Here is a 54319-nt window from a genome sequence, read left to right as displayed (position 1 = left end):
AACTACTCAATCTCAACAGTCGCCTCGGCCGCGCCCGGGTCGAGGTGATTCTGGTGTCGCGCAACAGCGCCGACACCGGCCTGCGCGTTTTCAACTCCATTGGTCACTACGGCCTGGCGATCTCCCGTGCGGCGTTCGTTGGCGGGCGCAGTCCTTATCCGTACCTGAAGGCTTTCGGTTGCGACCTGTTTCTCTCCACCCATGCCGAAGACGTACGCGCCGCGCTGGATGCCGGTTTCGCGGCGGCGACCATTCTGTCCGGCGGCGCCAGTCGTGCGGCCAGCGACGAATTGCGCATCGCCTTCGACGGTGATGCGGTGCTGTTTTCCGACGAGTCGGAGCGCGTCTATCAATCCGGTGGCCTCGAAGCCTTCCAGGCCAAGGAGCGTGAATCCGCTCGCGAACCGTTGCGCGGCGGGCCGTTCAAGGGCTTTCTCGCGGCGCTCAATCTGTTGCAGCGCGAGTTCTCCGATGAGGAGTGCCCGATCCGCACCGCACTGGTCACCGCGCGCTCGGCTCCGGCCCACGAGCGGGTGATCCGTACCTTGCGCGAGTGGGACATTCGTCTGGACGAGTCGCTGTTCCTCGGCGGCCTGACCAAATCGGCGTTCCTCGAAGCCTTCGCCGCCGACGTGTTTTTCGACGATCAGGCCGGCCACTGCGAGCTGGCCCGGGAAGTCGTGGCGACCGGTCACGTGCCTCATGGCATCAGCAACGAACCGGCGGTCTAAAGCCCTCGTGGTTCAAGACGTTGCGTCGCACGTCGTACTCGCCAAGGCACTGCTAAGCTGAATCAAATCTCCGCCATGTTGGCACGCGAGGAGGTCATATGATTCGTTCGATGCTGTATGCCACTGACCTCGGTCTGTACGCACCGTTAGTGATGCAGCATGCCCTGGCGATGGCGCGAACGTTCAATGCCGATCTGTACGTGGTGCACGCGGTGGAGCCCATGGGGCTGTTTGCCGAATCGGTGTTGCAGAGCTATCTCGACGAACAGGCATTGAACGAATTTCACAGTCAGGGTCTGAAAACGGTCATTGCCAATATCGAGCAGCGGGTGCTCGACAGTTTTCGCGAAGAACTGGGGGACGAGGGCGAGCAGGACCTGCAGCGGATACGCGCAGTACGGGTGCTGCAGGGCGATCCGTCACAGGTGATTCTCGATCAGGTGCAGAAACTCTCTGTCGATTTGCTGATCGTAGGAAGTCACAGCCACGGGGTCGGGGCGGAAACACCTTTGGGGCGAACGGCGGCCCGGCTGCTGCAATTGTCCAAGGTGCCGGTTTATCTGGTGCCGCTGGTGGAGCGTCGGCGTCGAGAGGATCGCTGAAGCAGGAATAATGGCACTTTGATAAAAAAGTTCTAGATTTATTCTTCAAACCATTAATATAGTTATATACCGTCGCTGATGCCCGTGGCGTCTACCTGCTTTGAGGGATTCATATGAAGCTTCAACAACTGCGCTACATCTGGGAAGTGGCGCACCACGACCTCAACGTTTCCGCTACAGCCCAAAGCCTCTACACCTCGCAACCGGGCATCAGTAAACAAATCCGTCTGCTGGAAGACGAACTGGGCGTCGAAGTGTTCGCCCGCAGCGGCAAGCACCTGACCCGTGTCACGCCGGCCGGCGAGCGCATCATCACCACTGCCGGTGAAATTCTGCGCAAGGTCGAAAGCATCAAGCAGATCGCCCAGGAATTCTCCAACGAGAAGAAGGGCACCCTGTCGATCGCCACCACTCACACCCAGGCACGCTATGCGCTGCCGCCGGTGATCAGCAATTTCATCAAGCAATACCCGGACGTGGCGCTGCACATGCACCAGGGCTCGCCGATGCAGATCGCAGAGATGGCCGCTGACGGCACCGTCGATTTCGCCATTGCCACCGAAGCGCTGGAGCTGTTCGGCGATCTGGTGATGATGCCGTGCTATCGCTGGAACCGTTGCGTGGTCGTGCCTCAGGGCCACCCGCTGACCAAACTGCCGAAGCTGACCCTCGAAGCGCTGGCCGAATACCCGATCGTGACTTACGTGTTCGGTTTCACCGGCCGTTCGAAACTTGACGAAGCCTTCAGCCATCGCGGCCTGACGCCGAAAGTGGTTTTCACTGCTGCCGACGCCGACGTGATCAAAACCTACGTACGTCTGGGCCTGGGTGTTGGCATCGTGGCGAAAATGGCGGTCGACACCAAACTGGATAACGATCTGGTGGTGCTCGATGCCAGCGAACTGTTCGAGTCCAGCGTGACCAAGATCGGTTTCCGTCGCGGCACCTTCCTGCGCGGCTTCATGTGCGACTTCATCGAGAAGTTCGCGCCGCACCTGACCCGCGAAGTCATGGCCAAGGCCATTCAGTGCCACAACAAGCAGGAACTGGAAGAGCTTTTCGATGGTGTCGAACTGCCCGTCCACTAAGTCCCCGTCTACAGCACCTCGGTGACAGCAAACTGTTGCCGGGTGCCTGCTACCAGAATCTCCACCTCGTCACCCTCGAACTTGCCCAGCAGGCTTTTGCCCAGCGGCGAGCGCGGGGTGATGACGGTAATCGGCTGACCCACCACATCGACTTTCAGACCCGCCGCATCCGGCGCCAGAAACAGCCATTGCTCGCGACCCTTTTCGTCTTCCAGACCGAGCAGGGCGCCGATCTCAATCCCGCGTTGATCGTCATACGCGCGCAGCGTCAGGTTCTGGCACAGCGCCAGTGACTGACGAATTTCCTCGACCCGTTTCGCCTGGCCCGCCGCCAGATACGACGCCTCGAGGCCCAGAGTGTCGTACTTGTTTTCGGCGATGTTCTCTTCGTGGGTCGCGGTTTCGTAGGCGGTTTGCGCCGCGCGCTCGGCGATGTCGAGATCGACGCGCAGCTTGTCGAGAATCAGTTGGTGAACCGTCTGTTTATTCATGATCAATCGCAGAATTGCAGGACGTTGGCGCGGCTCTTTTCGCTGGGGGCCGTCTGATCCTGTTGCAGCCAGAACTGGCATTTGGGGTTCGACAGATTACGTGTGCTGCCACGGGCCTGGTCCAGGCGTGCCTGCTGTTCGTTCTTGCGCAGGTTTTCTTCGTACTGTTCGAACAGGCGGTTTTGTGGCTCAGGTTCTGGCTGCGGCTGGGCGGCTACCGGAGGCTTGCTCAGTTGTTGCACCGCTTCCGCCACCGGCTGCAATTGACGGCTGAACAACAGCGAGGCGAGCCAGCAAGTCAGTGCAATGGCCAGGAAACCCAGCCACAGACCCAGGGCAATGCTGCCAGTCAATTGCAGCGCGCTAAGCTGAACAGGTAACGGGCGACGCGGGTTGGGACGATAGGGCATGGCTGCCTCCTGGCGGATGTATGCGGGCGAGCAGCGATTGTCGCACGAAGATTAATTGCCGTCGGCTCTTCTGCGCGAAGACATTTATGCGGACAATCGGCGCTTTTGCCAACGGGAGCCTTGAATGCCGCCACTGAACACCCGCTGGGACATTTTTTGTACGGTCGTCGATAACTACGGCGACATCGGCGTGACCTGGCGTCTGGCCCGGCAACTGGTCAGCGAGCAGGCAATGACGGTGCGATTGTGGGTCGATGACCTGCGCGCTTTCGAACGCATTTGCCCGGAAATCGACATCGGCCTCGATCAGCAATGGCAGCAGGGCGTCGAAGTCCGGCACTGGCCGGCTGAGTGGCAGGAATCAGCAGCGGCCGACGTGGTGATCGCGGCTTTTGCCTGCCAGTTGCCGAGCATTTACATGGACGCCATGGCCGCACGGGAACAGTCGCCGTTGTGGATGAACCTCGACTATCTCAGCGCTGAAGACTGGGTGACTGGCTGCCACGGTCTGCCGTCGGTGAAGTACAAGTCGGTGCAGAAGTACTTTTTCTTTCCGGGATTTCAGCCGGGGACCGGCGGCTTGCTGCGTGAGAGCGGTTTACTGGAGCGGCGTCAGCAGTTTCAACAGAATCCCGAGGCGCAGCGACAATTCCTGCACGCTCTGGGAATAGCTCCTGCGCCCGGTGCGCAGCTGATTTCGCTGTTTGCCTACGAGAATGCCGGACTCGCCAGTTGGCTGGATGTGCTCGCGGCGGACGCTACGCCTACCCATCTGCTGGTGCCGGAAGGCCGGATTCTCGGCGATGTCGCCCGTTGGCTCGGAGTCGAGTCGCTGGCGGTCGGTGCAATGCACGTTCGTCAGTCGCTGACAGTGCAGGTGCTGCCGTTCGTCCGTCAGGATCAATACGATCAATTGCTCTGGTGTTGCGATTTCAATGCGGTGCGTGGCGAGGACTCGTTTGTTCGGGCGCAGTGGGCGGGGCGGCCGATGCTGTGGCACATCTATCAGCAGGACGAAGACATCCACCTCGACAAGCTCGATGCCTTCCTTACGCTTTACACAAAACGCCTTTCGCCCGCTGCCGCCGAGGCGATGAACGGTCTCTGGCGCGCTTGGAGTGCCGGCCAGCCTATCGGCGACCACTGGCTTGAGGCCCGTAAACACTGGCCCGAACTGCAGGAAAATTCCCGCGCGTGGTGTCTGGAACAAGCCTTGCAGGCCGATCTTGCGACGGCGCTGGTACAGTTTTACCGAAATTGGATATGATACGCGGCCTAGATTTTTGTAAATCCCATCCAAATTCGGATATTCGCAATGAAAACTGGTAAAGAACTCAAACCCGGTACCGTGATCCGTATCGACAACGATCCTTGGCTGGTTCAGAAAGCTGAATTCACCAAGTCGGGCCGTAACAGCGCGATCATGAAGACCAAGCTGAAGAACCTGCTGACCGGTTACAAGACCGAAACCGTTTACGGTGCGGACGACAAGCTGGACGACGTGATCCTGGACCGCAAAGAAGCGACCCTGTCCTTCATCAGCGGTGACTCCTACACGTTCATGGACACCACCGACTACACCATGTACGAGCTGAACGCCGAAGACATCGAAAGCGTTCTGCCATTCGTGGAAGAAGGCATGACCGACGTTTGCGAAGCCGTATTCTTCGAAGGCCGTCTGGTTTCCGTAGAGCTGCCGACCACCATCGTGCGTCAGGTTGACTACACCGAAGGTTCCGCTCGCGGCGACACTTCCGGCAAGGTGATGAAGCCTGCCAAACTGAAGAACGGTACCGAGCTGTCGGTTGCTGACTTCATCGAAATCGGCGACATGATCGAGATCGATACCCGCGAAGGCGGTTCCTACAAAGGCCGTGCCAAATAAGCACTGCTTTTTGCGGAAAGAAAAAGCCCGACCATTGAGTCGGGCTTTTTTATGCCTGATGAAAATTACTTCTTCAGGTGCTGCTTCAGTTCTTCCGAGGCCTGCAGCATCGCCGAGCGCACCGCCGGCACCTGGCTGACCACGTTGAGCAAACCGTAGTCGTGGATCATGCCGTTGTAGCGCACCGAGGTCACCGGCACGCCGGCTTCGTCGAGTTTGCGGGCGTAGGCTTCACCCTCGTCACGCAGCACATCGGCCCCCGCAGTCTGGACCAGCGCAGGCGGCAGACCTTTCAACTGCGCAGTGGTGGCCCGCAACGGTGAGGCGTAGATCTCGTTTCGCTGGTTGGCGTCAGTGGTGTAGTTGTCCCAGAACCACTTCATCATGTTGCGAGTGAGGAAGTGCCCCTCGGCGTACTGGTTATACGAACCGGTATCGAAATTGGCATCGGTCACCGGCCACAGCAGCACCTGGAATTTGATCGCTGGCGTGCCTTTGTCTTTGGCCATCAGGGCCACGACTGCCGCCATGTTGCCGCCGACGCTGTTGCCCGCCACCGCCAGACGCTTGCCGTCGACGTTGATTTCTTTGCCGTGTTCGGCCACCCATTTGGTAGCGGCATAAGCCTGGTTGATCGCCACCGGGTAATGCGCTTCCGGCGAAGGGGTGTAGTTGACGAACACCGCCGCCGCCCCCGAGCCGACCACCAGATCCCGCACCAGACGTTCGTGGGTCGGGAAATCTCCCAGCACCCAGCCGCCGCCGTGGAAGAACATGAACACCGGCAGCTCGCCCTTGACCCCGGCCGGCCGGACGATGGTCAGGCTCAACGGTTGGCCATCGACCTGGATGGTTTTCTCGCTGACGTCCGCTTTGGGCAGCGTCAGTTTGACCCCGGACTGCGCGCCCGTCAGCACGGCGCGGGCATCCTTGGGCGTCATTTGCTCCATCGGTTTGCCGGTGCCGGCATTCAGCACATCAAGGAACGCCTGGGTGTTGTGTTCAACCTCCCCGGCGAATGCGCTGTGGATGGACAGGGCGAGAAGAGTACCGGTCAAGACTTTGCTGAAAGTGTTCATGTTCATTTCCTGTACGGGCCTGAGTGTCAGTGATTACACGGTGACGTGCAGACGCACATCGACGTTGCCGCGAGTGGCGTTGGAGTACGGGCAGACCTGGTGAGCCGCGTCGACCAGGCTTTGTGCGTCAGCCTGTTCCAGGCCCGGCAGACTGATGTGCAGGTCGATGTCCAGACCGAAACCGCCAGGGATCTGGCCGATGCCGACGTGAGCGGTGATCGAGGCGTCGTCCGGGATTTTGCGTTTGGTCTGACTGGCGACGAATTTCAGGGCGCCGATGAAGCAGGCCGAGTAGCCGGCGGCGAACAGTTGCTCAGGGTTGGTGGCTGCGCCGCCGGCACCGCCGAGTTCTTTCGGGGTGGCCAGTTTGACGTCGAGGACGTTGTCACTGGAGATTGCACGACCGTCACGGCCGCCAGTGGAAGTTGCGATTGCGGTGTAGAGAGTTTGCATGATGTGAGCCTCATAAAGTGTGGTTTGTTGCGCTAATTGTTTGCGCGCTAACTAGGTGCGAAGTAAATGTACTGCGCGAATATTTAGTGCGCAAGATAAATTTTTGAAGAAAGCAGGAATTCGCGCTTGGATTGGGAGTGGCGTGATCTCAAGCTTTTGATATTGAAGGATTTTTTGAATGTAAAACGAGATGAAAAATTTTTCGGTGATAAGCGGGGAAGGGGCGATGCGCCTGCAGGCGCAAGGCTGCGCCCACAGGAAAAGGGGGAGTTTTAAGTGAGGCTATCCTGCAAATGACCACGCAAGGCCTGCAACTCGGCTTGCAGGTTTTGCAGGCGCTCCAGCGTGAAGCCACTGGCCCCCAGGATGCATTGTGGAACGGTCCGGGCCCTGTCTTTCAAGGCGCGTCCCTGGGCAGTCAGTTCAACGATCACCACACGCTCATCCTCACGACTGCGGGTCCGGCTGAGCAAACCTTCACCTTCCAGCCGCTTGAGCAACGGGGTCAGCGAGCCCGGATCGGTCAGCAGGCGCGTGCTGATTTCTCCGACGGTCAAACCATCCTTCTCCCACAGCACCATCATCGCCAGGTATTGCGGATACGTCAGGCCAAGCGCTTGCAACAGCGGCTTGTAGACCTTGGTCATCATCAGCGAAGTGGAATGCAGGGCGAAGCAGGCCTGATTGTCGAGCAGCAGGTCTTCGCAGTGATCGGAGGTGTTGCGGTCGGTGGTCATGTCAGTGCCTTGAACGGTGATGCAGATGAATCTAGCGCTCGAATCTTTAATGCGCCAGACAATTGTGCCCGGTGGCGAATCGGTCAGTGCCGGCCCAGCTCACGTTGCAGGGCCAGATCCCACGGCGGCACGGGGCTGAACCGGGTTTTGAGGTATTCCAGCAGCAGGCGGCTGCGGGAGCTGGCCTGTTGCTCCAGTCGCAGCGCATAGATGCCGGTGCTTTCCGGTTTTGGCAGGCCGTTTTCACAGAACAGCGGCAGCAACTCGCCGCGCAACAGGTATTCGCTGGCCAGCCAGGTCGGTAGATGCGCGATCCCGAGTCCCGCCAGCGCGCCGCACACCAGCGCCTCGGCGTTGTTGGCGCTCATGCGCACCCGCGCCGGGCGGTGCAGTTGCATCTGCCCGTTCTGTTCGAAGCGCCAGGCGAAGGGCGGGGCGAGGCCGTCCCAGTCGAGGCCGTCGTGTTCGCTCAATTGCGCGGGTTCGCTCGGCACACCGCGGCGCTTGAGATAGTCGGGGCTCGCGCAGGCGATGCGGACCATGCTCGCCAACGGTGTGGCCACCAACCGGGTGTCAGCCATTTGCCCGGCGCGCAGCACCAGATCGACCTTGCCCAGGTTTGAACCGTCCATGTCGACGAAGCTGTCGATCAGATGCAGTTGCACATCCAGCCCCGAGTACAGCACCAGAAAATCGGCAATCACCGGCGCCAGATGCCGACGCCCGAACGCTGCTGGCGCATCCACCCGAATCAGTCCCTCCGGCGCGCTGCTCAGGGACACCGCTTCAGCCCGGGCAAGTTGCAACTCCGCCACAATCCGCCGCGCCCGTTCGGCAAACGCCAGACCTGCCGGCGTGGCGCGCACCGCGTGAGTGCTGCGGATGAACAACTGGCTGCCGACCGCGCTTTCCAGACTGTCGATACGCCGGGCAACGGCGGAGGGCGTCAGCGGATGCCGGCGCGAAGCCGCAGAAAAGCTGCCGCTCTCGAGTACATCGAGAAACAGCCCCAGTTGTTCGGTCAATTGATTGGGATTCATGAATCAGCTCAGTGCCTATGCGGATTTAGCACAGCCATTGTGCGTTGCTGTGCGTTTCCGTGCCAGCGCCGACTGCGTAGGATGAGTCGACTGACGTTTGAGGAATTCTGCTGTGATCGAGTTTTTGCTGTACCTGTTGTTTGGCGCCGCCCTTGGCACTCTGGGTGGGATTTTCGGCATCGGCGGCGGCTTGATCGCCATTCCGCTGCTGGGCGTGTGGTTTGGGCTCGATCAGCAGATCGCCCAAGGCACGGCGCTGGTGATGGTGGTGCCGAACGTGATGCTGGCGCTGTGGCGTTATCACCAGCGTAACCGCATCGAACTCCGGCATGCGTTGCCGCTGGCGGTGATGGGATTCTGTTTCGCGTGGATCGGCTCGATCTGGGCCGTGGGCATCGACGCGCAGACCATGCGCATCGGGTTTGTCGCGTTCCTTGTGGTGCTGTCGGCTTACAACCTGGTGCGCATGTTTGGTGCGCGTCCGGCGGCCACCTCCGAGATGCGTTATTCATGGCCGTGGCTGGGCGTGCTCGGCGCGGCGTCAGGCGCCATGGGTGGTTTGTTTGGTGTCGGCGGGGCGGTGGTGGCGACGCCGGTGCTGACCAGTCTGTTCGGCACTACTCAAGTGGTCGCTCAGGGGCTTTCGCTGGCGCTGGCACTGCCGAGCACCGGCGTCACGCTGGTGACGTACGCGGTGCACCACGAAGTGGACTGGATGATCGGCCTGCCGCTGGCCATCGGCGGTCTGGCCAGCATCAGCTGGGGCGTGAAAGTGGCCCACGCGATGCCGGAAAAACTCCTGCGCGGGCTGTTTTGCGGGTTTCTGGTGCTGTGTGCGGTGATGCTCGCCTTTAAAGTTTGAAGCCTTCAACGATGTGCTCGGCCAGGCATTCGGTGATCGGCGAGGGGTTGTTGAGGTTGCGGATCAGCATGATGCTGGCCTCGGGCAGCAGCGGCAGATTTTCGGCATCTCCAAGAATCCGCATGTCGGGGGTAATCAGGCTTTCCAGTTGCGCGGTGATCGCCAGACCTGCGCTCACCACCGCCATCAATGCCGACAGGCTGGTGCTGTTGTAAGCAATCCGGTATTCGCGGCCCATCGCATCCAGTGCATTGCACGCCCACAGGCGGCAGAAGCAATCACTGTTGAACATCGCCAGTGGTAGCGGCGTCTGCTCGTGGGCGCTGAAATTCTGCGCCTCGGCCCACACGAAGCGCTCCTTGCGCAGCAACTGGCCAATCTCGTTGCCCGGCTCGCGGGTGACGATCGACAGATCCAAGTCGGTGCGCTGCAGCAATTGTTTGGTCGACTCGCAATGCACTTCGATCTGGATCAGCGGATAGAACTGCGCAAAACGCGACAGAATCCCCGGCAGAAAGCGCATCACGTAATCGTCCGGCGTGCCGATCCGCACTGTGCCGACCATGTGTGGCTCGCGCAGGGTGTTGAACACTTCGCTGTGCAGTTTCAGGATGCGCCGCGCATAGCCAAGCAACACCTGGCCTTCAGCGGTCAGGCGCACCTGACGCCCGTCGCGCTCGAACAACTGCCGCTGCAATACGTCCTCTTCCAGACGCTTCATCTGCATGCTCACGGCCGATTGGGTGCGGTTGACCATTTCGCCGGCGCGGGTAAAACCGCCCTGATCGGCAATTGCGACAAAGGTGCGCAGGACATCGGTATCGATACTGGGATATGCCGACAATTGATGAATCTCCGTGATGCATGCCATCAGAAACATTCGTTGGATTGATCGTAGCTGTGGCGGGAGACTTGAGCCATCCCAAAAAGGAGGCAACACGATGAAAGGTCAAAGAGAGTACGCAGGCGAAGAAAAATTTTCCGGCCATATCGTTTCCGATCTGTTGCACAAGTTTAGCCGGTGGTACGAATTGCACCGTGAGCGCGAGCTGCTCGCCAGCCTGAGCGACGAAGCGCTCAAGGACATCGGGGTCAGCCGTGCCGATGTCGAACATGAGTCGGTGCGGCCGTTCTGGGACGATCCGATGCATAAATGATGAGGCCATTGCTACACAAACCACTTTCAGGTGAGGTAGGTTGCGAGCAGACATGGAGGTACACATGCCCGCGACATTGTCCTTTTCCCTTAAACAGGCTCGACGTCTGGCACTGGCTGCCCAAGGGTTTCACGGGCGCCAGCCGCCGGCTGTCAAGGCCATGCACCTCAACCGGCTGATCGAACGCCTCGGTCTGTTGCAGATCGACTCCGTCAACGCCGTGGTGCGCTCGCACTACCTGCCGCTGTTTTCCCGTCTTGGTTCCTACTCTGCTGACTTGCTCGACCAGGCTGCCTGGAGTTCGGGGCGACGTCGTTCGCTGTTCGAATACTGGGGCCATGAGGCGTCGTTGCTGCCGCTGTCGATGTACCCGCTGATGGGCTGGCGCATGCAGCGGGCCAGGCGCGGTGAAGACATCTATCAACAACTGGCGCGGTTCGGCCGCGAGCAGCAGGACACCATTCGCCGGGTACTGGCGTCGGTCGAGGAGCAGGGTGCACTGGGCGCCGGCAGTCTGTCGACCCGCGAGGAAAAGGCCGGGCCGTGGTGGGACTGGAGCGCGGAAAAGCACGCACTGGAATGGCTGTTTGCCGCTGGCGAAGTCACCGTCGCCGGACGCCGTGGTTTCGAGCGATTGTATGACTTGCCGGAACGGGTGATTCCGGCTTCCGTGCTGCAACAGCCATTGCCCGATGAGGCTGAGTCGCAGCGCGGTTTGCTGCTGCATGCAGCGCAGGCGCTCGGTGTCGGCACGGAAAAAGACCTGCGTGATTACTTCCGACTGAATCCTTCCGATGCCCGCCCGCGTCTGGCTGAACTGGTCGAGGACGGGCAGCTGCTGACTTGCGAAGTCGCCGGATGGCGGCAGATCGCTTATTGCCTGCCCGAGCCGAAAATCCCTCGAAAAGTCGAAGCCAGCGCGCTGCTGTCACCTTTCGATTCACTGATCTGGGAGCGCAGCCGGACCGAGCGGCTGTTCGATTTTCGCTATCGGCTGGAGATCTACACGCCGCAGGACAAACGTGTCTACGGCTATTACGTGCTGCCGTTCCTGCACAACGAACGGATCGCTGCGCGAGTTGACCTGCGCGCCGAACGGGCGGCGGGGCGGTTGGCTGTGCACGCGGTGCACGAGGAAGAAACGGGGCTGGACGAGGCAGGGATGCTGGCCCTGGCGCTGAACCTGCGGCGCATGGCGGACTGGTTGGGGCTCGCGCGGGTGCAGCTCAATTGTCAGCGGGAAAGTGCCGGGCGGCTCCGGATGGCGCTGGCTCAAATTGACTGAGCCAGCGCCCTCGCGATTTAGCGTTTGACCTGTTTCAGCGTTTCTGCGATCAAGAACGCCAGTTCCAGCGACTGATCGGCATTCATCCGCGGATCGCAGTGGGTGTGATAGCGATCCGACAAACCATCTTCAGTGATCGGCCGCGCGCCACCGATGCACTCGGTGACGTTCTGCCCGGTCATCTCGATGTGGATGCCGCCGGCGTAGCTGCCTTCCGCTTCATGAACCTGGAAGAACTGCTTCACCTCACCAAGAATCTGCGCGAAGTCGCGAGTCTTGTAACCGCTGCTGGCCTTGATGGTGTTGCCGTGCATCGGGTCGGAGCTCCACAGCACCTGCTTGCCTTCACGCTGCACCGCACGGATCAGCGCCGGCAGGTGATCGCCGACCTTGTTCGCGCCCATCCGCGCAATCAGGTTCAGACGGCCAGGATCGTTGTCCGGGTTGAGCACGTCGATCAGGCGGATCAGGTCGTCGGGATTCATGCTCGGGCCGACTTTCACTCCGATCGGGTTGTTCACCCCGCGCAGGAATTCGACGTGGGCGCCGTCGAGCTGACGGGTGCGGTCGCCGATCCACAGCATATGCGCCGAGCAATCGTAGTAATCGTTGGTCAGGCTGTCGCGGCGTACGAAGGCTTCTTCGTAGTTCAGCAGCAGCGCTTCGTGGGCGGTGAAGAAACTGGTCTCGCGCAGTTGCGGCGAGCTGTCCATGCCGCAGGCGCGCATGAAGGCCAGGGTTTCATCGATGCGGTCGGCGAGGTGGCTGTACTTCTCCGCCAGCGCCGAGTTGGCGATGAAATCGAGGTTCCACTTGTGCACCTGATGCAGGTCGGCAAAACCGCCCTGGGCGAAGGCGCGCAGCAGGTTGAGGGTGGCGGTGGACTGGTGATAGGACTGCAGCAGACGCTCCGGGTCCGGTACGCGGCTGGCGGCGTCGAAACCGATGCCGTTGACGATGTCGCCCCGGTAGGCCGGCAGGGTCACGCCGTCGATGGTCTCGTCGTTGGCCGAGCGCGGCTTGGCGAACTGGCCGGCCATGCGCCCGACCTTGACCACCGGGCAACCGGCGGCGAAGGTCATGACGATTGCCATTTGCAGCAGCACTTTGAAGGTGTCGCGAATCTTCGCGGCGGAGAACTCGGCGAAGCTTTCGGCGCAGTCGCCGCCCTGCAGCAGGAACGCCCGGCCCTGGGTGACTTCGGCAAACTGACGGCGCAGCTCGCGCGCTTCGCCGGCAAACACCAGCGGCGGATAGCTGGCCAGCGTCTGCTCGACCTGGCGCAGATGCGCGGCGTCGGGGTATTGGGGTTGTTGCTGGATCGGCAGGGCGCGCCAGCTGTCAGGGCTCCAGGGTTGGCTCATCACGGTCTCTAAGGTTCTACGCACGGACGGCCATGTTAGCAGCAATTAGTGCGTGACCTGCTCCCGCCGCTTCGCCGACAATCGCCGCTTTGCCACGGCACCGCAGCGGTGCCATCGCGTCACCGCGCCCGGTGACCACCAGGAGACGAAATGACTGAGGAGCGCGTCGAGCTGTTGCTCGCCGAGGTACAGGATGAGTTCGGCGTGATTCGCGTGCTGGAAGTGGCCGACTACCGCTTTCTGGAGTTCGGCGATGCGATCGAGCAAAGCTGTGTGTTTACCGCCGACCCGAGCTGGCTGGAGTACGACTACACCCGGGCGATGCTGATCGGCGCGTTGTGCCATGAGCAGCCGGAGAGCGCGCTGTTCCTCGGCCTGGGCGCGGGCACGCTGACCCAGGCCTGCCTCAAGTTCCTGCCGCTGGAAGACGTCGAAGCCATCGAGCTGCGCCCGGACGTGCCGCGTCTGGCCATCGAATACCTCGGGCTGGATGACGATCCACGGCTGTACATCCGCGTCGGCGATGCCCTCGAACTGCTGCCGACCGCTGAACCGGCGGATCTGATCTTCGTCGACCTGTACACCGATGTCGGCCCCGGCGCCGGGCACCTTGCGTGGAATTTCCTCGGGGACTGTCAGAAACGTCTGAATCCCGGTGGCTGGCTGGTGATCAACCAATGGGCCACCGACGACGGCAAACCGTTGGGCGCGGCGCTGTTGCGCGGGCTCTATCACCGGCATTACTGGGAGCTGCCGGTGAAGGAGGGCAATGTGATTCTGATCGTGCCGGCAGATCTCGATCAGGCGCTGGACATGCAGGCGCTGACGGCACGAGCTGAAGCGCTGGCGCCGAAGCTGGGCTACTCGTTGCAGTCGTTGATCAACTGCATCCGTCCGGCAACCTGATCTTCAAAGGCCTTTGAAAATCCCCGGTCTGCGCTCCACCAGCGAGCGCACACCTTCCTTGGCATCTTCGGTGGCCAGCAACTTCTTTACCAGCGGCGGCAAGCTCTTAGCCGCCGCAGTTTCGCCTTCATAGCGTGCCTGACGCGCCGACATCAGCGTCGCCTGCACGCCCAGCGGCGCCTGCCGGGCAATCCGTTCGGCCAGTTCGATGGCGCGCGGCAGCAGATCCTCGCTGGCCATGACCTCTTGCACCAGACCCAGGCGCAACGCATCGTGGGCATCGAATTCGTCGCCGGTCAGCAGCCAGCGCATCGCGTTGCCCCAACCGGCGATCTGATGAAAGCGTAACGTCGCGCCGCCGAACGGAAAGATCCCGCGCTGCACTTCCATCTGCGCGAAGCGGGTGTTGCTCGCGCACAGGTTGATGTCGGCGGCGAGCATCAGCTCGATGCCGATGGTCAGGCAATAACCCTGCGCGGCAACAATCACCGGTTTGCTGACCCGTGGCCCGACGAACACGCCCCATGGATCGCAGCCGCCGGGCGGCACTTGCCAGCCTTGAGCGAGAGCGGAACTGGCATTCACCAGATCAAGCCCGGCGGTGAAATGCTCGCCATGCCCGAACACCACCGCCACCCGTGCGTCGCTGTCGGCCTCGAATTCGCCGTAGGCCAGGGCCAGGTCGTTGAGCAGGTCGAGGTCGAAGGCATTGCGCTTGGCGACGCGGTCCAGACCGATCAAATGCACGTGGCCGTGACGCGCACGGCTCACGCGGCCGGGGCAGGGCTGATTCATGGGTGTTTCCTCGCAGGGGAAGAAAGGGTGCAGCGACCAGATGCCGCACATCGGTGAATCGTTTAAGCGCCATCGCCCGCAGGGCCGGGGTGTTTGAAAAATAGACCTTTGCCCGATTATCCGCAAAACCCCATTACACAGCGGTGACAACTGTATTTCTCCGATAAAAAAAGCTCCCTTTTTGGGCAAATTCCGGTATAGTGCGCGCCGGCCTTTAACCGGGCCGCGTTTAGGTAGCGCAATTCCCCGAAGTCAGCTTCGGCTGCACGTCCGCACTGCGGGCTCTTCCTTGACGATTCTTTTTCATTCATTCGTTTTCGCAAATCCCCGCCGACAAAGCTGCCAGGGCGACTCTTGAGTCTCAACACGGCATGTGCAGCTTTGGAGCATGGGTCTTTGCGGATGCACTTAGAGGCAGACCCATGACCCAGGAAATCGGCGGCTTCGCCGCTCTTGAACTTCATCCCAATATTGTCGCTGCAGTAGTCGCTACCGGCTATGAAGAGCCTTCGGCCATTCAGCAGCAGTCGATCCCGATCATCCTCGCCGGTCACGATATGATTGGTCAGGCGCAAACCGGTACCGGTAAAACCGCTGCCTTTGCCCTGCCTATCCTGCACCGCATCGATCCGTCCAAGCGCGAGCCGCAAGCTCTGATCCTGGCCCCAACTCGTGAGTTGGCGCTACAAGTTGCAACCGCTTTCGAAACCTACGCCAAGCAAATGCCGGGCGTAACTGTTGTGGCTGTCTACGGCGGCGCGCCGATGGGCCCACAATTGAAAGCAATCCGTAATGGCGCACAGATCGTTGTCGCCACTCCGGGCCGTCTGTGCGACCACCTGCGTCGCGACGAAAAAGTGCTGCAGACCGTGAACCACCTGGTTCTCGACGAAGCAGACGAAATGCTCAAACTGGGCTTCATGGACGACCTCGAAGTCATCTTCAAGGCCATGCCGGAAACCCGTCAGACCGTATTGTTCTCGGCGACCCTGCCGCAATCGATCCGTGCCATCGCCGAGCGTCACCTGCGCGATCCAAAGCACGTGAAGATCCAGAGCAAGACCCAGACCGTTACCGCGATCGAACAGGCTCACTTGTTGGTTCACGCTGACCAGAAGACCTCTGCCGTTCTCAGCTTGCTGGAAGTGGAAGATTTCGACGCTCTGATCATGTTCGTGCGCACCAAGCAAGCGACCCTGGATCTGGCCAGCGCCCTCGACGCCAAAGGCTACAAAGCCGCCGCGTTGAACGGCGACATCGCCCAGAACCAGCGTGAGCGCGTGATCGACTCGCTGAAAGATGGCCGTCTGGACATCGTTGTAGCGACCGACGTTGCCGCCCGTGGTCTGGACGTTCCGCGCATCACCCACGTGTTCAACGTGGACATGCCGTACGATCCGGAATCCTACGTGCACCGTATCGGCCGTACCGGCCGCGCCGGTCGCGAAGGCCGCGCGCTGCTGCTGGTGACGCCACGTGAGCGCCGCATGCTGCAGGTAATCGAGCGTGTAACCGGTCAGAAAGTTGCCGAAGTGCGTCTGCCGGACGCCCAGGCCGTTCTTGATGCCCGCATCAAGAAGCTGACCAACAGCCTGTCGCCGCTGGTGGCTGACGCCGAATCGACTCACGGTGATCTGCTGGATCGCCTGACCGCCGACATCGGTTGCACCCCACGCGCCCTGGCTGCCGCTCTGCTGCGCAAGGCCACCAATGGTCAGGCGCTGAACCTGGCAGCGATCGAGAAGGAACGTCCACTGGTGCCGAACAGCGCACCGCGTGGCGACCGTCCTGAGCGTTCCGGTGATCGTCCGGACCGTGGTGATCGTGAGCGTCGTGCTCCGATGCCTTTGGGCGAAGGCCGTGCCCGTTGCCGTACCGCGCTGGGCGCGCGTGACGGTATCGCGGCGAAAAACCTGCTGGGCGCCATCCTCAACGAAGGTGGTCTGGCACGTGAAGCCATCGGTCGCATTCAGGTGCGTGACAGCTTCAGCCTCGTCGAGCTGCCGGAAGATGGTCTGGACAAACTCCTGACCAAGCTGAAGGACACTCGCGTTGCCGGTAAGCAGTTGAAGCTGCGTCGCTACCGCGAAGATTGATCCGCCTCTGGGCTGATTGATCGAACATAAAAAATCCCCGACTGGTTCGGGGATTTTTTATGCCTGCGATTTGGGCATCAGCCGAAGCGGTAGATGTCCATGCCCAGTGCGCCCATGGTGAAGCCTTGATGGGCAATGCTGAAATCACCGCCGGCACCTCGGGCGAAGTACAGCGGCAACAGGTGCTCGTCGCTTGGATGGTTGCGTACTGCGTTCGGTGCCTGCTGACGGTAATCGTGCAGGGCGGCTTCGTCGTTGGCGGCCAGCTTGTCGACTATCCAGTCACGGAAGTCCCGCGCCCACGGTTCGACGCTCTCCGGGCCGGCGTGCCAGTCCAGTTCTCGCAGGTTGTGGGTGATGCTGCCGGAGCCGATCAACAGAATGCCCTGTTCGCGCAGCCTGGCCAGCGCCTGGCCGACGCGGTTCTGTAGCGCCGGACCGCCACGACTCGGTAGGGAAACCTGCACCACCGGGATGTCAGCCTGCGGGTACATCAGCGACAGCGGCACCCACACACCGTGATCGAACGGTCGTTGTGGATCGAGGCGTGCCGGCAGGTCGTTGGCGGTCAGCAGATCGGCAACCCTACGGGCGAGTTGCGGATCGCCCGGGGCCGGATACTGCACTTCAAACAGCGCGCGGGGGAAACCGCCGAAGTCGTGCCAGGTTTCCGGTTGCGGATGGCCGCTGACCAGCAGCTCATGGCTTTCCCAGTGGGCGGATACGATGACGATGGCTTTCGGGCGTGGCAGTTCGGCCGCCAACCGCGCCAGGGCCGGGCCGCTGGCGCCGGGCTCAAGTGCCAGCATGGGCGAGCCATGGGAGATAAACAGGCTGGGAAACATGGAAAGGTTCCTGAGCGTTAAGATGGTTCATCTTCAGTCAGTTCATTGATCTAATTCCAATATAAGTTTTAACGCCTTTTGATCGAATTCTTTGGAGGATGCATGCAGTCGGAGTTTTGGCACAAAAAGTGGGAATCGAACCAGATCGGCTTTCACCAGCCGGAGGTGAACCCGTATTTGCAGCGGCACTGGCCCGATCTGGCCATCCCGGCGCAGGCGCGTGTGCTGGTGCCGTTGTGTGGGAAAAGCCTGGATCTGCTGTGGCTTGCCGGGCGTGGGCATCGGGTGCTCGGCGTCGAGCTGTCGGAGAAGGCCGTGGAAGACTTCTTCCGTGAGCAGCAATTGCAGCCGCAGATCAGTGAAGAGGGCAGCTTCAAGGTTTATCGGGCCGGCGCGATCGAGTTGTGGTGCGGGGATTTCTTCGCCTTGTCTGCGAACGATGTGGCCGATTGTACGGCGTTGTATGACCGTGCGGCGCTGATCGCCTTGCCGGCGCCAATGCGTGAGCGCTATGCGGCGCATTTGTTGAGCATCCTGCCGACGGGGCTGCGTGGTTTGCTGATCACGCTGGATTACGATCAGGCTCGGATGTCCGGGCCGCCGTTTGCGGTGACAGATGCCGAGGTGCAGCAGCTGCTCGGTGGCGACTGGGCGGTGCAGGCGCTGGAAGAACAGGACGTACTGAGCGAAAGCGGGAAGTTCCTGCAGGCGGGTGTGACACGGCTGGAAGAGCGGGTGTACCGCCTGACTCCTCAGTAACAGAACAACAAAAAAGGCCCGCATCGCTGCGGGCCTTTCTGTTGGAGCGGGGCTGATCAGCCGCGACGACGCAGGGCGTCGATACGATCTTCCAGCGGCGGGTGGCTCATGAACATGCGAGCAAACCCCTGTTTGATACCGCCGTTGATGCCGAAGGCATTCAGGGTGTCAGGCATGTGCACCGGCAGGCCCTGTTCGGCGCGCAAGCGTTGCAAGGCGTTGATCATCGCCCCCGTACCGGCCAGGCGGGCGCCGGCATCATCGGCACGGAACTCGCGTTTGCGCGAGAACCACATCACGATTGCGCTGGCCAGAATGCCCAATACCAGTTCGGCGAAAATGGTCGCGATGTAATAGGCCATGCCCTGGCCTTCTTCGTTCTTGAAAATCACCTTGTCGACGAAGTTGCCGATGATCCGCGCGAAGAACATCACGAAGGTGTTCACCACGCCCTGTATCAGCGCCAGGGTGACCATGTCGCCGTTGGCCACGTGGCCGATCTCGTGGGCCAGCACGGCCCGCACTTCATCTTCCTTGAAACGCTCGAGCAAGCCCTGGCTGACCGCGACCAGTGCGTCGTTCTTGTTCCAGCCGGTGGCGAAGGCGTTCGCTTCATAGGCCGGGAAAATACCGACTTCGGGCATCTTGATCCCGGCTTCCCGGGACAGTTGCTCGACGGTTTGCAGCAGCCACTGCTCGTGACGAGTACGTGGCTGGGTGATGATCTGGGTGCTGGTGCTCATTTTCGCCATCCACTTGGAGATGAACAGCGAGAACAGGGAACCGGCAAAACCAAAGACTGCACAGAAAACCAGCAGCTGACTGAGGTTGAGATCAACCCCGTTGGCCGCCATGAACCCGTTGAAGCCGAAAAGGCTCAGGGTGATGCTGGCTATCAGCACGACCGCCAGGTTAGTGGCCAAAAACAGCAGGATGCGCATCATGGTTGTAGAAGTCTCCTCAAGCTAAAGATGTAGCGTACTGCGGGGTATATAAGGTGCGGCACCTGGCGATTCAACCGAGTGACTATTTCAAACTGTGTCCTACACCGGATTCGTCGGACATGGGATATTTCCCACTGCCGAATCCGCTATGGATGACAGGCACGCGGCACCCGGTCTCATTGCGTCAGGCACGCATGATTCGTATGACTCGCAAGTGTAGAAGGTGCTGGAGGAGGGGAGCAGCAGAAGTGTTGCTGAATCAGACAGTGCGCAACGTTCGGGCCGTTGCGCACTGAGCGCCGGTTACTGGCGGTACGACTTGAGGAAGTTGCCAATGCGACCGATGGCCATGTCCAGGTCATCGACCCGCGGCAGCGTGACCACGCGGAAGTGGTCAGGCCACGGCCAGTTGAACGCCGTGCCTTGCACCACCAGCAGCTTCTCGGAGAGCAGCAGGTCGAGCACGAATTTCTCGTCGTTGTGGATCGGACAGACTTTCGGGTCGATCTTCGGGAACGCGTACAGCGCACCCATCGGCTTCACGCAGCTCACGCCGGGAATGTCGTTGAGCAGTTCCCAGGTACGGTTGCGTTGTTCCAGCAACCGGCCTTGCGGCAGAACCAGATCGTTGATGCTCTGATAGCCACCCAGGGCGGTCTGGATCGCATGCTGGCTCGGCACGTTGGCGCACAGGCGCATGTTGGCCAGCATGTCGATGCCTTCGATGTAGCTGTGAGCGTTGTGTTTCGGACCGGAAATGGCGATCCAGCCGGAGCGGAAACCGGCCACGCGATACGACTTGGACAGACCGTTGAAGGTCAGGCACAGCAGGTCCGGGGCCAGCGAAGCGGTGCAGATGTGCACGGCGTCGTCGTAGAGGATCTTGTCGTAGATTTCGTCGGAGAACACCACCAGGTTGTGCTGACGGGCCAGTTCCAGCATGCCCAGCAGTACTTCCTTCGAATACACCGCGCCGGTCGGGTTGTTCGGGTTGATGATCACCATCGCCTTGGTGTTCGGGGTGATCTTGGCCTTGATGTCGGCCAGATCCGGGAACCAGTCGGCACCCTCGTCGCACAGGTAATGCACCGCGTTACCGCCGGCCAGGCTCACGGCAGCGGTCCACAGCGGGTAGTCCGGCGCCGGCACCAGCACTTCGTCGCCGTTGTTGAGCAGCGCCTGCAGCGACATCACGATCAGCTCGGACACGCCGTTGCCCAGGTAAATGTCTTCGATGCCGACACCTTCGACCTGCTTCTGCTGGTAGTACTGCATCACCGCCTTGCGCGCGCTGAACAGGCCTTTGGAATCGCTGTAGCCCTGGGCGGTCGGCAGGTTGCGGATCACATCCTGGAGAATTTCATCCGGCGCTTCGAAACCAAAGGGTGCCGGGTTGCCGATGTTCAGCTTGAGGATGCGATGGCCTTCCTCTTCCAGTCGTTTGGCGTGCTTGAGCACCGGGCCGCGAATGTCGTAGCAGACGTTGGCGAGCTTGTTCGATTTGCTGAACTGCATGGCGATGTGATCCCGAAAATGAACGATCCAGGCGGCGGGTGGACAACCGTGCTGGGAATCCTGCGTCTTCACACAGGCAAGTGTCTCGAGCGGCGGTTTCCAACAATCCGTTTGAATGCGCAGGAACCCGCTGCCAGACTGGCGTGTGACGAGGCGCAATCATACGTGCCGCCCGATCCGTGGAAAAGGTACAGATCGGGCTTTTTCAGCCGCTGAGGTGTGATGATGGAAAAGATTGAAAAGACCCTGGAAGAATGGCGGGCGATGCTCGACCCCGAGCAATACAACGTGTGTCGTCTCAGTGCCACCGAGCGACCGTTCTCCGGTAAATACAACGCCACCAAGACTGACGGTGTCTATCACTGCGTCTGCTGCAACGAGCCGTTGTTTGATTCCAGGACCAAATTCGATTCCGGTTGCGGCTGGCCAAGCTTCTACGCGCCGATCGGCGACAGCGCCATGACCGAAATCCGTGACACCAGCCACGGCATGATCCGCACCGAAGTGAAATGCGCCAAATGCGATGCGCACCTGGGCCACGTCTTCCCTGACGGCCCGCCGCCGACCGGCTTGCGTTATTGCATCAACTCGGTGTGCCTGGACCTGGTGCCGCGCGAGTAACCGATACGGGCGATCCTCGGGTCGCCTTTCGGATAATTAAATTGCACACAATTCAATTGCTCGCTATTTTTGCCGTCTACCCATTTCTCAAGAGTGCGCACCATGAGCGATAACCTGCTGAACATTCCGTGCACCACCATCAAGGGCGAGCAAAAGACCCTCGCCGATTTCGCCGGCAAGGCGGTGCTGGTGGTCAATACCGCCAGCAAATGCGGTTTCACGCCGCAGTACAAAGGCCTTGAGGAGCTGTGGCAGACCTACAAGGATCAGGGCCTGGTGGTGCTGGGCTTCCCGTGCAACCAGTTCGGCAAGCAGGAGCCGGGCAACGAGGGCGCCATCAGTGAGTTCTGCGAACTGAACTACGGCGTCAGCTTCCCGCTGTTCAAGAAGATCGAAGTCAACGGGACCGGTGCGCACCCGCTGTTTGTGCAATTGAAGAAACGCGCGCCGGGCGTGCTGGGCTCCCAGGGCATCAAGTGGAATTTCACCAAGTTCCTGATCGGCAAGGACGGCCAGTTGGTCAAGCGCTTCGCCCCGGCCACCAAGCCGCAGGATCTGAGCCGCGAGATCGAAGCGTTGCTCAAATGAACAGCCTGTCCGCCGATTCGCTGAAGCTCGACAGTCAGCTGTGCTTCAAGTTGTATGCCGCGTCGCGGGCGGTGATCCGTGGCTACAAGCCGATGCTCGATCAGCTCGGCCTGACTTACCCGCAATATCTGGCGATGCTGGTGCTGTGGGAATGGCAGCAAGTCGCGCCGGAGCAACCAACGGTCAAGGCGCTGGGTGAGCGGCTGGCGCTGGACTCCGGGACGCTGACGCCGCTGCTCAAGCGTCTGGAGCAACTTGAGCTGGTCCAGCGTCAGCGCTCGGCCCGGGACGAGCGTGAGGTCCATCTGAGCCTCACGCTGCAAGGGCAGGCGCTGCGTGAACAGGTCGGGCCTTTGAAGGAGCGGCTGTTGTGCGACAGCGGGGTGGACCTTGACCGGCTCAACGAGCTGCGTGAGGGACTCGATCACCTGCTGGGCCAGATCAAAGCGTTGTCGTAGTCGGTATCCACTGATCCAGCAGCGCCGCCAGTTCTTCACGGCGAAACGGCTTGGCCAGATAATCGCTCATGCCCGCCGCCCGGCAACGCTCGCGCTCTTCGGCCATCGCGTTTGCGGTCAGGGCGACAATCGGCAAGTGCGGCCAGCGACCGCTCTGACGAATCTGGCGGCTGGCTTCATAGCCGTCCATCACCGGCATGTTGCAGTCCATCAGCACCAGATCGAACTCGTCGTGTTCCAGCTGATCCAGCGCTTCCACACCATGGGCTGCGACCACGACATCACAGCCGAGCTTGCCCAGCATGCCTTTGGCCACCAGTTGATTGACCGGGTTGTCCTCCACCAGCAGCACCCGACCGCGCCGCTGAGACGAGACGCTCTCAAGGCGAGCGCGGTCGTTGGTGGTGAGGTCCGGCAACAGCGTTCGGCGCAGATTCTGATACAGCGCGTTGCGGGCCAGCGGCCGCGCCTGCTGCTGCAGCGGGGCGAGGGCGGCGGCTTCTTCACCCGGCAGGAAGCTGCCATAAGCGGTCACCAGCAGAATCGGTGCCGTCATCGCCGGGCGCAGGCCGAACAGGCATTCGGGGCAATCGGTGATGATGACGTTGGGGGATAGGCCGAGCAGCGGGTCGTCCAGGGTTCGCTGCTCATAGGTCAGCCCCCAGACCGGCAGCAGGCTTTCCAGCAGTTCCGCCAGGCCGCTGACCGCGTTGGTGATCGCGAGCACTTTGCCGTGCAACGCTGGTGGAATCACCGCACGGGTGTGGCAGGGCAGCGGCAGTTCGGCGCAGAACTGACTGCCGAAACCCACTTCGGAGCTGATGGTCAGGCGCCCCTGCATGGCTTCGCACAGGTTGTAGGTCAGCGCCAGCCCGAGCCCGGTGCCGCCGTATTGGCGGGTGATGCCGGCGCCCGCCTGGGTAAACGGCTGGAAAATCTTCACCTGCGCTTCCTGAGCGATGCCGATACCGGTGTCGCAGACTTCGATGCGTACCCCTTCCTTCCAGGTGGACAATCGCACATCGACGCGGCCGAAGCGGGTGAATTTCAGCGCATTGGACAGAAGATTGCTGACGATCTGCCTGACCCGGGTAGGATCGCCGAGCACCAGCGCCGGGAAGTAAGGATCGATCAGGCAGGTCAGCTCGACACTCGGTGCGGCGTTCTGTGACAGCAGGTTGGCGGTGTCTTCGATCAGTGAGCCGAGATCGAAGGGAATGTGTTCCAGCTCAAGTTGCCCTGCATCGAATTTGGACAGGTCGAGAATGTCGTTGAGCAATTCCACCAAAACCTTGCCCGAGTCGTGGGCGATGGACAGTTGCTGCTGCTGTTCGGCGTTGAGCGGGCCATCGAGCGAGAGAGCGATCATCCCCAGCAGGCCGTTGAGCGGAGTACGGATCTCGTGGCTCATGTTGGCGAGAAATGCCGAGCGTGCCTCGGCCATGTCCAGTGCCGTGCTGCGGGCCACTTCCAGTTCCTGGTTGGACTGGCTGAGTCGTGCATTGATCGCCTTGAGCTCTGCGGTACGCGCCGACACGATGTCTTCGAGTTGCGCGAGGTAGTCAGTTAGGCGGTTTTCCGCATTGCGTCGCTGCTGGATTTCCGTGGCGATGTTCTCGAACTGCTGGTTGGCGACCTTGACCAGCACGCCGATCTCGTCATTGGCATGCCCGGCTGGACATTCCAGGGTGGTCGGCTCGGCGCTGCGCGGGTCGCGACCGCTGAGTTCGCGGATTACCCGTACCAGCGGTTTGGTCAGCATCACATAGAACAGCGCGAGCAGAATTCCGGTGAGAATCAGGCTGCGGGCGAAGCCGTTGAGCAACGTGACCTCGGCACGGCGCAGGAAGCGGCTGCCGAACGCGTAGGTGTCGACTTCCAGTTTCAGGGTGCCGAGGGATTCGTTGGGCAAGTGATCGAGATAGAGGCGGTCTTCGAACTGACGTTTGGCGCCGAACAGGAAGTCGCTGATCATCCGGTAGCCGCTTTGCAGCTCCGGCCGTTTGACGTTGGCCAGCACCGTCTGATTGTTGTCGGTCAGTTGCGCCGAGATGATCGCTGGCGAGCGCAGCAGGCCCAGGGTCAGTTCTTGCGCCAGTTCGGCGTCGATGTTGTAGGCGATGCGCGAGGCCGGGTTATGGCTGATTTCCAGCAACGACAGGATTTCACGGTTGATGGACGCGTCTTCACTGGCATAATCGATGCCGATTTGCAGCAGGCTGAGCAGCGTGCCCAGAATGAACCCGACCAGCACGGTAAGCCGGGCCTGTTTGTACGACAGCCGGTGGGTGAATTTGATATCCATGGGGTGTTGAACCACTTCCGTTTCCCTTCGCTGCTCAAGCATAGTCGATCATGCACGGATTCCGGGGTTCCCGAAGCGCCTTGTAACAAGGCCCGGGACAGGTTTCGAACGCTGTCTGTCGTCGCTGCACCGCCATCATTACTGTGAACGAGCCCGAGGAGAAGACGTGGATTCCCGATTGAATGCTTTTCTTGAGCGCGCCGAGTCGGTTCTGGCGCGGATCGAACCACTGCTGCCGGCTCCACGCCCGGTCATCGACTGGGGCACCTGCCTCGCCGCACGCTGGCAACGTGACGGTCGCAGCGGTTATCTGCTGCCGCTGGAAGTCAGCCTCGACATGCGCCTGTCTGACTTGATCGGCGTCGACCGGCAATTGGAGCAACTGGGCCGCAACACTCAGCAATTTCTCGACGGCATGCCGGCCAACCATGCGCTGCTGTGGGGGTCGCGCGGTACCGGTAAATCGTCGCTGGTGCGCGCGTTGCTGGCTGAACACGCCAAGGCCGGTTTGCGTCTGATCGAAATCGAGCGTGATCACCTGGCGGACCTGCCACGGGTGGTGGAGCAGATCGCCAAGCTGCCGCAACGTTTTGTGCTGTTCTGCGATGACCTGTCGTTCGAGTCCGGCGAAGGCGACTACCGCGTGCTGAAAAGTGTGCTGGACGGCTCGCTCGAACAGGCGCCGGACAACGTGTTGTTGTACGCCACCTCCAACCGCCGCCATCTGGTGCCGGAGAAGGAAAGCGACAACGAAAACTGGAAGCGCGTCGATGGCGAACTGCATCCGAGCGAAGCGGTGGAAGACAAGATCGCGCTGTCGGATCGCTTCGGCCTGTGGCTGTCGTTCTATCCGTTTACCCAGGAACATTTCCTCAACGTCGTCGAGCACTGGATCGGCCAGTTGGCCGCCAAGGCCGGCCTGAGCTGGGAACGCGACGAACAACTGGACATCCTCGCCGTGCGCTGGGCAACCGGCCGCGGCAACCGCAACGGACGTTGCGCGTACCAATTCGCCCGTTATTGGGTGGGACTGAAATTGTTGGAGCACAAGGCATGATTGATTTGCAGCAGAGCGGCCAGGGTCTCGAAGGCTATGGCATGTTGGCCGCGCAACTGGAGTCGCTGCTGGCGGACGAGCGCGATTTCATCGCCAACGCCGCGCAGTTTTCGGCGTTCCTGTTCAACCAGCTCGATGACCTGAACTGGGCCGGTTTCTACCTCAATCGCAACGAAGAGCTGGTGCTCGGCCCGTTCCAGGGCCAGATCGCCTGCGTACGTATTCCGTTCGGTCGGGGCGTTTGCGGCGCGGCGGCTGCCAGCCTGCAGACGCAGCGGGTCGAAGACGTTCATGCGTTCCCCGGCCATATCGCCTGCGACAGCGCGTCGAACAGCGAACTGGTGGTCCCGTTGGTCAAGGACGGTCGCCTGATCGGTGTGCTCGACCTCGACAGCCCGAAGCTCGCGCGTTTTGGTACGGACGATCAGGCCGGGATCGAACAGCTGGCGGCGATCTTCCTGCGTCTGACCGATTGCTGATCACGTCGTCAGGCCTGCCTTGAGCAGCACGGCCGCCGGGTCCACGGCATCGATCTGCCGTGGATCGAGAAAACGCGTGGCGTATTGCAGATACACGCCATCGCGAATGAACAGCTCGAACAGCTCGGCATCGATGTGTGCGTCGCGGCACATGGTGGCCATGATCCCCAGTGCTTCGCTCAGGGACTTGGCCTTTTTGTACGGGCGATCGGCGGCGGTCAGCGCTTCGAAGATGTCGGCAATCGCCATCATGCGCGCCGGCAGGCTCATGTCTTCGCGCTTCAGGCGCTTGGGATAACCGGTGCCGTCCATTTTTTCGTGATGCCCGCCGGCGATTTCCGCGACGCTGTTCAGATGCCCGGGGAAGGGCAGGTGACTGAGCATCAGGATCGTCTGCACCATGTGGTGGTTGATGATGTAGCGTTCTTCGCGGGTCAGCGTGCCCCGGGGGATGCAGAGGTTGTACAGCTCGCCGCGATTGTATTTGTAGGGCGGCACATCGAGTTTGAAACCCCACGGATTGTCTTCCGGGATCAGCTCGCTCTCGGCGCGCTCCAGCAGATGTTCGGGCTTGTCCGCCAGCAGCGGTTCGGTGACCGGCAGGGTCGGTGCCGGGGTGCGTGCCTGACGCCGGTTCTCCTCCCATGACAGGCCCAATCGATCATCCAGCGTGCGCGTCCAGGTGCGTTGCGCGATGTCTTGCAGACGTTGCAGGTCACCCTCGAGCATGGTTTCACTGCCCAGATTGCAGCGGGCGACGAACGCAAAATCATCATCCAGTGCCGTCAGGGTGGCCTCGCGCAGACCGGCCAGTTGCTGTTCTTCACCACCCAACGCCAGGGCTTGCCAATAGTTGATCCAGGCATCGCGCTTGAGGACTTCGAAGCGGGTGCGGATTTCGTGAAGGCGATCGTTCAGGGTCTCCAGCTTGGTGGCTTTGTCGACCACGTATTCCGGGGTCGTGACCTTGCCGCAGTCGTGCAGCCATGCAGCGATGTGCAAGGCCTCCCATTCGTCTTCGCTCGGCTGGTAATCGCTGAAGGCCGGGGCCTGACTGGCTGCAGCGGCACGGGCGAGCATCAGGGTCAGTTCCGGCACGCGCTGGCAATGCCCGCCGGTATAAGGACTCTTGGCATCAATGGCGCCGGCCAGCAGTTGAATGAACGCATCCAGCAGTTGTTTCTGTCTGGCTTGCAGGCGTTGACTCTCGATACTCACCGCGGCCGCCCCGGACACCGCTTGCAGAAAGGCGATGCGATCTGGCCGGAGTTTTTCCAGGTCACTCGGCGTGCCGCCATCGTCGATCAGCAGCACCAGCAGGCCGACGGTTTCGTTGTGCCGGTTATGCAGACGGATTCCAACCAAATGCACCCTCGGTGAACCCATGGCCAGCAGCACTTTCTGCAGGTCGGTGGCCTGTTCGAAACCCAGGTTGCTCACGACCGTGTCGGCGTTGGCCAGTTGCCGGAACCATTCGGGGCTTTGCGAGGCATCAAGACTGCGGCTTTGCAGATCGAATGCCGCCAACGGTTGAGACGAGTCTGCGACCACCAGGCCGTAGGGCTCCATGCGATTGCCATCGTTCTCACGCAGATAAATCAGCCCCGCCTGGGCCTGGGCGATCTGCACTGTCTCGAACAGTACCCGTTCCAGCAGCGGGTCGAAGCGGGTTTCGGCGGTCAGGCTGTCAGTGATGCGAAAGAAGCTGGCCAGGGTGTCTTTCATGCGAGCCATCGACAGGCTCAACTGGTCAATCTCCAGCACCAGCGATCGGCGGGTCACCGGGAAGTTGAAGTCGAAGCTGCGAATTGCATCGGCTTCCTTGACCAAGGCATGCAAGGGCGTCACCAGAACCCGCGAGATCAGCCAGCCCAACGGCAGACATAGCAGCAAGGTAGCCAGCGTGATGAGCGCTCCTTGCCAGCGCAGGCGATAGGCGTCGACCAGCAGTTCGTCTTCGGGCACCAGTAAAGCCATCTGCAAACCTTTCGGCCCGCCTTCCTGCAGCTGGCTGCGGGCGACGATCCATTGTCGGCCATCCACTTCGAGCCGATTGCCCTGGTGCCCGGACAACAAGGTGTGCAAGGCGGGGCTCAAATCGGCGGCCTTGGCCAGGCGCGCCGTGCGGTCATCGACGATCAGCCGGCGGCTGTCGGGGTAAGCCACGGCGTTGCCGTCGGCGTCGAACAGGACGATTTCCGTGGCCGGTGTCACCACGTGTTTGATCAGGGTCGCGGAGAGTGCATCAAGGGTCAGGTCGGCGCCGATCACGGCGTCTTCACCGCTGCGTCGGGCCAGCGTCGTGCCAACGTTGTGGGTGGAGAAAAAGACGTAGGGTTCGGTGGTGATCTGTTCGGCCTGCTGCCGTGCGTTGATGTACCACGCCCGGCTGCGAGGATCATAAGGTTCGTCGGGGTGGTCCTGTCGGCCGACCGGGGACAGTGCCTGGTCGAAGAACAGTGATTGTGAATGTGTCTGACCGCTGGCGTCATGTTCGATGCTCCAGACTTGAAACGCTGCTGCGTCCGGTGCCTTTAGCAGGGTTTTCAGCGCTGGCGTGCGCAAGGGGCGGACCATGAAAAAGTCGCCGTTTTCATAACCCAGGTAGAGCGAGGCCAGATCCGGATTGTCCATCAGGGACTGACTGAACGGCTTGAGCAGCGGCATGCGCGATTCAAGGCTGGGAGATCCGGCGGCGGGGGTCTCTGCCAGCAGGCTCAGCAGGTGCCGGATCGGTGCATAAGTGGACTGCAGGTCGAGACGTACATCCTGTTCGATCCGGCTGAACAGCTTTTCACTACTCGACAGAATGATGTGTGTGGTCTGGTGGTAGTTGAACAAACCCAGCACCACTCCGGTGAGCAACAGCAGAAAGGTGAACATGACGCTGATGTGCACATGCAGCGGAAACCGGCGTTGTTCCGGGCGCAGTGGGCTGGGCATTGCAGACTCTCCGTGTAGGTTAAGCACACTGCTCAGCCTCCAAGCATAGTTAAGCCCCGGCCATTTTGCTTTTGGCGATCCGAGCCAGTTGCTGTTCCAGTGCCTGCTCCAATTCCAGGATGGCGAGGTGGCTGGCCTGGCAATGACGCTCGATTTCTTCCCACGGCAGTGCTTGCAGGCAGGCCTGCTCAAGCGCATCACAGCAGTCGATCAGGCGCGAGGCCTGGGCAATGCGTGCGGCGCCTTTGATCTTGTGTGCGATGACGGCCAGCGCGGAGGGATCCCGGGTGAGGCACAGGGCCTGCAACTCCTCCCGATCAAGGCGACTGCTGTTGAGCAGTTCTGCCAGCAATCGGTGGGTTTGAGAGGGGTTGTCACCGGTCAGCAGCGTCAGCCCCTGCAGGTTGAAAGCCGGAGCGGCGAACACCGGCTGAATGCTCTTGATCCATTGGCTCAGGCTGTTGAGGCTCAGGGGCTTGAACAGACATTCGTTCATGCCTGCCTGCTTGCAGCGCAGGATCTCTTCGGGCTGGGCATTGGCGGTGAACCCCAGCACCGTGCAAGCCGGGCGGCGGGTCAGCTTTTCGTGCTGACGAATCGCGCGGGTCAGCTCGTAGCCGTTCATGACGGGCATGTTGCAATCGGCAATGACCAGATCGAACTCCCCGCTTTTCCATTCATCCAGTCCGCGCAGGCCATCTTCCGCGATACAGAATCGATGGCCGAGGTATTCCAGTTGCTGGCACATCAGCAGTCGATTGGCCGGATGGTCATCGACCACCAGAACCGTTAACGGGATGAGGGATGGCTGAATCTGTGATTCATCTTCAGCTCTCGCCACTTGTGCAGGCAGAATGATCACCGGTAGCGATACCCGAACCTGGGTGCCAATTCCGGGCAGGCTGCTCAATCGCAGTTTTCCACCCATCATTTCGCACAGGTTGCGGCTGATGACCAGCCCGAGCCCTGCGCCGCTGACGGCCCGTTGCCCATCGTTACCGGCCTGGGCAAAAGGTTCGAACAACCGCAACTGATCCTGCGTCGTGATCCCGATGCCGCTGTCCTGTACGGTCAGCTGCACCATCGAACCTTCGGGGTCATCCGTGGGAAGAACATCCAGCGTGATTCTGACCTGCCCCGCGTCGGTGAACTTGATGGCATTGCTGATCAGATTCGACAGCACCTGTTTGAAGCGCAGAGGGTCGAGTTGCACATCGACATTCAGCTCAGGGGGGGAGACGGACACAGTCAGTGAAAGCTGTTTTTGTCGGGCGAGCCCTTCGAAGATTCTGACCACCGAACCCACTGTGTCGATCAGGTTGATTCGCTCGGGTTTCAGACTCAGTCGCCCGGATTCAATGCGCGCAATGTCCAGTATGTCGCCGATCAGGCCCAGCAAGTCCCTGGCCGAATGGTAGGCTGTTTCGATGCCGGAGCGATCCGGGTGTGCCTGATCCATGCGCTTGAGTGTCAACTCGAGCATGCCGATCACTGCGTTCATCGGCGTGCGGATCTCATGACTCATCGTTGCCAGAAACGTACTCTTGGCCCGGTTGGCATCGTCTGCCCGTTCCTTGGCTGCGCGAAGTTCATCGAGCAGTTCGCGGCGCTCACTGATGTCGATCCAGCCGCCGATGATTCCCCGGACGTCGCCACTGGAGTCTCGGTAGGGCAGAATCCAGTGATAGATCGTCAGTCGTCGGTTGCCGATATGCAACGGTCGGTCAAGCACAAGCGGTTTGCCTTCAGTCACTACCCGCTGATAGTCGGCCTGGTACGCCTGTGCCTCGAAAGCATTGTTCAGCGCACCCTGCATGACATCTTTGCCGATAACGTCTTCGCGCCGGGCATTGAACGCCTGGAGATAACTGTCATTGCAGCTTTGCAGCAGGCCCTGTCGGTCACGCACGTAGATTGGGTGGGGCGTCCCGTTGACCAGTGAACTCATGAATTCCAGTTGGTCGTTCAAGGCCCGTTCCGCCGATTTACGCTGTTTGATCTGGCGGCGCATGTAGGCATTCCAGAGCAGCGACAGCAGCAACAGCAGGCAGGCGCCGCCGATCAGCTGATAAAAGAAACGCCGGTACTGATGCCAGGTGCCTTGCGAAATGTTTGAGTAGCCCCGCCAGCGACCATTGATAATGCCCAGTTCTTCGGGTGTGATGCTCATCAGCGTCTTGTTGATGATCGAGTTCAGTTCTGTGTTGTCCCGGGCTGTCGCCAGAGAAAAAGCCGCCTGACGTGTGCCGATGGTGGTGGTGATCTGCAGGGGATGTTCGAAGGTTCGTGATGCAATGAAGTAGTTTGCGATGACCAGCGAGTTCACTGCGCCTTCGACCTGACCTTCATCGAGCAGCGCCACAGCACTGTAAGTATCCGGCGTCTCGATCAGCTGAATGCGGGGAAACTCGGTGCGCAGGTACTCGATCATCGGATTGCCTTGAGCGATCGCCAGACGTTTGCGTTTCAGTTGCCCCAGGTGCGTAGGGCTGTCGGCGGCCTTTCGGGTCAGCAACACGTATGAATTTTCCAGATAGGGACGGCTGAATTGCAGGGTTTCCTCACGCTGGGCGGTCGGCAGCAAAGCTGCGATCAGGTCAGCCTGGTGGTGTTCGACCTGCTTGATCATTTCGGCATCGCTGCGGCTGCGGCGGATTTCGAAGCGCAGTCCGGTGCGCAAACGAATGAGTTCAAGCAAGTCGGCGCTGATGCCGCGAAAATTGCCGTCACTGTCAAAGAATGTCAGGGGCGCGAAAGCCTCGTTGACCAGTACGCTCACCACCGGATGATTTTTCAGCCACTGCTCTTCGCGTCTGGTCAATTGCAGCTTCTGGTCGGTCAAAAGTGTGTCGCTGCCCACGCTCCAGCGTTTGGCGATATTTTCGCGCTCGCTGCCCGGTACGGCCTTGAGCGCCGTATTGATGATAGCGAGCAGCTGTGGATTGTTGCGATGTACGGCGAAGCTGAAGCCGTGGGCCTCATGCTTGCCGAAACTGGCCATGCGAATATTGTTCAGGTAACCCTTGTTGATCATGTAATGGGTGGAAATGGTGTCGCCGAGAAACACGTCCGCCTGATCGAACGCTACGGCGTTGATTGCGTTCTGGTAGGACGGATAAGAGGTGATGAGGGCTTTGGGATACATCGCCTTGACATCATCCAGCGGGAGGTAGTGATACAGCATGCTCAGCCGCAGTCCTGCCAGGCCTTCGGTCAACGTGCGGGTTTCGCCCTCGCGTGTGACGAGGACCGGTTGATCGATGGCGTAAGGCCTGGACAGTACTATATTGGCGTTTTCTGCTTCGAATCCGTTGGCAGTACCGAGCATGTCGATGTGGCCGTCCATCAATGCCTTGATGGCGGCCTCCCGCGAGGCGAAACGTTTGACCCTGATCGGCAGACCGGTTGCCTGACCAATCAGTGAAGCGTAATCCGCCGTGAAGCCTTCGTAGTCTTGTCCGCTGGGCGTCATGTCGAACGGAGGGTAATCCGGAGCTGAAGTCCCCAGAACCAACTCATTGCGAGCGTGCAGCCACGCCACTTGCGATGGATCGAACAAGGCCTGCACCGTTGGTTCGACCGAACGACCGAGCAGGGTGAGGTCTTTCGAGGTGGGTGATGCGGCTGTTGCAGAGATGCAGAAACCCAGACATGCACTCAATGCAATCAGGAGACTCACTAAACGGCTGGACATGTTGGCTCTCACACGAGTGCGTTACGTTTGGCCATTTCGATAAGTTCTACGAGAGACTTGGCCTTCAGTTTTTGCATCAGTCGTTTCTTGTAAGTGCTGACTGTCTTGTTGCTGAGAAACATGCCTTTGGCAATTTCCTTGTTTGTACGGCCTTGGGCGAAAAGTTGCAAAACCATGAGTTCCCTATCATTGACTGATTTGAAAAGTTCCAGTTCTGCATAGCGCACGTCGTCATGACGAACAGGGTTCAAGGCCTGGCTGGGGAAGTAGTTGTAACCGGAAAGAACAGCTTTGATCGCACTGACCAGTTCACTCAGGTCTTCCTGCTTGCACACGTAACCCGATGCACCTGACTGCATACAGCGAATACCGAACAGAGTCGGGCATTGCGCAGTCAGTACCAGCGTCTTGAATGGCGAGCTCATGGCATTGAAGCGGGCCAGGACTTCCAGGCCATCGAGCTTGGGAATGCTGATGTCGAGAATGATCAGGTCGGGCATGCATTCGCGAATCATCTGCATGGCATCGACACCGTTATCGGTTTCTCCGACGACTTTATAACCTTCATGCTCAAGCAGCATTCGAACGGCGAGGCGGATGACCGGGTGATCGTCGACAATAAAAACGGAGTTCATAATCAAATCCCATACGAGCGCAAATAAAGGGCGAACCTTAGCTCAATCGAATGAACAGCCGCATGAACCCTCAGGGCGTTAGCGGCAATCTAGGATAAGTCCTACAAATAAAGAGGAATCAGACTACGGGTTAACTAGGTTTGGCGTAGGTAAGCGCGTGAGATGTTCAATGGCGGGAATTTATAAAGTTTATGGCGGCCAGAGAAAGTTTACCGGCTAAAGGCTTTCAATGAGTGTCATTAGTTGACTTCTGGTTATCTTTGTCCCTTGCAACTGAATACACCTGCAGAGGGAAAATGATCGGCATATGCGTCTGCGTTGCCCGACCGCCCTATTGCGGATCGGCCGGGCAGCAGGCGTCAATGGCTGGAGCGTCCGGTCATTTCCAACGCCATGTCACTGGCGTAGCTGTCGGTCATGCCGGCGATGAAGTCGATCATGCGCAGGAACGACGCGTGCAAGGGGCCGTGCGGATCCGGTGCGTTGTTGCCCAGCAGATCGAGAATCCGGCGGCTCTTGAACGACGGCGTGCGGCCGTTGTGCTGTTCCAGGGCCGCACCACAGAAGGCGTTGAGCAGAATCTCCAGGGTCGTGTAGGCGCCGATCTCGTGCAGGGTCTTGCGCTTGTCCTGGAAGATTTTCTTGCGGGCGATGTCCTTGGCGTTCAACACGCAACGCTTGGCCGGGCCGTGCATGTGTTCCACCAGATCCCCCGACAGCGTACCGGCCAGCAGTGCGTCCTGTTGTTCGACGAAGGCCCGGGCGGCGGCGTTGGTCAGGTGTTCGATGGCCTTGCCGCGCAGGATCGCCAGTTTGCGCCGGCGCGAATCCTGCGGGCCGAGCTGGCGATAGGTTTCCGGCAGGTCATCACCGACCAGACCGAGCAGCAGCGACTCGACTTCGGCGTAATCGAGCAGCTCCATTTCCAGGCCATCCTCCAGATCGATCAAGGCGTAGCAGATGTCGTCCGCCGCCTCCATCAGATACACCAGAGGATGGCGCGCCCAACGTTGCTCTTCCAGTTGCGGCAGACCCAGCTTGTGGGCGATCTGCTCCAGCAACGGCAGCTCGCTCTGGTAGCAGCCGAACTTATGCTTCTTGTAACCGAGGGAGTCGGCGTGACGAGCGGTCCACGGGTACTTCAGATAAGTCCCAAGGGTGGCGTAAGTCAGTCGGGTCCCGCCGTCGAACTGGTGATACTCCAGTTGCGTGAGTACCCGGAAGCCTTGGGCGTTGCCTTCGAAATTCAGGAAATCCCCTCGTTCGGCATCGCTCATCGCATCCAGCCAGCCGCGGCCCGCAGCCTGCTGGAACCAGTGACGGATCGCGTCTTCGCCGGAATGGCCGAACGGCGGGTTGCCGATGTCGTGTGCCAGACAAGCCGATTGAACCACCATGCCCAGATCGCTCGGATCGCACCATTCAGGCAAGGCGCGACGCAGGGTTTCGCCGACGCGCATGCCCAGCGAGCGGCCGACGCAACTGACTTCCAGCGAGTGGGTCAGGCGCGTGTGAATGTGGTCGTTGCTCGACACCGGATGCACTTGGGTCTTGCGCCCCAGACGGCGGAAGGCGCCGGAGAAGATGATGCGGTCATGGTCTTTATGGAACGGGCTGCGGCCAAGTTCCTGCGAGCTGTGCAACGGTTTGCCGAGACGTTCGCGGTTGAGCAGGGTATGCCAATCCAAGGCTGATTCTCTCCGTCTGGTGACTGATTCCCTAGCTTCCCGGTTCAGGCTGGCATCTGCAAGCGCAACTACAGCCCCGCCGCATCGATGTCGATCAGCAGCAGGCGCTCGCCGTTATCAAAAAACTGTCCGGCGGTCAGGCAATACTGGTTGCTGGTAGCGTCGCGATAGGTGTTGGAAAGGGTCAGGCGCCGTTCCTCCCAGCCTTCGGCCAGCAGGTGATAGAAGTAGGGGCGCCACGACCAGTTGTGACCCAGATAGCGATTGTCGGCGACCCAGCCGCTGGGGCGCCACTCCAGGTTTGGCGTCAGTTGGGTGCCGTGGCGGTCACATTGATAAAAACGCAGCAGCCAGGGAAAGGCGTCGAGCTGTGGCAGTGCACTGAGTGGGGCGCGGGCCTGGGCCCAGGTTTGGAGGATGGTCATGAGTTCACTGAGCTGCTGGCGCATGAACATCAGCTTGCTGCGCTCGGCCAGCTTCTGACGCACGTAAGACTGGCGCAGCTCGGCAAAGCGCTCCACGAAGTCATTCGTACCAAAAAGCGCCTCCTGCGCCCGGGCAAACAAAAAACCCTGCACGTAACGCGATCCGCACTCCAGCGCGAAATTCAGTTGCGCCGCAGTTTCCACGCCTTCGGCAATGATCCAGCAGCCGGTTTTTTCGGCCATTTGCGCGAGGGCCTTGACCACGTCACTGCTCGGCCCGCCCAGTGCGGCGGCCTGGAACAGACGCATGTCGAGTTTGAGAATGTCCGGTTGCAGCGCCAGCACACGATCGAGCTGCGAATAACCGGCGCCGAAATCGTCGATGGCGATCCGGGCGCCGGCATCGCGGTAGCGCGCCACGACTTCGGTCAGGCGCTGGCTGTTACCGCCCAGTTCAGTGATCTCGAAAACAATCCGTTGCGGGTCGATACCGTGCCGCGCGAGTTGCTTCAGGCTGGGCAGTGCCTGGTCGGCACGCAAGCGGCTGATCCAGCGCGGTGACATGTTCAGGCTGAGAAACCAGTCCGGCGGCGCCTCGTGCAGTCGACTCAGCGCGTTGTCGCGGATCTGCCGGTCCATGCGGCGCAGCGCGATGGCCGGGGTGCGCGGGTCGGCGAACAGCGGTCCGACCGACGCCAGTTGGCCATCGGCCTGGCGCAGACGGCCCAGTGCCTCGACCCCGGCAATGCGTCCGGTGGCGGTATCGATGAAAGGTTGAAAGCAGGCGAGCGGTTGCCCGTCGATCACGGGGCCTCCTTGTCGTTCTTGTTCTGGTCGAATTCTGCCAGCCGGACAGGCAAGCGGGATTGAACCTCCGGATAAAGATTCAATCCCGCCGGTATTGCAAGAATGCAGCCAGATGCGAAGGTTCAGCGCTTGCTCGAGCTCTGCATGACCAGTTTGATCAGCGGAGCGAGGCTGGTGCCCAGGCGGATCAGTCGGGTCAAACCGCCTACGCCACCGCTTTTGGCCCCTTTACCGGTGATGAAGCCCAGCAGTGTCACGGCCGCCACGCCCCACAACGGCGCGTGCTTGATGCCGAAACCGCCCTGAAGGTTTTGCGTCATGCCACGCATGCGTTGCAGAGGTTGCAGGACCTGGCCGGTTTCATGGCGGATTTCCTGACGATGCATTTCCATGCGCAGGCGGATCAGTGCCTTGCGCATTTCCCGGCGTGAGCTGTTGTGCGGAAGTTCAGGCAGGTTCATGGCAACAGGCGCTCCCGATCATTGGCCAGTTCTTCCAGCGTGCCGTGGAAAGGCGAGGATTCATCGAAGATCGCGGCTTTGAGACGCAGCGCGCAAAAGATTGCCGCCAAGGTGTAGAACACGCACAGACCAATAATTGCGGCCAGGCGATACGTGTCCCAGAACACGATCAGGACAAGCGTCGACAGGCCGACCAGCAACAGCAGCGCAAACACCAGTGCCAGGCCGGCGAACAGCAACAGGCTGACGGTGCGTGCTTTCTGTTCCTGCAGTTCGATGCCGAACAATTCGACGTGGCTGTGCAGCAGACCGAGAACAGCAGCACCCAGACGACGCGTGGAGGAGGCGGTGCCCGAGTTCGGGCCGGATTCACCGATCGACATGATCAGCGCCGCGTGGCCAGCAGGCCAATCAGAAAGCCGACGCCGGCGGCGATGCCCACCGATTGCCACGGGTTGGCCGACACATATTCCTCGGTGGCGGTGACCGCCGCCTGACCGCGCTCGCGCAGGGTGTCTTCGGTCAGCTTCAGGGTTTCCCGCGCGCGCAGCAGGCTTTCGTGGATCTGTTCGCGCAACTCATCGGCCTGATCACCGGCCAGCGTGGCGGTGTGCTCCAGCAAGCGTTCAGTGTCGCTGACCAGGGTCTGGAAGTCGTTCATCAGGATTTCTTGAGCAGTCTTTGCCTTGATGCTGGCCATGGGGGATCTCCGTAAGTGGCGTTCTGAAGCGGTGTTCTGAAGCGTTCGAGTATGAGCCAAGTGTGAAGGTTCAGTACAAGTGCTTGGTACAGCTTTTGCTGTGTCGTGGTGCGTCGATCGGTGGCAGTGCGCTGTTGCCGGGCGTAAAACCGGGCAAACCTTGGCCCGGATGATGAAGGTTCATGTCAGCCCATCGACCTTGTGCGCCAAAGCGGTTCACCGACCTGCCGGATCAGTGACTGCATGGTCGCAACTTGGTGCATGAAATGTGCGCGTGAACCGCTTTGGTGCCTTTTTCAGCCTCGGGTCTGCCTCCTCATGGAAAATCTGCAAAGCGCTGTGGACACGCTGGTTCACAGTTCCAACACGTTGTTCATTCTGATCGGTGCGGTCATGGTGCTGGCCATGCACGCCGGTTTCGCGTTTCTGGAGGTCGGAACGGTTCGCCAGAAAAACCAGGTGAATGCACTGTCGAAGATTCTCAGCGACTTCGCGGTGTCGACCCTGGCCTATTTCTTTATAGGCTACTGGCTTTCGTACGGAGTGACCTTCCTGCAACCGGCGGCGGTACTCAGTGCCGATCATGGTTATGGACTGGTGAAGTTTTTCTTCCTGCTGACCTTTGCGGCGGCGATCCCGGCGATCATTTCCGGCGGCATCGCCGAGCGAGCGCGGTTTGTGCCGCAACTGTGCGCCACGGCGCTGATCGTTGCGTTCATCTACCCGTTTTTCGAAGGCATGATCTGGAACGGCAACTACGGTGTGCAAGCCTGGCTGACCGCACAGTTCGGCGCTGGTTTCCATGATTTTGCGGGTTCGGTGGTGGTGCATGCCATGGGCGGCTGGTTGGCGTTGGCGGCAGTGCTGCTGCTCGGGCCGCGCAACGGACGCTATCGCGATGGCAAGCTGGTGGCGTTCGCGCCGTCGAGCATTCCGTTTCTGGCATTGGGGTCGTGGATTCTGATCGTCGGCTGGTTTGGCTTCAACGTGATGAGCGCGCAAACCCTGCAGGGGGTCAGCGGGCTGGTGGCGGTCAACTCGCTGATGGCCATGGTGGGCGGAACGGTGGCGGCGCTGATCGTCGGTCGCAACGACCCGGGCTTTCTGCACAACGGTCCGCTGGCCGGTCTGGTGGCGGTGTGCGCCGGTTCCGATCTGATGCACCCGGTTGGCGCGCTGGTGACCGGCGCGATTGCCGGCGCCCTGTTTGTCTGGTGCTTCACGGCGGCGCAGGTCAAATGGCGCATCGATGACGTGCTGGGTGTCTGGCCGTTGCACGGTCTGTGTGGCGTGTGGGGCGGCATTGCCTGCGGGATCTTCGGCTCGACCGCGTTGGGCGGGCTCGGTGGCGTCAGCCTGATCAGCCAGTTGATCGGCACCGCCCTCGGTGTGGCGGTGGCGTTGACCGGCGGTTTCGCCGTCTATGGCTCGATCAAGGCGCTGCATGGTCTGCGCCTGAGCCAGGAACAGGAGTACTACGGCGCCGACCTGTCGTTGCACAAGATCGGCGCGGTAAGCCAGGACTAGGTCTCCTCATCGTCGGCTCCGGGGTAAAAGCCGTGAAGCAGGCGATAACGATCGATGCGCACCTGATCGACTTTCTCCTGCACCCGGTGTGCAGGAAATCCGAGCAGGATCAAGGCATGGGAACCGAGCATCAGGCTCGACTCCAGCAGTTCCGGCACCACTTCACTGGCGCCGGCTGCTTTCAGCTCGGCCGACTGGCTGTCGTCCCGGGTGCGCACCAGAATCGGCACCGTCGGGTTGAGGCGTCTTGCCTCCTTGAGAACCCGCAGAGCCACGTCGGCTTGATCCACAGCAATCACCAGCAACCTGGCGCGCAGCAAACCGACGGCGGTCAACAGATCGCCGCGGGTTGAATCGCCGTAGTGGACGTCGCGCTCGGCGGTGGCGGCTTCCTGGATCCGCACCGGATCGTTGTCCAGCGCGACGTAGGTTTGCCCGGCATTGCGCATGAAACGCCCGATCGACTGACCGACACGGCCGTAGCCACAAATCACCACATGCCCGTCGAACCCCGCATTGAGGGCGCTGATTTCCTCGATCTGCGCTTCCTGGTTGGGTTTGCGGTGCAGGGCGGCGGCGATGCGCGGTGCGGCGCGTAACAGCAGGGGCGTCAGCAGCATCGAGCAGAAGGTGGCGGCGAGCAGCAGCGCACCGAGTTCGGCGGGGAGCAACCGGGTTTGCTGCATCTGTGCCATCAGGGCGAAGCAGAATTCACCGCCCTGGGCGAGGGCGAGGCCGCTGCGCCAGGCCGTTTCACTGTCGCTGCCGCGCCATTTCACCAGCAGCGCCACCACCAGGCCTTTGATCACCAGTAAACCCAGGGTCATCCCGATAATCAGCAGGCTGTGGCTGGCGAACAGTTGCAGGTCGATCAGCATGCCGATGCTGACGAAAAACAATCCCAGCAGAATGTCGCGAAACGGCCGGATATCGGCCTCGATCTGATGTCGATAATGGCTCTCGCCCAGCAGCATGCCCGCGAGGAACGCGCCGAGGGCCGGGGACAGGCCCAGCAGGTGGGTCAGCCAGGCCGTCAGCAGCACAATTACCAGTGCCAGCAGTACGAACAGCTCCGCCGAGCGGGACGCTGCGACTTCCTGAAACAGGCGGGGAAGCAGCCAGCGGCTGGCCAGCAACAAACCGAAAAACAGCAACACGGTCTTCAGCAAAGTCAGGGGCAGCGCCCAGTACCAGGCCTGATCACTGCTGCCGGCGAACACCGGCACCAGCGTCAGCAGCAATACGGCCACCACGTCCTGGAACAACAGGACTCCTACCGCGTTCTGGCCATGGCTGCTGAAGATTTCGCCGAGGCTGCTCAGTTCCTTGGTCACAATCGCCGTGGATGACAACGACAGGCCAGCGCCCAGCAGCAAGGCCGGTGTGGCGGGCATGCCCAGGAGCATCAGCACGCTTCCCAGCAGCAGTGTGGTGATCAGCACCTGCTGGCTACCCAGACGGAAAACCACCTTGCGCAGGGCGATCATTTTAGAGAGGGAGAATTCCAGTCCCAGGGAAAACAGCAGAAACACCACGCCCAGTTCGGCAAGATCCGGCAGATGTTCGCTTTCATTGATCCAGTCGAATGCTTTCGGCCCGACCATCAAGCCCACGCACAGGTAGCCCAGCACAGGCGGCAGGCGCAGGCGACGGAACAGGGCAATCATCACCAGGGACGACGCCAGAATGATCAGCAGATTGGCAAACACAAGACACTCCGGAACAGGTCAGGCTCTTCAAGCGTAGAGGTAAAAAACACTGGAGCATCGCGTAAACGGCAATTTTGTGGGCTGATTTACATCAGGGTTTTGCGAAGAGCGGATTTGAGCCCGGTGGGCAGGTCGACGGGCCTTGCGGGCAGGCCTAGAATGATCACTCGATTTTTGGGGTTGAGCGCACATGCTTCCTGAATGCCAGTTGTTCGGCACCCTGGGGTGCCATTTGTGTGAAGTCGCCGAGGCTGAACTGATGCCTTTTGTCGAGCATGGTCTGCTGGTGGAGCTGGTGGATATTGCTGACGATGAGTCGTGGTTCGAGGCCTACAGCCTGCGAATCCCGGTCTTGCGCAGGGTCGATACCGGCGCGGAACTGGGGTGGCCGTTCAGCGCCGATCAGGTAGTGGCATTCCTGCGTTAATGACTTTTTCTCGTTTGCGTTGATGGCGTTCGTCACCTTCGCTAATCACGGCTTGGCACTTTTCGGGTTATTCGGTTACTGTATGCGCATACAGTAATTGGGTTGGCCTGCCATGCCGTTTCCGGGCATTCGTCAGGGCAAACCGGATGTCAGAGGGAGCCACCGTGGTCAATGTCGAACAGTTGAAAAGCAGCGTGAACGGGATGTCGGTTGACGTGGTGCGCGAGGCCGTCCACGAATTGCGCCTGGACGGTCTGGTCACGGAAGGCAAGACTCCCTTCAACAAGCTGCATTTCAATACGTGCTTTGCCGAGATCGAGGCCTTGTTTCAGCGCGCCGGTTATCACAAGCAACTGGATGTGGTCGGTTATCAGGGATTGTTGTACGCCTTGTACGACCCAGGCCGCTGGGAGGCCGTCGATGTTCTGCGCTGGCTCAAGGAATTCACCGAGGCGGCGGCGCTCAAATCGATCCCCGCCTGATTCTGCGCTAGGTCTGCTGCGCCGGGTGTTGGATAATGCGGCTCTGCTTTGAAGGTTCGAGTTCTCTGTATGTCCAGCACACCCACGTTTTCCGCCGCACAGAATCAGGCCAGCACGCTGTATCTGCCCCCCGGTAGCTGGCGGACAGTGCTCGACTGCCTGTGTGAGCATTTCAGTGCCATCGGGCGCGATCAATGGCTCGACCGAATCGCCCGGGGCCGGGTGCTCGATGGCGAGGGTCAGCCGATTGCGCTGGACTTGCCCTACAAGGAAGGGCTGCGCATTCACTACTTTCGTGAAGTACCGGATGAAAAGCCGATCCCGGTGGTCGAGTCGATCCTGTATGCGGACGACCATCTGGTGGTGGCGGACAAACCGCATTTCCTTCCGGTGACCCCGGCAGGCGAGTACGTCGAACAGACGCTGCTTCGCCGATTGATCCGGCGCCTGAACAATCCCCATCTGGTGCCGCTGCATCGGATTGACCGGCACACGGCCGGGCTTGTGATTTTCTCGGCCAACCCACAGACGCGGTCGGCGTATCAGTCGCTGTTCCCGACGCGGCAAATCGAAAAACGCTATGAAGCCATTGCGGCTGCGTTACCTGGGCTGGACTTTCCGTTGGTACATAAAAGTCGTCTCGTCGATGGCGAACCTTTCTTCCGCATGAAGGAGGGGGCGGGTGCAAGTAACACCGAAACGGCGGTGGAGGTGCGTGAAAGGAATGGTGATCTCTGGCGCTACGGCCTGTATCCGGTGACCGGCAAGAAGCATCAACTGCGGGTACACATGACGGCGCTGGGGGCGAGCATCTGCAATGATCCGTTTTATCCCGACGTGCTAAAAGACGTTGAGGATGACTACGCCAATCCGCTGAAACTTCTGGCGCAAGGCCTGCGATTCATCGATCCGGTTACGGGGCAGCCCCGCGAGTTCGAGAGCCGCATCACGCTGGACTGGTGATCCCGCTATCGATTGTTTTCGGTCAGACACGAAAAAGCCCGCATATTGCGGGCTTTCTGTATCGGGTGTCGAACTGAAGAATTAAAGCTCTTTGACAGTACGAACCTGATCCTTGTTGATGCGAGTGTGCTTGCCGTCCAGTTGTTCGAACTCGTAGAAGCCCGAATCTTCATCATATTTAGGGGCGTCGACAGCCTGGATTTCGCGACCGTCATTCAAGGTGATCACTGTTGGCGAAGCGCAACCGGCGAGGGTGGCGAGGCCCAGTGCGAGCATGAAAGTGGCGAGGGTCCGTTGAGTCATGAGTGTGTCTCCGAAGGGAAATTCTTTTGGTTACTGAGCTTGAGACGTATACAAGGCGTGCAAGTTCCTTGAATGCTGTCAGTCTGACACAGTGTTGTGCGAACTCAACAGTTCAGGGGTGTTGAGATTGGCCAGGCGTGGGTCATTGTCAGGGCAAACCAGGGCCTGGGCATCAAGATTGCGCATGACCCGGCCAGGGCTGCGCTCTCCGGCGCTCCAGGCGTTTTCGAAGGCGGGCAGGAGTGCCACGGGGATTACGCAAAGCAGCGGTTCCCAGTGATCGTCATGTCGCAACATTAAAGGTTTTTCAGAATTCAGACTGGCCGCCTCGCGCATGTTCTGCAGCAACGCAAGATCGATGCGCGGGACATCGCAGGGCAGTACCAGCAGGTGGGTGTGGCGCGCGGCTTTCAAGCCGGCGCGAATGCCGGCCAACGGACCGGGAAAATCTTCCTCGTCATCGCATACCAACTGTTCGGCAAATGGCGCATAGCGTTCACGATTGCGGTTGCAGGAGATGATCAGATCATCGGTCAACGACCGAACTTTACGATGAATATGCGCGATCAACGGTTCACCGTGCCATTCCACGAGCCCCTTGTCCTTGCCGCCCATGCGCTGGCCGCGCCCACCTGCCAGTAACAGAATGGAGCAAGGTGGTAATGGCGTGTTCGAGGTCATGGCAACTCTCCGCAGGGGCGGCGAAAAAAGGGGGCGCTGTGATATAACACCGGGCTGTTTCTCCTACAACTGGACGAGCCTATGAAAGCCAAGGCTGATGTACCTTTCGCACCGCTCAATATCGCAGTGCTGACGGTCAGCGACACCCGAACCCTGGAAACCGATACCTCCGGCCAGGTCTTCGTCGACCGTCTGACGGCCGCCGGCCACCATCTGGCGCAGCGTGTGCTGCTCAAAGATGACCTGTACAAGATCCGTGCGCAAGTTGCCTACTGGATTGCCGAAGACGTCGTGCAAGTCGTGCTGATTACCGGCGGCACCGGTTTTACCGGCCGTGACAGCACCCCGGAAGCGGTTGCTTGCCTGCTGGACAAGCAGGTCGATGGTTTTGGTGAGCTTTTTCGTCAGATATCGGTTGCCGACATCGGCACTTCCACCGTGCAATCTCGGGCTTTGGCGGGACTGGCCAATGGCACGCTGGTCTGCTGCCTGCCTGGTTCGACCAATGCCGTGCGCACCGGTTGGGATGGCATCCTCGCCGAGCAACTGGACTCACGTCACCGCCCATGCAATTTCGTCACTCATTTGAAAAAGGCAGCGCCTTGTGAATCCCGTGGGTAAGCCGGGCAAGACCGGCAGTCTGATGCCGGTCGAAGAGGCATTGACGCGATTGCTGGAAATGGCCGAGAGCTCGCGGATTGTCGAGTACGAGTTTTTGCCACTGGCGCAGGTTCAGGGGCGAGTGCTGGCGCAGGATCTGATTTCGACGCTGGATCTGCCACCTTGGCCGAACAGCGCCATGGACGGCTATGCCTTGAGTCTGGCCGACTGGACCGGTGAGCCGTTGCCAGTCAGTCAGAAGATCTTCGCTGGACAGGCACCGGAACCTTTGAAACCAGGCACCTGTGCCCGGATCTTTACCGGCGCGCCGGTGCCTGCCGGTGCCGACTGTGTCGAAATGCAGGAAAACGTCGAGATTCATGCCGATGAGCGCGTGAGTTTCATCGAGACGATGGTGGCCGGGCAGAACATTCGCCCGCAAGGCCAGGAAACGACCGTCGGTGAACTGGTCTTGTCTGCAGGAACTCGGCTCGGTCCGATCGAGCTGGGGCTGGCTGCCTCGCTGGGTTGTGCAGGGCTTGAGGTCGTTCGCCAGGTTCGTGTGGCGGTTTTGTCCACCGGAGACGAGTTGGTCGAGCCGGGCACGACGTTGGGGCCGGGACAGATCTACAACAGCAACCGGGTGCTTTTGTGCAGCTGGTTGCAGCGCCTGGGACATGAAGTGGTTGATGCCGGCATTCTGCCTGATGATCTGGCCACTACCCGCGCGCGACTTGGGGAACTGCAGGATGTAGACCTGATTCTGTCGACCGGTGGCGTATCGGTCGGAGAGGCGGATTTCCTCGGAATCGCATTGAGGGAGGAGGGCGAACTGACACTCTGGAAGCTGGCAATCAAACCCGGCAAGCCATTGACGGTCGGGCATTTTCGCGGTGTTCCGGTGATTGGGTTGCCGGGTAATCCTGCCTCGACACTGGTGACTTTCGCCTTGTTGGCCCGACCTTATCTGTTACGTCGCCAGGGCGTGCAGGATGTCGAGCCGCTGAAAGTTTCGGTGCCCGCAGGATTTGTCTGGCCTCATGCCGGTAACCGCCGTGAATTTCTGCGAGGGCGCCTGGAGCAGGGGCAAGCGATTATCTACCGTAACCAGAGTTCGGGCGTTCTGCGCAGCGCTGCCTGGGCCGAGGGGCTGGTGGAGGTACGGGAGGGCCGAGTCCTGGCCGTAGGAGACCAGGTGCCATTCATTCCACTCAGCGAGCTTCTCGGTTGATCGCAGGTATTTGAAAGGCAGGCACAGTGGTTACACGATGCCTGCCTTTCTGCCAGTCAACGACTGATCAGTGCAACGAGCTGGTCGAACCGGCTATTGGCGATCCAGCCCACCAGTCCGAGCACCATCGCTGTCGCACCTGCCGAGTAGGCAAGGCGGTGCTTGATGGCTTTGACGTCTCCTCTGACTTCGTCCATGTCGCGTCGAATGTACTTGAGGTGAGTTTCCAGCTCGGTGACACGAGGTTCCATATTGTTTTCTCCGGTATTTCTGGCGCTGCATTTGAATTCGTCTTTGAGGCTGGCGCGACTTTCGGAGAGAGAGGCAACCGGACTCACGGCTAGTCCTGCTTCACGGCTTTGCATGGAAACGTCCACCTGCTGCCGTGGGGCTCTCTTGGCGAATGCCGAAATGCAAAATATCGAAAGTCCTGAAACTGTTTCCACTCATTACATGCACATCCTTGTGTAATTGAATTGAAGATCGCTAACGCCGACACACGTTGTACCAATGGCCGGGCTGGGTCAATTGAGCCGATTCCTTACGTTCTGTACGAAAAAGTACCGGTATGTAGGACGAGGAGGGCGAGCTTCAGGAATTAATCAGAAGAAGTACGACTTTTTTATCGATCTAGAGGGTCAAGATGTCGCGTACCAATTTGATTCCGGGAGTGACCGCAATGAGTGAACGCAAGGCATTGTTGATTCTGCATGGCAAGCAGGCACTCAACGAGGCGGTTCGTGCCGCTGTCGAGAACAAGCGAGAGCAAGGCTGGGAGCTGGCTGTGCGTCTGACCTGGGAGGCCGGCGATGCGCAGCGGTTGGTGGAAGAGGCGCTGGCGGCGGGATACCGCCAGATCATCGCCGGCGGTGGGGATGGCACCCTGCGTGATATCGCCGAAGCGCTGGCGGCGCAGCCAGGCAAAGCCGGTCTGGTGCTTTTACCGCTGGGAACTGCCAACGACTTTTCCCACGCGGCAGGTATTCCGATGGAGCCGACCGAGGCGCTTGAGTTGCTTGAAGCGCCCGCCCACGACATCGATCTGGGTGAAGTCGGTGGGCAGATCTTCCTGAACATGGCGACCGGAGGATTCGGCAGCCAGGTAACGGCCAACACGTCGGAAGATCTGAAAAAGGTATTGGGTGGCGCAGCTTATTTGTTCACCGGTTTGACGCGGTTCAGTGAACTGCATGCCGCGTACGGTGAGTTGCAGGGGCCGGATTTCCATTGGCAAGGCGAGTTGCTGGCCCTCGGGATCGGCAATGGCCGTCAGGCCGGCGGCGGACACGTGTTGTGCCCCGAAGCGCTGGTGGACGATGGTCTTTTGGATATCAGCATCCTGCCGGCGCCGCAGGAGTTGGTTGGCACCCTGAAAAATCTGCTCAGCGACGGCTTCGGCATTGACAACATGTTTGTGCGCGCCCGTTTGCCATGGGTTGAAATCAAGGTCGCCGAAGGGCTTTACATCAATCTCGACGGCGAGCCCCTGGAGGGCGAAAGTTTACGGTTTGCGGCGCGCCCCGGGGCGTTGCGTGTGCATCTGCCGAAGGACTCACCGCTGCTGAGCGTCACTCCCAGGCTCAATCGTCCAGACTAATGATCTGTTCTCGCACGGCAAACAGCACTAGGCCCGCCACATCGTAGATCTGCAGGCGTTTCATGATCTGCGAGCGGTGGGTTTCGACCGTCTTGATGCTCAAGCCCAGGCCGTTGGCGATTTCTCGCGTGGATTTGCCACGCACGATCAGGCGCAGGATTTCCAGCTGGCGTGCGGTCAGGTTGTGCGACTCGGCGACTTCCGGCTGTTGTTTCAGGTTGCGGGTCAGTGCCTGATTGATCACGGTATGGGCGATGGCAGGGCTCAAGTAGCGCTCGTTGTTGCGCAGGGCTTCGAGTGCATGTTCGAGCTCGGTGGCCGTGGTGTCCTTGAGCAGGTAACCGTGAGCACCGGACTCCAGTGCCTGCATGATCAGCGCGGGGTCGGTGTGCATCGACAGAATCAGCACTTTGCTCTGTGGGCGTACTCTTCTGAGTCGCTGCAGGGCTTCCAGCCCGCCGGTTTCTTTCATGGAAATGTCCAGCAATACGATATCGGGGGACAGCAGCTCGACCATCTCGAGCAGCTGCGAGCCATCATTGGCCTCGCCGATGACTGCATAGCCGGGAATATCCAGCACCAGGGCACGCACGCCGGCCCTGATCAGCGAGTGGTCATCCACCAGAAGTAAGTTACAAGTCAACGCATAACCTTATTCGTACTGGCCCGCTCGAGTGCCCGGGGCGCCCAGGGGAATAGTGCTTCGATTTGAGTACCTTTGCCGGGCTCGCTGGTCACACTGAGTGTACCGCCCAGTTGCTCGATGCGTTCTGCCATCCCGGCCATGCCGCGCTGTCCTTCGCGACCAGGGTTCGCCGCCGGGGAAAAACCCAGGCCATCATCGCTGATCAGCAGGGTCAGGCCCTGTGGCAGACGTTGCACGCGGATCAACAGGTTTTTGGCCTGCGCATGGCGAAGAATGTTGGTCACCGCTTCCTGAGTGATGCGAAACGCTGCGACGGCCATCTCTTCGGGGATTCCATTCAGGCGCTGCTGGCAGTCCAGGCTCCAGTGCACCGAAGTATTGGCCAATACTTTGAGCAGGTGTGCACGCAGGCTCGCTTCCAGACCAAGGCTGGTCAATTGCCGCGGGTTGAGAATGGCCGAAACGTCGCGCACCTTGTTGAGGGTTTCTTCCAGCGTCTCGCAAAGTACCGAACAGTGTTCCTGCATATCCGCGGGCAAGCGGCGCTTGAGCCATTCGCTTTGCAGTTTGGCGGCGGTCAACAACTGGCCGATATCGTCATGCAGTTCGCGACTCAGGCGATGGCGCTCGTTTTCCTGGACTTCCAGCAAACGGTCGGCCAGTTCCTGAGGCTGGAACTTGATGGATTTGCGCGACAGGCGATGTTGTGTCCAGACGCAGCCTGCAGCCGCCACGTTGATCAACAACAGGCCGAGCGACAGCTGCGCGGACAATCCATAGGTCAACACACTGCCCAGAGCCGAGCCTGTACACAGCAGGAGGGTAATCCTGCGGGCATTTTCTCGGGAGGGAGGCCATGTGGTGATTGACTTGAGACTGGCGTACATAGCGGATGGAGCCAATGGATGTTCGCTGCGGGCAGACCGGTCAGAAGGACTGGCGGTCTCTGTCTGGAAAACGTTCATTCAGGTTGTTGATTTCAAAATGGTTCAGTGATCAATAATTGAGCGCCAACTTCGGTGGAGACCGATCATTGAAGTCACAATGCCATTAATTGAAACAACTAACGGCCGGCATAATACCACTTAACATACCGTTGGTCGCGTTTGCCCTATATGTCCAAAGAGTCAGGAAACAGGCCATGTTGGACGAAGGTTCCATAATGGAAAGTTGAAATACCTGACCCGATAATTATCGATGCGGTCGCAAGTTTTCTTTTACACAGGAAAACCCTGATATCAGCAGAGGGTAGTCTGCATTCAGCGAGTGTAATTATTTATCGGGAGGGTCGCAGGCAGGCATGAACTATTCATTTGCGACATTCGACTGCGAAAGCTGACCGGCTCAAGCGGCCCAAGGTGTGCCCGATTACGCTTGCCGTTCCGACCAGGCTACGAGGGTCAGGGACTTGCCGTTGTGCGGCAATTGAAAGTGTGTCTGGCCGACCTGGCAGGCAAAGGCTTCGATGAGCGACACCTGCTCGCTTTCATCCAGACCCAATTGCCCGGTACTTGGATCAACCAGCTCCAGTTGCCAGGCCATCAGGGTGAAGCAATCCTTCAGTGCTTCCAGGGCCTGTGCATGCAAATCCACGTGACCCTGCACCTGGGTGAGCAAGCCATGCAGGTGCAGGGAGAATTCGGATACCGCCTCCAGCCCCAGGGCATCGGCCTTGTTCGCCAGCTTGAGGAGGGTGCTGAGCATGCAGTCGATGGCGTCCTTGTCATTGCTGATCAGCTGCAGATGGCTGAGGCATTCTTCAGACTTGGCCAGGAGCGTTTCAGCCTCGACAAGGAATTCGGGGAACCGCTGCGCCCATTCACTACGGTCGTTCGGCATGCTTATCTCCACCACGTCATGTCTGATGAGGGAATGCCGTGTGTGTCGACGATCATGAACCGTCGCGAGACCGCGCCCCGGTGTGCATTGGCACAGACCTGGGGTTTCAAGAGGATGTGTTTCCACTGAACTGCGATCGCACACAATAGCCTGACTCCGTTCATGCAATGAGAATGGCGTCACATTAATGGCTATTGGATATCGCGAATATCAGGTTAGGCCTGATTGTTCCTAGGGGATTCCCTTAGGCACGGGAACCTGTGGCGCAAATCAGGGTCGCGCCGAAGAGAATGTAGCAGATGATTTCTGCGGAGCCAGTAAAGCATGATGTTAATGTGACATCAATGCCTGTTCATGGCATTTTGTTGGCGATTTTTGACGGGATCAAGATCCGCCAGATTCAGCCGATAACCCCCAATAGTGAATTCATCAGAACAAGCCCAGGAGTCATTGATGGCCGGCATTCTCGACACGGTAGACCAACGCACGCAACTGGTGGGTGAGAATCGCCTGGAAATTCTCATGTTTCGACTGGCGGGACGCCAATTGTTCGCGATCAACGTGTTCAAGGTTCAGGAAGTCCTGCAGTTGCCGAAACTGACCCTGATGCCCCAGCGTCACCCGTTTGTCTGCGGTGTGGTCAATCTGCGCGGCCAGACGCTGCCGGTGATCGACCTGTCCCAGGCGATCGGCATGCGCCCGCTGGTGCCAGGCCCGAACAGCACGATCATCGTCACCGAGTACAACCGTTCGGTGCAGGCGTTCCTCGTCGGTGGCGTGGATCGCATCGTCAACATGAACTGGGAAGCCATTCTGCCGCCACCGACCAGCGCCGGTCGTCAGCATTATCTGACGGCCATCAGCAAGGTCGACGATCAACTGGTGGAGATCATCGACGTCGAGAAAGTCCTCGCCGAAATCGTGCCGTACAACGCCAAGGTTTCGCGCGACAAACTGGACGATCCGGTGCTGGAACGCGCCCGTGGCCGCGAAGTATTGCTGGTGGACGACTCCAACGTGGCGCTCTCGCAATTGCGCGACACCCTCGGCCAGTTGGGCGTGAAGATGCACATCGCCAGCGACGGCCTGAAAGCCCTGAACATGCTCAAGGCCTGGGCGGACACCGGGGTGAACATGACCGACAAACTGCTGATGGTGTTCACCGACGCCGAAATGCCGGAAATGGACGGCTATCGCCTGACCACCGAAATCCGCAACGACCCGCGCCTGCGTGGCCTGTATGTGGTGCTGCACACTTCGCTGTCCGGCAGCTTTAACGATTCGATGGTGAAGAAGGTCGGGTGCGACAATTTCCTCTCCAAGTTCCAGCCGGACAAATTGGTCGACGTGGTGCGCCAGCGTCTGATGCTCGACGAAGTACCGGCCTGATCAACCTGTCGAGGCTGACCTCGCGTCAGCCTTTGATTCGCTGACAAAGCTCGTATAGGGTGGCGTTTTTGACCCACCAGGGAGCTGGCCATGCTGCGTCTGAGCGCGCTTTATCGTTACCCGTTGAAATCCGCCAAGGGCGAGGTCCTGCAAGGGATCGGCCTGGACAAACTGGGGCTTGAGGGTGACCGACGCTGGATGCTGGTGGATGAGGCCAGCGGGCGGTTCCTGACCCTGCGTGCCGAAGCGAAAATGAGCCAGCTCTCGGCGCTGTGGAACGCCAGCGGTGGCCTGACGCTCAGCGCGCCGGGGCATTCGGCAATCGATGTTGCCTTGCCCGGCAGCGACGACAACCTGCGTGGCGTGACCATCTGGCGTGACACCCTGCGTGTGCCGGATGCCGGTGAAGAGGCGGCCCGCTGGGTCAGCGATTTCATTGGCAAACCGACGCGCCTGGTGCAAGTGCCGCTGGATCGCGCCCGGACGACTCAGGCCGGGTACGGCAATGACGACGATCAAGTGGCATTCGCCGACGGCTTTCCACTGCTGCTGATTGGTGAGGCATCGCTGCAACACCTGTCGCAGGCGGTCGGGCGTCCGCTGGAAATGCTGCGGTTCCGGCCGAATCTGGTGATCGAAGGCAGTGATGCTTACGCCGAGGATGGCTGGAAGCGGATTCGAATCGGCGATGTCGAGTTCCGCGTGGTCAAGTCCTGCTCACGCTGCATTCTCACCACGATCGATCCGCAGACCGGTGAGCGCAGCGCTGACCGCGAACCACTGGCGACCCTGCAGAAGACCCGTGCCCAGGCCGACGGCGCGATGTTCGGCCAGAACCTGGTCAACGACAGCAACGGTCGACTCGAAGTTGGCATGCCGGTGGAAATCCTCGAATAACCCGCCCTGAAACGAAAAATGCCCGTGTCCTTGGACACGGGCATTTTTCATGACCGCAGGAAACCGGGGTTTCAGCCGCGGTATTCGCACAGGTAAGCGGTGTCGACGGCCACTTTCAGCTGGAACTTGCTGTTGGCTGGCACATTGAACTGGCTGCCCGCGGCGAAAGTTTCCCAGTCGCTGCTGTCCGGCAGTTTGACGGTCAAGGCGCCCGAAACCACGTGCATGATTTCACGCTGGCTGGTGCCGAATTCGTATTCGCCCGGGGCCATGACGCCGATGGTCGCAGGGCCTTCAGCGGTGCCAAAAGCGATCGACTTGACGGTGCCGTCGAAGTACTCGTTGACTTTAAACATGGGCGATTCCTCTCGAAAAGGGCTTAAAAGGGTCAAAAAGGGGCGGCCAGTATGCACAAGGCTCCGGGCGTCGTCATCTGTCTAGAGTGGCAATACCAGTGGCAACAGGCGTGCGGTATTGCGCGCATCCTCCAGTGCCCGGTGTTGTTGACCGCTGAATTGCATCCCCGCCAGTTGCAACGCGCCATTGAGGCCCAGAGGCCGTTCGAGGCGCCGGGCCTTGGCAAAGCGCTGTTTGAGGTTCATGTGCGGCACCCGGCTCAGGGCGCTGTCGAGTTGCAGGCGCTGCCATTCCTGAAGCAACTGCTTGCGGTCGTAATCGCCCCAGCTGGCCCAGCCTTCAAGGCGCGTCTGGTGCTGACCGAGCCAGCGCTCGAACGCAGGCCACACTTCGCTCAACGGCTGCGCCGCGTCGATGTTGGCCTGGGTGATGTGCGTGAGTTCGCGGCAAAAGGGCGTCAACAAGGGGCGCCGCGTCGGTTTGACGAAGCGCTGAAAGTGATCCTGCTCGCGACCGGCGCGATCAACCAGGGTCGCGCCGATCTCGATGATCTCCATTTCCGTAACCGGCCAGCCACCCTCATCGGTGGTGGCTTCCAGATCTATGACCAGCCAATGGGGCATCGCAGGGTTCCTGATTTCCGCGTCCTGATTATTCAGAGCGTAGTCAAACCTTGCGGATGCGCGCGGCGACTACTCGACCTGCAACAGAACCTGACGATTTTTTACCTGATCGCCGACCTTGACCTGCACCCGCTTGAGCACGCCGTCGATGCCGGCCTTGAGCGGATGCTCCATTTTCATCGCTTCCAGCACAACCAGCAGTTGGCCCTTGCTGACCGGGCTGCCTTCGCTGACGAGCACATCGATGATGGCGCCATCCATCGGCGCTTTCAACGTGCCGGAACTGACGCTGGTCTGACTGTCGATCACCGCTTGAGTTCGGTCCACCAGATGCAGGCTGCCGGGGTGGGTGAACAGCCAGAGCTGGTCGTCGCGCAGGCGACAGGCATGGCGCTGACGCAGGCCATCGATTTCCAGTGTCACGGCCCCGGCGGTGTGCTCGACCAGCGTGAGTTTGATGACACGTTCGGCGACCTGCACTTCAAACGTGTTGTCCGGTCTGGCGCGCAGTTGCACGTTCCATTCGCGGGCGTCGAGGCCGATGCGATAGAGCAACGGCGCGCCGGCGTTGTTGCGCCATCCGGACAACAGGGCGCGATGTTGTTGCGCGGCGGATTGGTAAAAAATCACCGCCGCGATGGCCAGCTCTTCGGCACTGGGCGAATAGGCGTGCAGGCAATCGTGATCGGCGAAATGTTGAGGGATGAAGCCAGTGCCGAACTCACCGCTGATGAATTGCGGATGCTGCAAAAGGCTGGCGAGCAAGCGCTGATTGCTCTGCACGCCAAGCAACACGCTGTCCTGCACGGCGCGCAGCAGTTTGCGCCGTGCCTCTTCACGGGTCGCGCCGTGGGCGATCAGTTTGCCGAGCATCGGGTCGTAGAACGGTGAAATCGACTGTCCTTCGATCAGGCCGTGATCGACCCGCGCGCCGCGATCCAGTGCCGGCGCCCAGGCTTCGACACGCCCGGTCTGCGGCAGAAAACCCTGGGCCGGGTCTTCGGCGTAGAGGCGCACTTCCATCGCGTGGCCATCGAGTTTCACCTGCGCCTGGGTCAGTGGCAAAGGCTGCCCCTCGGCGACTGCCAGTTGCCACGCGACCAGATCCAGCCCGGTAATCAACTCCGTCACCGGGTGCTCGAC

The 54319-nt window shown here is 60.2% G+C and carries 57 protein-coding genes (2 of these 57 running past the window's edge); 26 read left to right on the top strand and 31 right to left on the bottom strand.

Features of this window, described 5'->3' with window-relative positions:
• The 3 genes from AC07Y2_RS16060 to cysB all read left to right on the top strand — a co-directional run.
• On the top strand, positions 1–731 hold the 3' portion of the coding sequence (locus tag AC07Y2_RS16060) for a 5'-nucleotidase (RefSeq protein WP_039770472.1). It extends 175 nt beyond the left edge of the window; the window shows 731 of its 906 coding nt (coding positions 176–906); its start codon lies off the left edge, out of view; the stop codon is at positions 729–731.
• Between the two features lie 98 nt (positions 732–829).
• Positions 830–1333: a universal stress protein gene (locus AC07Y2_RS16055; protein WP_007955683.1), complete on the top strand. Its 504-nt coding sequence runs from the start codon at positions 830–832 to the stop codon at positions 1331–1333.
• A gap of 113 nt (positions 1334–1446) precedes the next feature.
• Positions 1447–2421 carry an HTH-type transcriptional regulator CysB gene (gene cysB, locus AC07Y2_RS16050; protein ID WP_003183769.1) on the top strand — a complete coding sequence of 325 codons (975 nt, stop codon included), beginning with the start codon at positions 1447–1449 and terminating at the stop codon, positions 2419–2421.
• A gap of 8 nt (positions 2422–2429) precedes the next feature.
• On the opposite strand, the gene AC07Y2_RS16045 is transcribed toward cysB, so the two are convergent.
• Positions 2430–2912, bottom strand: a complete 483-nt coding sequence (locus AC07Y2_RS16045) for a GreA/GreB family elongation factor (RefSeq protein WP_074687988.1) — start codon at positions 2910–2912, stop codon at positions 2430–2432.
• Positions 2913–2914: 2 nt separating this feature from the next.
• A complete protein-coding gene (locus AC07Y2_RS16040) occupies positions 2915–3322 on the bottom strand; it encodes a hypothetical protein (protein ID WP_039770468.1) in 408 nt (135 codons plus the stop codon).
• A 124-nt stretch (positions 3323–3446) separates the two neighbouring features.
• Here AC07Y2_RS16040 and earP point away from each other — a divergent pair, with 124 nt between their 5' ends.
• Together earP and AC07Y2_RS16030 are read left to right on the top strand one after the other, a co-directional pair.
• On the top strand, positions 3447–4589 hold the full coding sequence (gene earP, locus AC07Y2_RS16035; protein ID WP_103386352.1) for an elongation factor P maturation arginine rhamnosyltransferase EarP: 1143 nt from the start codon (positions 3447–3449) through the stop codon (positions 4587–4589).
• Positions 4590–4637: 48 nt separating this feature from the next.
• Positions 4638–5207: an elongation factor P gene (locus tag AC07Y2_RS16030; RefSeq protein ID WP_007955690.1), complete on the top strand. Its 570-nt coding sequence runs from the start codon at positions 4638–4640 to the stop codon at positions 5205–5207.
• A gap of 65 nt (positions 5208–5272) precedes the next feature.
• Here the strand turns inward: AC07Y2_RS16030 and AC07Y2_RS16025 are convergent, their stop codons facing one another.
• Entirely contained in the window at positions 5273–6286 is a 1014-nt protein-coding gene (locus AC07Y2_RS16025; protein ID WP_085647565.1) for an alpha/beta hydrolase, read from the bottom strand.
• 33 nt (positions 6287–6319) lie between these two features.
• A complete protein-coding gene (locus tag AC07Y2_RS16020) occupies positions 6320–6739 on the bottom strand; it encodes an organic hydroperoxide resistance protein (RefSeq protein WP_007940002.1) in 420 nt (139 codons plus the stop codon).
• A gap of 126 nt (positions 6740–6865) precedes the next feature.
• Here AC07Y2_RS16020 and AC07Y2_RS16015 point away from each other — a divergent pair, with 126 nt between their 5' ends.
• Complete coding sequence (locus AC07Y2_RS16015; protein WP_158248859.1) at positions 6866–7015, top strand: hypothetical protein; 150 nt, start codon at positions 6866–6868, stop codon at positions 7013–7015.
• Here AC07Y2_RS16015 and AC07Y2_RS16010 read toward each other — a convergent pair.
• Together AC07Y2_RS16010 and AC07Y2_RS16005 are read right to left on the bottom strand one after the other, a co-directional pair.
• Entirely contained in the window at positions 7012–7476 is a 465-nt protein-coding gene (locus tag AC07Y2_RS16010) for a MarR family winged helix-turn-helix transcriptional regulator (protein ID WP_103386351.1), read from the bottom strand. The genes AC07Y2_RS16015 and AC07Y2_RS16010 overlap by 4 nt on opposite strands.
• Before the next feature lie 83 nt (positions 7477–7559).
• The gene (locus AC07Y2_RS16005; protein ID WP_103386350.1) at positions 7560–8516 is read right to left on the bottom strand and encodes a LysR family transcriptional regulator; all 957 of its coding nucleotides are present in this window, start codon (positions 8514–8516) and stop codon (positions 7560–7562) included.
• Positions 8517–8628: 112 nt separating this feature from the next.
• Between AC07Y2_RS16005 and AC07Y2_RS16000 the strand changes: the two genes are divergently transcribed.
• Positions 8629–9378 (top strand): sulfite exporter TauE/SafE family protein, encoded by a 750-nt coding sequence (locus AC07Y2_RS16000; RefSeq protein ID WP_103386349.1) that lies wholly within the window; start codon positions 8629–8631, stop codon positions 9376–9378.
• Here AC07Y2_RS16000 and AC07Y2_RS15995 read toward each other — a convergent pair.
• Complete coding sequence (locus AC07Y2_RS15995; RefSeq protein WP_170844876.1) at positions 9368–10222, bottom strand: LysR substrate-binding domain-containing protein; 855 nt, start codon at positions 10220–10222, stop codon at positions 9368–9370. The two genes, AC07Y2_RS16000 and AC07Y2_RS15995, sit on opposite strands and share 11 nt — an antisense overlap.
• 97 nt (positions 10223–10319) lie before the next feature.
• Between AC07Y2_RS15995 and AC07Y2_RS15990 the strand changes: the two genes are divergently transcribed.
• Both AC07Y2_RS15990 and AC07Y2_RS15985 read left to right on the top strand, forming a co-directional pair.
• Positions 10320–10535, top strand: a complete 216-nt coding sequence (locus AC07Y2_RS15990) for a DUF1127 domain-containing protein (protein WP_039770454.1) — start codon at positions 10320–10322, stop codon at positions 10533–10535.
• Between the two features lie 64 nt (positions 10536–10599).
• Complete coding sequence (locus tag AC07Y2_RS15985) at positions 10600–11820, top strand: winged helix-turn-helix domain-containing protein (protein WP_103386348.1); 1221 nt, start codon at positions 10600–10602, stop codon at positions 11818–11820.
• A 17-nt stretch (positions 11821–11837) separates the two neighbouring features.
• On the opposite strand, the gene AC07Y2_RS15980 is transcribed toward AC07Y2_RS15985, so the two are convergent.
• Entirely contained in the window at positions 11838–13184 is a 1347-nt protein-coding gene (locus AC07Y2_RS15980) for a class II 3-deoxy-7-phosphoheptulonate synthase (RefSeq protein ID WP_103386347.1), read from the bottom strand.
• Positions 13185–13334: 150 nt separating this feature from the next.
• Here AC07Y2_RS15980 and AC07Y2_RS15975 point away from each other — a divergent pair, with 150 nt between their 5' ends.
• A complete protein-coding gene (locus AC07Y2_RS15975) occupies positions 13335–14090 on the top strand; it encodes a spermidine synthase (RefSeq protein WP_039770449.1) in 756 nt (251 codons plus the stop codon).
• A 3-nt stretch (positions 14091–14093) separates the two neighbouring features.
• On the opposite strand, the gene AC07Y2_RS15970 is transcribed toward AC07Y2_RS15975, so the two are convergent.
• Positions 14094–14885 (bottom strand): crotonase/enoyl-CoA hydratase family protein, encoded by a 792-nt coding sequence (locus tag AC07Y2_RS15970; RefSeq protein ID WP_074687978.1) that lies wholly within the window; start codon positions 14883–14885, stop codon positions 14094–14096.
• Between the two features lie 422 nt (positions 14886–15307).
• Here AC07Y2_RS15970 and AC07Y2_RS15965 point away from each other — a divergent pair, with 422 nt between their 5' ends.
• Positions 15308–16981 carry a DEAD/DEAH box helicase gene (locus tag AC07Y2_RS15965; RefSeq protein WP_007955707.1) on the top strand — a complete coding sequence of 558 codons (1674 nt, stop codon included), beginning with the start codon at positions 15308–15310 and terminating at the stop codon, positions 16979–16981.
• Between the two features lie 77 nt (positions 16982–17058).
• Here the strand turns inward: AC07Y2_RS15965 and AC07Y2_RS15960 are convergent, their stop codons facing one another.
• Positions 17059–17826: a DODA-type extradiol aromatic ring-opening family dioxygenase gene (locus AC07Y2_RS15960; RefSeq protein ID WP_074687976.1), complete on the bottom strand. Its 768-nt coding sequence runs from the start codon at positions 17824–17826 to the stop codon at positions 17059–17061.
• A 102-nt stretch (positions 17827–17928) separates the two neighbouring features.
• Between AC07Y2_RS15960 and AC07Y2_RS15955 the strand changes: the two genes are divergently transcribed.
• Positions 17929–18585: a thiopurine S-methyltransferase gene (locus tag AC07Y2_RS15955; RefSeq protein ID WP_103386346.1), complete on the top strand. Its 657-nt coding sequence runs from the start codon at positions 17929–17931 to the stop codon at positions 18583–18585.
• Between the two features lie 56 nt (positions 18586–18641).
• On the opposite strand, the gene htpX is transcribed toward AC07Y2_RS15955, so the two are convergent.
• Together htpX and AC07Y2_RS15945 are read right to left on the bottom strand one after the other, a co-directional pair.
• Positions 18642–19529, bottom strand: a complete 888-nt coding sequence (htpX, locus tag AC07Y2_RS15950; protein ID WP_074687972.1) for a protease HtpX — start codon at positions 19527–19529, stop codon at positions 18642–18644.
• Positions 19530–19832: 303 nt separating this feature from the next.
• Entirely contained in the window at positions 19833–21044 is a 1212-nt protein-coding gene (locus tag AC07Y2_RS15945; protein WP_007955711.1) for a pyridoxal phosphate-dependent aminotransferase, read from the bottom strand.
• Positions 21045–21269: 225 nt separating this feature from the next.
• Between AC07Y2_RS15945 and msrB the strand changes: the two genes are divergently transcribed.
• The 3 genes from msrB (at position 21270) to AC07Y2_RS15930 (ending at position 22711) form a co-directional block, all read left to right on the top strand.
• A complete protein-coding gene (msrB, locus tag AC07Y2_RS15940; RefSeq protein WP_039770441.1) occupies positions 21270–21665 on the top strand; it encodes a peptide-methionine (R)-S-oxide reductase MsrB in 396 nt (131 codons plus the stop codon).
• Between the two features lie 102 nt (positions 21666–21767).
• Entirely contained in the window at positions 21768–22253 is a 486-nt protein-coding gene (locus AC07Y2_RS15935; protein WP_011335290.1) for a glutathione peroxidase, read from the top strand.
• The gene (locus AC07Y2_RS15930) at positions 22250–22711 is read left to right on the top strand and encodes a MarR family winged helix-turn-helix transcriptional regulator (protein WP_039770440.1); all 462 of its coding nucleotides are present in this window, start codon (positions 22250–22252) and stop codon (positions 22709–22711) included. Before AC07Y2_RS15935 ends, AC07Y2_RS15930 begins: the two co-directional genes overlap by 4 nt.
• Here AC07Y2_RS15930 and AC07Y2_RS15925 read toward each other — a convergent pair.
• Positions 22695–25016, bottom strand: coding sequence for a hybrid sensor histidine kinase/response regulator (locus tag AC07Y2_RS15925; protein ID WP_103386345.1), 2322 nt, complete (start codon positions 25014–25016; stop codon positions 22695–22697). The two genes, AC07Y2_RS15930 and AC07Y2_RS15925, sit on opposite strands and share 17 nt — an antisense overlap.
• 166 nt (positions 25017–25182) lie before the next feature.
• Between AC07Y2_RS15925 and AC07Y2_RS15920 the strand changes: the two genes are divergently transcribed.
• The gene (locus AC07Y2_RS15920; protein ID WP_007955716.1) at positions 25183–26073 is read left to right on the top strand and encodes an ATP-binding protein; all 891 of its coding nucleotides are present in this window, start codon (positions 25183–25185) and stop codon (positions 26071–26073) included.
• On the top strand, positions 26070–26552 hold the full coding sequence (locus tag AC07Y2_RS15915) for a GAF domain-containing protein (RefSeq protein ID WP_039770434.1): 483 nt from the start codon (positions 26070–26072) through the stop codon (positions 26550–26552). Before AC07Y2_RS15920 ends, AC07Y2_RS15915 begins: the two co-directional genes overlap by 4 nt.
• Here the strand turns inward: AC07Y2_RS15915 and AC07Y2_RS15910 are convergent, their stop codons facing one another.
• The 8 genes from AC07Y2_RS15910 to AC07Y2_RS15875 all read right to left on the bottom strand — a co-directional run bounded on the left by AC07Y2_RS15910 (position 26553) and on the right by AC07Y2_RS15875 (position 37905).
• Positions 26553–29495, bottom strand: coding sequence for an HD domain-containing phosphohydrolase (locus AC07Y2_RS15910; RefSeq protein WP_103386344.1), 2943 nt, complete (start codon positions 29493–29495; stop codon positions 26553–26555).
• A gap of 49 nt (positions 29496–29544) precedes the next feature.
• Positions 29545–33189, bottom strand: coding sequence for a transporter substrate-binding domain-containing protein (locus AC07Y2_RS15905; RefSeq protein WP_103386343.1), 3645 nt, complete (start codon positions 33187–33189; stop codon positions 29545–29547).
• Between the two features lie 8 nt (positions 33190–33197).
• Positions 33198–33824: a response regulator transcription factor gene (locus tag AC07Y2_RS15900; protein ID WP_039770429.1), complete on the bottom strand. Its 627-nt coding sequence runs from the start codon at positions 33822–33824 to the stop codon at positions 33198–33200.
• Between the two features lie 359 nt (positions 33825–34183).
• The gene (locus tag AC07Y2_RS15895) at positions 34184–35512 is read right to left on the bottom strand and encodes a deoxyguanosinetriphosphate triphosphohydrolase (RefSeq protein ID WP_039770427.1); all 1329 of its coding nucleotides are present in this window, start codon (positions 35510–35512) and stop codon (positions 34184–34186) included.
• A gap of 68 nt (positions 35513–35580) precedes the next feature.
• Positions 35581–36744, bottom strand: a complete 1164-nt coding sequence (locus AC07Y2_RS15890; RefSeq protein WP_039770425.1) for an EAL domain-containing protein — start codon at positions 36742–36744, stop codon at positions 35581–35583.
• Positions 36745–36866: 122 nt separating this feature from the next.
• A complete protein-coding gene (locus AC07Y2_RS15885) occupies positions 36867–37205 on the bottom strand; it encodes a hypothetical protein (protein WP_039770424.1) in 339 nt (112 codons plus the stop codon).
• Positions 37202–37588: a phage holin family protein gene (locus AC07Y2_RS15880; RefSeq protein ID WP_011335280.1), complete on the bottom strand. Its 387-nt coding sequence runs from the start codon at positions 37586–37588 to the stop codon at positions 37202–37204. The genes AC07Y2_RS15885 and AC07Y2_RS15880 overlap by 4 nt, the downstream gene beginning before the upstream one ends.
• A gap of 2 nt (positions 37589–37590) precedes the next feature.
• The gene (locus AC07Y2_RS15875; protein ID WP_007955729.1) at positions 37591–37905 is read right to left on the bottom strand and encodes an ElaB/YgaM/YqjD family protein; all 315 of its coding nucleotides are present in this window, start codon (positions 37903–37905) and stop codon (positions 37591–37593) included.
• A gap of 318 nt (positions 37906–38223) precedes the next feature.
• Between AC07Y2_RS15875 and AC07Y2_RS15870 the strand changes: the two genes are divergently transcribed.
• On the top strand, positions 38224–39432 hold the full coding sequence (locus AC07Y2_RS15870) for an ammonium transporter (protein WP_103386342.1): 1209 nt from the start codon (positions 38224–38226) through the stop codon (positions 39430–39432).
• Here the strand turns inward: AC07Y2_RS15870 and AC07Y2_RS15865 are convergent.
• The gene (locus AC07Y2_RS15865) at positions 39429–41141 is read right to left on the bottom strand and encodes a cation:proton antiporter (protein ID WP_103386341.1); all 1713 of its coding nucleotides are present in this window, start codon (positions 41139–41141) and stop codon (positions 39429–39431) included. The two genes, AC07Y2_RS15870 and AC07Y2_RS15865, sit on opposite strands and share 4 nt — an antisense overlap.
• 190 nt (positions 41142–41331) lie before the next feature.
• Between AC07Y2_RS15865 and AC07Y2_RS15860 the strand changes: the two genes are divergently transcribed.
• From AC07Y2_RS15860 to AC07Y2_RS15850, 3 genes are all read left to right on the top strand, one after another.
• Positions 41332–41568: a glutaredoxin family protein gene (locus tag AC07Y2_RS15860; protein WP_007955734.1), complete on the top strand. Its 237-nt coding sequence runs from the start codon at positions 41332–41334 to the stop codon at positions 41566–41568.
• Positions 41569–41732: 164 nt separating this feature from the next.
• Positions 41733–42050 carry a hypothetical protein gene (locus tag AC07Y2_RS15855; protein WP_064598282.1) on the top strand — a complete coding sequence of 106 codons (318 nt, stop codon included), beginning with the start codon at positions 41733–41735 and terminating at the stop codon, positions 42048–42050.
• Positions 42051–42119: 69 nt separating this feature from the next.
• Entirely contained in the window at positions 42120–43013 is an 894-nt protein-coding gene (locus AC07Y2_RS15850; RefSeq protein WP_103386340.1) for a pseudouridine synthase, read from the top strand.
• A gap of 81 nt (positions 43014–43094) precedes the next feature.
• Here AC07Y2_RS15850 and AC07Y2_RS15845 read toward each other — a convergent pair whose 3' ends face one another.
• Positions 43095–43316, bottom strand: coding sequence for a YgdI/YgdR family lipoprotein (locus AC07Y2_RS15845; protein WP_039770418.1), 222 nt, complete (start codon positions 43314–43316; stop codon positions 43095–43097).
• 78 nt (positions 43317–43394) lie between these two features.
• On the bottom strand, positions 43395–43997 hold the full coding sequence (gene mobA / locus AC07Y2_RS15840) for a molybdenum cofactor guanylyltransferase MobA (RefSeq protein WP_103386339.1): 603 nt from the start codon (positions 43995–43997) through the stop codon (positions 43395–43397).
• A gap of 81 nt (positions 43998–44078) precedes the next feature.
• Here mobA and moaB point away from each other — a divergent pair, with 81 nt between their 5' ends.
• The gene (gene moaB / locus AC07Y2_RS15835; protein ID WP_039770415.1) at positions 44079–44618 is read left to right on the top strand and encodes a molybdenum cofactor biosynthesis protein B; all 540 of its coding nucleotides are present in this window, start codon (positions 44079–44081) and stop codon (positions 44616–44618) included.
• Positions 44602–45828: a molybdopterin molybdotransferase MoeA gene (locus AC07Y2_RS15830; protein WP_103386338.1), complete on the top strand. Its 1227-nt coding sequence runs from the start codon at positions 44602–44604 to the stop codon at positions 45826–45828. Before moaB ends, AC07Y2_RS15830 begins: the two co-directional genes overlap by 17 nt.
• Before the next feature lie 56 nt (positions 45829–45884).
• Here AC07Y2_RS15830 and AC07Y2_RS15825 read toward each other — a convergent pair whose 3' ends face one another.
• On the bottom strand, positions 45885–46193 hold the full coding sequence (locus AC07Y2_RS15825) for a hypothetical protein (RefSeq protein ID WP_170844867.1): 309 nt from the start codon (positions 46191–46193) through the stop codon (positions 45885–45887).
• A gap of 314 nt (positions 46194–46507) precedes the next feature.
• Here AC07Y2_RS15825 and yegS point away from each other — a divergent pair, with 314 nt between their 5' ends.
• Positions 46508–47425 carry a lipid kinase YegS gene (yegS, locus tag AC07Y2_RS15820; protein WP_039770721.1) on the top strand — a complete coding sequence of 306 codons (918 nt, stop codon included), beginning with the start codon at positions 46508–46510 and terminating at the stop codon, positions 47423–47425.
• On the opposite strand, the gene AC07Y2_RS15815 is transcribed toward yegS, so the two are convergent.
• The 3 genes from AC07Y2_RS15815 to AC07Y2_RS15805 form a co-directional block, all read right to left on the bottom strand.
• Positions 47409–48068, bottom strand: a complete 660-nt coding sequence (locus AC07Y2_RS15815; protein WP_039770409.1) for a response regulator transcription factor — start codon at positions 48066–48068, stop codon at positions 47409–47411. The genes yegS and AC07Y2_RS15815 overlap by 17 nt on opposite strands.
• Positions 48065–48958: a sensor histidine kinase gene (locus AC07Y2_RS15810; RefSeq protein ID WP_039770407.1), complete on the bottom strand. Its 894-nt coding sequence runs from the start codon at positions 48956–48958 to the stop codon at positions 48065–48067. The genes AC07Y2_RS15815 and AC07Y2_RS15810 overlap by 4 nt, the downstream gene beginning before the upstream one ends.
• Before the next feature lie 481 nt (positions 48959–49439).
• Positions 49440–49910 carry a hypothetical protein gene (locus AC07Y2_RS15805; RefSeq protein WP_039770405.1) on the bottom strand — a complete coding sequence of 157 codons (471 nt, stop codon included), beginning with the start codon at positions 49908–49910 and terminating at the stop codon, positions 49440–49442.
• 453 nt (positions 49911–50363) lie between these two features.
• Here AC07Y2_RS15805 and AC07Y2_RS15800 point away from each other — a divergent pair, with 453 nt between their 5' ends.
• A complete protein-coding gene (locus AC07Y2_RS15800; RefSeq protein ID WP_003226705.1) occupies positions 50364–51299 on the top strand; it encodes a chemotaxis protein CheV in 936 nt (311 codons plus the stop codon).
• Positions 51300–51389: 90 nt separating this feature from the next.
• Complete coding sequence (locus AC07Y2_RS15795; RefSeq protein ID WP_103386337.1) at positions 51390–52196, top strand: MOSC domain-containing protein; 807 nt, start codon at positions 51390–51392, stop codon at positions 52194–52196.
• Between the two features lie 71 nt (positions 52197–52267).
• Here the strand turns inward: AC07Y2_RS15795 and ppnP are convergent, their stop codons facing one another.
• The 3 genes from ppnP to AC07Y2_RS15780 all read right to left on the bottom strand — a co-directional run.
• A complete protein-coding gene (gene ppnP, locus AC07Y2_RS15790) occupies positions 52268–52552 on the bottom strand; it encodes a pyrimidine/purine nucleoside phosphorylase (RefSeq protein ID WP_007940055.1) in 285 nt (94 codons plus the stop codon).
• 81 nt (positions 52553–52633) lie between these two features.
• Positions 52634–53176, bottom strand: a complete 543-nt coding sequence (locus AC07Y2_RS15785; protein ID WP_039770400.1) for a 3'-5' exonuclease — start codon at positions 53174–53176, stop codon at positions 52634–52636.
• A 69-nt stretch (positions 53177–53245) separates the two neighbouring features.
• On the bottom strand, positions 53246–54319 hold the 3' portion of the coding sequence (locus tag AC07Y2_RS15780) for an acetyl/propionyl/methylcrotonyl-CoA carboxylase subunit alpha (RefSeq protein WP_103386336.1). The gene runs 888 nt beyond the window's last position; only the last 1074 of its 1962 coding nucleotides appear in the window; the start codon falls outside the window, past its right edge; the stop codon is at positions 53246–53248.

Source organism: Pseudomonas sp. GW456-12-1-14-TSB6 (assembly GCF_059424205.1).
This window is presented reverse-complemented; position numbering and strand designations above follow the sequence as displayed.

Bases quoted from the DNA above. Each gene is read 5' to 3' on its own strand.
- earP (WP_103386352.1), top strand. From the start codon at position 3,447: ATGCCGCCACTGAACACCCGCTGGGACATTTTTTGTACGGTCGTCGAT.
- msrB (WP_039770441.1), top strand. From the start codon at position 21,270: ATGGAAAAGATTGAAAAGACCCTGGAAGAATGGCGGGCGATGCTCGAC.
- AC07Y2_RS15905 (WP_103386343.1), bottom strand. From the start codon at position 33,189: ATGTCCAGCCGTTTAGTGAGTCTCCTGATTGCATTGAGTGCATGTCTG.
- ppnP (WP_007940055.1), bottom strand. From the start codon at position 52,552: ATGTTTAAAGTCAACGAGTACTTCGACGGCACCGTCAAGTCGATCGCT.
- AC07Y2_RS15880 (WP_011335280.1), bottom strand. From the start codon at position 37,588: ATGTCGATCGGTGAATCCGGCCCGAACTCGGGCACCGCCTCCTCCACG.
- AC07Y2_RS15850 (WP_103386340.1), top strand. From the start codon at position 42,120: ATGTCCAGCACACCCACGTTTTCCGCCGCACAGAATCAGGCCAGCACG.
- AC07Y2_RS15960 (WP_074687976.1), bottom strand. From the start codon at position 17,826: ATGTTTCCCAGCCTGTTTATCTCCCATGGCTCGCCCATGCTGGCACTT.
- AC07Y2_RS16055 (WP_007955683.1), top strand. From the start codon at position 830: ATGATTCGTTCGATGCTGTATGCCACTGACCTCGGTCTGTACGCACCG.
- AC07Y2_RS15980 (WP_103386347.1), bottom strand. From the start codon at position 13,184: ATGAGCCAACCCTGGAGCCCTGACAGCTGGCGCGCCCTGCCGATCCAG.
- AC07Y2_RS15970 (WP_074687978.1), bottom strand. From the start codon at position 14,885: ATGAATCAGCCCTGCCCCGGCCGCGTGAGCCGTGCGCGTCACGGCCAC.
- AC07Y2_RS16045 (WP_074687988.1), bottom strand. From the start codon at position 2,912: ATGAATAAACAGACGGTTCACCAACTGATTCTCGACAAGCTGCGCGTC.
- moaB (WP_039770415.1), top strand. From the start codon at position 44,079: ATGAAAGCCAAGGCTGATGTACCTTTCGCACCGCTCAATATCGCAGTG.
- AC07Y2_RS16040 (WP_039770468.1), bottom strand. From the start codon at position 3,322: ATGCCCTATCGTCCCAACCCGCGTCGCCCGTTACCTGTTCAGCTTAGC.
- AC07Y2_RS15975 (WP_039770449.1), top strand. From the start codon at position 13,335: ATGACTGAGGAGCGCGTCGAGCTGTTGCTCGCCGAGGTACAGGATGAG.
- AC07Y2_RS15860 (WP_007955734.1), top strand. From the start codon at position 41,332: ATGCTTCCTGAATGCCAGTTGTTCGGCACCCTGGGGTGCCATTTGTGT.
- AC07Y2_RS15795 (WP_103386337.1), top strand. From the start codon at position 51,390: ATGCTGCGTCTGAGCGCGCTTTATCGTTACCCGTTGAAATCCGCCAAG.
- AC07Y2_RS15935 (WP_011335290.1), top strand. From the start codon at position 21,768: ATGAGCGATAACCTGCTGAACATTCCGTGCACCACCATCAAGGGCGAG.
- AC07Y2_RS16010 (WP_103386351.1), bottom strand. From the start codon at position 7,476: ATGACCACCGACCGCAACACCTCCGATCACTGCGAAGACCTGCTGCTC.
- AC07Y2_RS15915 (WP_039770434.1), top strand. From the start codon at position 26,070: ATGATTGATTTGCAGCAGAGCGGCCAGGGTCTCGAAGGCTATGGCATG.
- AC07Y2_RS15945 (WP_007955711.1), bottom strand. From the start codon at position 21,044: ATGCAGTTCAGCAAATCGAACAAGCTCGCCAACGTCTGCTACGACATT.
- htpX (WP_074687972.1), bottom strand. From the start codon at position 19,529: ATGATGCGCATCCTGCTGTTTTTGGCCACTAACCTGGCGGTCGTGCTG.
- AC07Y2_RS15785 (WP_039770400.1), bottom strand. From the start codon at position 53,176: ATGCCCCATTGGCTGGTCATAGATCTGGAAGCCACCACCGATGAGGGT.
- AC07Y2_RS15930 (WP_039770440.1), top strand. From the start codon at position 22,250: ATGAACAGCCTGTCCGCCGATTCGCTGAAGCTCGACAGTCAGCTGTGC.
- AC07Y2_RS15925 (WP_103386345.1), bottom strand. From the start codon at position 25,016: ATGGATATCAAATTCACCCACCGGCTGTCGTACAAACAGGCCCGGCTT.
- AC07Y2_RS16005 (WP_103386350.1), bottom strand. From the start codon at position 8,516: ATGAATCCCAATCAATTGACCGAACAACTGGGGCTGTTTCTCGATGTA.
- AC07Y2_RS15845 (WP_039770418.1), bottom strand. From the start codon at position 43,316: ATGACTCAACGGACCCTCGCCACTTTCATGCTCGCACTGGGCCTCGCC.
- AC07Y2_RS16025 (WP_085647565.1), bottom strand. From the start codon at position 6,286: ATGAACACTTTCAGCAAAGTCTTGACCGGTACTCTTCTCGCCCTGTCC.
- AC07Y2_RS15800 (WP_003226705.1), top strand. From the start codon at position 50,364: ATGGCCGGCATTCTCGACACGGTAGACCAACGCACGCAACTGGTGGGT.
- AC07Y2_RS15825 (WP_170844867.1), bottom strand. From the start codon at position 46,193: ATGCAAAGCCGTGAAGCAGGACTAGCCGTGAGTCCGGTTGCCTCTCTC.
- AC07Y2_RS15955 (WP_103386346.1), top strand. From the start codon at position 17,929: ATGCAGTCGGAGTTTTGGCACAAAAAGTGGGAATCGAACCAGATCGGC.
- AC07Y2_RS16020 (WP_007940002.1), bottom strand. From the start codon at position 6,739: ATGCAAACTCTCTACACCGCAATCGCAACTTCCACTGGCGGCCGTGAC.
- AC07Y2_RS15885 (WP_039770424.1), bottom strand. From the start codon at position 37,205: ATGAACCTGCCTGAACTTCCGCACAACAGCTCACGCCGGGAAATGCGC.
- AC07Y2_RS16030 (WP_007955690.1), top strand. From the start codon at position 4,638: ATGAAAACTGGTAAAGAACTCAAACCCGGTACCGTGATCCGTATCGAC.
- cysB (WP_003183769.1), top strand. From the start codon at position 1,447: ATGAAGCTTCAACAACTGCGCTACATCTGGGAAGTGGCGCACCACGAC.
- AC07Y2_RS15900 (WP_039770429.1), bottom strand. From the start codon at position 33,824: ATGAACTCCGTTTTTATTGTCGACGATCACCCGGTCATCCGCCTCGCC.
- AC07Y2_RS15985 (WP_103386348.1), top strand. From the start codon at position 10,600: ATGCCCGCGACATTGTCCTTTTCCCTTAAACAGGCTCGACGTCTGGCA.
- AC07Y2_RS15965 (WP_007955707.1), top strand. From the start codon at position 15,308: ATGACCCAGGAAATCGGCGGCTTCGCCGCTCTTGAACTTCATCCCAAT.
- AC07Y2_RS15810 (WP_039770407.1), bottom strand. From the start codon at position 48,958: ATGTACGCCAGTCTCAAGTCAATCACCACATGGCCTCCCTCCCGAGAA.
- AC07Y2_RS15870 (WP_103386342.1), top strand. From the start codon at position 38,224: ATGGAAAATCTGCAAAGCGCTGTGGACACGCTGGTTCACAGTTCCAAC.
- AC07Y2_RS15910 (WP_103386344.1), bottom strand. From the start codon at position 29,495: ATGCCCAGCCCACTGCGCCCGGAACAACGCCGGTTTCCGCTGCATGTG.
- AC07Y2_RS15875 (WP_007955729.1), bottom strand. From the start codon at position 37,905: ATGGCCAGCATCAAGGCAAAGACTGCTCAAGAAATCCTGATGAACGAC.
- mobA (WP_103386339.1), bottom strand. From the start codon at position 43,997: ATGACCTCGAACACGCCATTACCACCTTGCTCCATTCTGTTACTGGCA.
- AC07Y2_RS15805 (WP_039770405.1), bottom strand. From the start codon at position 49,910: ATGCCGAACGACCGTAGTGAATGGGCGCAGCGGTTCCCCGAATTCCTT.
- yegS (WP_039770721.1), top strand. From the start codon at position 46,508: ATGAGTGAACGCAAGGCATTGTTGATTCTGCATGGCAAGCAGGCACTC.
- AC07Y2_RS15990 (WP_039770454.1), top strand. From the start codon at position 10,320: ATGAAAGGTCAAAGAGAGTACGCAGGCGAAGAAAAATTTTCCGGCCAT.